The organism is Paenirhodobacter sp. CAU 1674 (assembly GCF_029222945.1).
Taxonomy (GTDB): Bacteria; Pseudomonadota; Alphaproteobacteria; order Rhodobacterales; family Rhodobacteraceae; genus Rhodobacter.
This window is the reverse complement of sequence record NZ_JARHUH010000004.1, coordinates 1-53,024: the sequence shown is the minus strand read 5'-3', so window position 1 is coordinate 53,024 and position 53,024 is coordinate 1. Positions and strand designations below refer to the sequence as shown.

Annotated in this window: 63 protein-coding genes, 1 other RNA gene and 2 pseudogenes; 8 read left to right on the top strand and 58 right to left on the bottom strand. The window is 61.9% G+C overall.

The features are described from left to right. Nucleotides 1-217: 217 nt before the first annotated feature. From P2G62_RS06960 to P2G62_RS06950, 3 genes are read right to left on the bottom strand one after another with little or no spacing between them, the layout of a single operon-like run. Nucleotides 218-2,830 (bottom strand): hypothetical protein, encoded by a 2,613-nt coding sequence (locus P2G62_RS06960; protein ID WP_275734159.1) that lies wholly within the window; start codon nucleotides 2,828-2,830, stop codon nucleotides 218-220. After that, on the bottom strand, nucleotides 2,830-6,186 hold the full coding sequence (locus tag P2G62_RS06955; RefSeq protein WP_275734158.1) for a phage tail protein: 3,357 nt from the start codon (nucleotides 6,184-6,186) through the stop codon (nucleotides 2,830-2,832). Before P2G62_RS06955 ends, P2G62_RS06960 begins: the two co-directional genes overlap by 1 nt. Beyond that, nucleotides 6,183-6,599, bottom strand: coding sequence for an NlpC/P60 family protein (locus P2G62_RS06950; protein WP_275734157.1), 417 nt, complete (start codon nucleotides 6,597-6,599; stop codon nucleotides 6,183-6,185). Before P2G62_RS06950 ends, P2G62_RS06955 begins: the two co-directional genes overlap by 4 nt. Nucleotides 6,600-6,680: 81 nt before the next feature. On the opposite strand from P2G62_RS06950, the gene P2G62_RS06945 reads away from it, so the two are divergent. Then, the gene (locus P2G62_RS06945) at nucleotides 6,681-6,971 is read left to right on the top strand and encodes a hypothetical protein (RefSeq protein ID WP_275734156.1); all 291 of its coding nucleotides are present in this window, start codon (nucleotides 6,681-6,683) and stop codon (nucleotides 6,969-6,971) included. A gap of 87 nt (nucleotides 6,972-7,058) precedes the next feature. Here the strand turns inward: P2G62_RS06945 and P2G62_RS06940 are convergent, their stop codons facing one another. The 46 genes from P2G62_RS06940 to P2G62_RS06715 all read right to left on the bottom strand — a co-directional run bounded on the left by P2G62_RS06940 (nucleotide 7,059) and on the right by P2G62_RS06715 (nucleotide 36,392). Continuing rightward, nucleotides 7,059-7,586 (bottom strand): hypothetical protein, encoded by a 528-nt coding sequence (locus P2G62_RS06940; protein ID WP_275734155.1) that lies wholly within the window; start codon nucleotides 7,584-7,586, stop codon nucleotides 7,059-7,061. Next, nucleotides 7,583-8,005: a hypothetical protein gene (locus tag P2G62_RS06935; RefSeq protein ID WP_275734154.1), complete on the bottom strand. Its 423-nt coding sequence runs from the start codon at nucleotides 8,003-8,005 to the stop codon at nucleotides 7,583-7,585. The genes P2G62_RS06940 and P2G62_RS06935 overlap by 4 nt, the downstream gene beginning before the upstream one ends. Continuing rightward, on the bottom strand, nucleotides 8,002-11,007 hold the full coding sequence (locus P2G62_RS06930) for a phage tail tip lysozyme (protein ID WP_275734153.1): 3,006 nt from the start codon (nucleotides 11,005-11,007) through the stop codon (nucleotides 8,002-8,004). Before P2G62_RS06930 ends, P2G62_RS06935 begins: the two co-directional genes overlap by 4 nt. Next, nucleotides 11,004-11,264, bottom strand: a complete 261-nt coding sequence (locus P2G62_RS06925; RefSeq protein WP_275734152.1) for a DUF1799 domain-containing protein — start codon at nucleotides 11,262-11,264, stop codon at nucleotides 11,004-11,006. The genes P2G62_RS06930 and P2G62_RS06925 overlap by 4 nt, the downstream gene beginning before the upstream one ends. Nucleotides 11,265-11,362: 98 nt before the next feature. Next, on the bottom strand, nucleotides 11,363-11,740 hold the full coding sequence (locus tag P2G62_RS06920; RefSeq protein ID WP_275734151.1) for a hypothetical protein: 378 nt from the start codon (nucleotides 11,738-11,740) through the stop codon (nucleotides 11,363-11,365). A gap of 10 nt (nucleotides 11,741-11,750) precedes the next feature. After that, nucleotides 11,751-12,677, bottom strand: a complete 927-nt coding sequence (locus P2G62_RS06915; RefSeq protein ID WP_275734150.1) for a phage tail tube protein — start codon at nucleotides 12,675-12,677, stop codon at nucleotides 11,751-11,753. A 2-nt stretch (nucleotides 12,678-12,679) separates the two neighbouring features. Continuing rightward, nucleotides 12,680-12,880, bottom strand: a complete 201-nt coding sequence (locus P2G62_RS06910; protein WP_275734149.1) for a hypothetical protein — start codon at nucleotides 12,878-12,880, stop codon at nucleotides 12,680-12,682. 2 nt (nucleotides 12,881-12,882) lie between these two features. Continuing rightward, nucleotides 12,883-13,314, bottom strand: a complete 432-nt coding sequence (locus tag P2G62_RS06905) for a hypothetical protein (RefSeq protein ID WP_275734148.1) — start codon at nucleotides 13,312-13,314, stop codon at nucleotides 12,883-12,885. Then, nucleotides 13,314-13,739 carry a DUF1320 domain-containing protein gene (locus P2G62_RS06900; RefSeq protein WP_275734147.1) on the bottom strand — a complete coding sequence of 142 codons (426 nt, stop codon included), beginning with the start codon at nucleotides 13,737-13,739 and terminating at the stop codon, nucleotides 13,314-13,316. Before P2G62_RS06900 ends, P2G62_RS06905 begins: the two co-directional genes overlap by 1 nt. Continuing rightward, nucleotides 13,736-13,993, bottom strand: a complete 258-nt coding sequence (locus P2G62_RS06895) for a cyclic nucleotide-binding protein (RefSeq protein WP_275734146.1) — start codon at nucleotides 13,991-13,993, stop codon at nucleotides 13,736-13,738. Before P2G62_RS06895 ends, P2G62_RS06900 begins: the two co-directional genes overlap by 4 nt. 76 nt (nucleotides 13,994-14,069) lie before the next feature. Then, on the bottom strand, nucleotides 14,070-14,543 hold the full coding sequence (locus P2G62_RS06890) for a hypothetical protein (protein ID WP_275734145.1): 474 nt from the start codon (nucleotides 14,541-14,543) through the stop codon (nucleotides 14,070-14,072). A gap of 64 nt (nucleotides 14,544-14,607) precedes the next feature. After that, the gene (locus P2G62_RS06885; protein WP_275734144.1) at nucleotides 14,608-15,564 is read right to left on the bottom strand and encodes a major capsid protein; all 957 of its coding nucleotides are present in this window, start codon (nucleotides 15,562-15,564) and stop codon (nucleotides 14,608-14,610) included. 11 nt (nucleotides 15,565-15,575) lie between these two features. Further along, nucleotides 15,576-15,920: a hypothetical protein gene (locus tag P2G62_RS06880; protein WP_275734143.1), complete on the bottom strand. Its 345-nt coding sequence runs from the start codon at nucleotides 15,918-15,920 to the stop codon at nucleotides 15,576-15,578. Between the two features lie 12 nt (nucleotides 15,921-15,932). Beyond that, complete coding sequence (locus P2G62_RS06875) at nucleotides 15,933-17,048, bottom strand: hypothetical protein (protein WP_275734142.1); 1,116 nt, start codon at nucleotides 17,046-17,048, stop codon at nucleotides 15,933-15,935. Nucleotides 17,049-17,335: 287 nt separating this feature from the next. Beyond that, nucleotides 17,336-17,890: a phage virion morphogenesis protein gene (locus P2G62_RS06870; RefSeq protein WP_275734141.1), complete on the bottom strand. Its 555-nt coding sequence runs from the start codon at nucleotides 17,888-17,890 to the stop codon at nucleotides 17,336-17,338. A gap of 93 nt (nucleotides 17,891-17,983) precedes the next feature. Continuing rightward, the gene (locus P2G62_RS06865) at nucleotides 17,984-19,393 is read right to left on the bottom strand and encodes a PBECR2 nuclease fold domain-containing protein (RefSeq protein WP_275734140.1); all 1,410 of its coding nucleotides are present in this window, start codon (nucleotides 19,391-19,393) and stop codon (nucleotides 17,984-17,986) included. A 155-nt stretch (nucleotides 19,394-19,548) separates the two neighbouring features. Further along, entirely contained in the window at nucleotides 19,549-20,925 is a 1,377-nt protein-coding gene (locus P2G62_RS06860; protein ID WP_275734139.1) for a DUF935 family protein, read from the bottom strand. Next, nucleotides 20,925-21,131 (bottom strand): hypothetical protein, encoded by a 207-nt coding sequence (locus P2G62_RS06855; protein ID WP_275734138.1) that lies wholly within the window; start codon nucleotides 21,129-21,131, stop codon nucleotides 20,925-20,927. The genes P2G62_RS06860 and P2G62_RS06855 overlap by 1 nt, the downstream gene beginning before the upstream one ends. Next, nucleotides 21,131-22,789, bottom strand: a complete 1,659-nt coding sequence (terL, locus tag P2G62_RS06850) for a phage terminase large subunit (protein WP_275734137.1) — start codon at nucleotides 22,787-22,789, stop codon at nucleotides 21,131-21,133. Before terL ends, P2G62_RS06855 begins: the two co-directional genes overlap by 1 nt. After that, nucleotides 22,786-23,289, bottom strand: a complete 504-nt coding sequence (locus P2G62_RS06845) for a DUF1804 family protein (RefSeq protein ID WP_275734136.1) — start codon at nucleotides 23,287-23,289, stop codon at nucleotides 22,786-22,788. The genes terL and P2G62_RS06845 overlap by 4 nt, the downstream gene beginning before the upstream one ends. Beyond that, nucleotides 23,276-23,530 carry a hemolysin XhlA family protein gene (locus P2G62_RS06840; protein ID WP_275734135.1) on the bottom strand — a complete coding sequence of 85 codons (255 nt, stop codon included), beginning with the start codon at nucleotides 23,528-23,530 and terminating at the stop codon, nucleotides 23,276-23,278. Before P2G62_RS06840 ends, P2G62_RS06845 begins: the two co-directional genes overlap by 14 nt. Next, nucleotides 23,527-24,036: a hypothetical protein gene (locus P2G62_RS06835; protein WP_275734134.1), complete on the bottom strand. Its 510-nt coding sequence runs from the start codon at nucleotides 24,034-24,036 to the stop codon at nucleotides 23,527-23,529. Before P2G62_RS06835 ends, P2G62_RS06840 begins: the two co-directional genes overlap by 4 nt. After that, nucleotides 24,036-24,368: a hypothetical protein gene (locus P2G62_RS06830; RefSeq protein WP_275734133.1), complete on the bottom strand. Its 333-nt coding sequence runs from the start codon at nucleotides 24,366-24,368 to the stop codon at nucleotides 24,036-24,038. The genes P2G62_RS06835 and P2G62_RS06830 overlap by 1 nt, the downstream gene beginning before the upstream one ends. A 1-nt stretch (nucleotide 24,369) precedes the next feature. Further along, nucleotides 24,370-25,284, bottom strand: a complete 915-nt coding sequence (locus P2G62_RS06825) for a peptidoglycan-binding protein (RefSeq protein WP_275734132.1) — start codon at nucleotides 25,282-25,284, stop codon at nucleotides 24,370-24,372. Nucleotides 25,285-25,355: 71 nt separating this feature from the next. Further along, nucleotides 25,356-25,718: a helix-turn-helix domain-containing protein gene (locus tag P2G62_RS06820; protein WP_275734131.1), complete on the bottom strand. Its 363-nt coding sequence runs from the start codon at nucleotides 25,716-25,718 to the stop codon at nucleotides 25,356-25,358. After that, entirely contained in the window at nucleotides 25,711-26,337 is a 627-nt protein-coding gene (locus P2G62_RS06815) for a hypothetical protein (RefSeq protein ID WP_275734130.1), read from the bottom strand. The genes P2G62_RS06820 and P2G62_RS06815 overlap by 8 nt, the downstream gene beginning before the upstream one ends. Then, on the bottom strand, nucleotides 26,334-26,750 hold the full coding sequence (locus tag P2G62_RS06810) for a hypothetical protein (RefSeq protein WP_275734129.1): 417 nt from the start codon (nucleotides 26,748-26,750) through the stop codon (nucleotides 26,334-26,336). Before P2G62_RS06810 ends, P2G62_RS06815 begins: the two co-directional genes overlap by 4 nt. Next, entirely contained in the window at nucleotides 26,743-27,171 is a 429-nt protein-coding gene (locus P2G62_RS06805; protein ID WP_275734128.1) for a regulatory protein GemA, read from the bottom strand. The genes P2G62_RS06810 and P2G62_RS06805 overlap by 8 nt, the downstream gene beginning before the upstream one ends. Continuing rightward, complete coding sequence (locus P2G62_RS06800) at nucleotides 27,168-27,803, bottom strand: HNH endonuclease (RefSeq protein WP_275734127.1); 636 nt, start codon at nucleotides 27,801-27,803, stop codon at nucleotides 27,168-27,170. The genes P2G62_RS06805 and P2G62_RS06800 overlap by 4 nt, the downstream gene beginning before the upstream one ends. Continuing rightward, nucleotides 27,800-28,042: a hypothetical protein gene (locus tag P2G62_RS06795; protein ID WP_275734126.1), complete on the bottom strand. Its 243-nt coding sequence runs from the start codon at nucleotides 28,040-28,042 to the stop codon at nucleotides 27,800-27,802. The genes P2G62_RS06800 and P2G62_RS06795 overlap by 4 nt, the downstream gene beginning before the upstream one ends. A gap of 7 nt (nucleotides 28,043-28,049) precedes the next feature. Beyond that, nucleotides 28,050-28,149: hammerhead ribozyme type II (locus P2G62_RS06790), an RNA gene on the bottom strand. After that, complete coding sequence (locus P2G62_RS06785; RefSeq protein ID WP_345799264.1) at nucleotides 28,149-28,427, bottom strand: HU family DNA-binding protein; 279 nt, start codon at nucleotides 28,425-28,427, stop codon at nucleotides 28,149-28,151. The genes P2G62_RS06790 and P2G62_RS06785 overlap by 1 nt, the downstream gene beginning before the upstream one ends. Before the next feature lie 71 nt (nucleotides 28,428-28,498). Further along, complete coding sequence (locus P2G62_RS06780; RefSeq protein ID WP_275734125.1) at nucleotides 28,499-29,149, bottom strand: DUF3164 family protein; 651 nt, start codon at nucleotides 29,147-29,149, stop codon at nucleotides 28,499-28,501. Continuing rightward, nucleotides 29,142-29,387 (bottom strand): hypothetical protein, encoded by a 246-nt coding sequence (locus P2G62_RS06775; RefSeq protein WP_275734124.1) that lies wholly within the window; start codon nucleotides 29,385-29,387, stop codon nucleotides 29,142-29,144. The genes P2G62_RS06780 and P2G62_RS06775 overlap by 8 nt, the downstream gene beginning before the upstream one ends. Then, nucleotides 29,371-29,754 carry a hypothetical protein gene (locus tag P2G62_RS06770; RefSeq protein WP_275734123.1) on the bottom strand — a complete coding sequence of 128 codons (384 nt, stop codon included), beginning with the start codon at nucleotides 29,752-29,754 and terminating at the stop codon, nucleotides 29,371-29,373. The genes P2G62_RS06775 and P2G62_RS06770 overlap by 17 nt, the downstream gene beginning before the upstream one ends. After that, the gene (locus P2G62_RS06765; RefSeq protein ID WP_275734122.1) at nucleotides 29,739-30,332 is read right to left on the bottom strand and encodes a hypothetical protein; all 594 of its coding nucleotides are present in this window, start codon (nucleotides 30,330-30,332) and stop codon (nucleotides 29,739-29,741) included. The genes P2G62_RS06770 and P2G62_RS06765 overlap by 16 nt, the downstream gene beginning before the upstream one ends. Beyond that, the gene (locus P2G62_RS06760) at nucleotides 30,332-31,105 is read right to left on the bottom strand and encodes an AAA family ATPase (protein WP_275734121.1); all 774 of its coding nucleotides are present in this window, start codon (nucleotides 31,103-31,105) and stop codon (nucleotides 30,332-30,334) included. Before P2G62_RS06760 ends, P2G62_RS06765 begins: the two co-directional genes overlap by 1 nt. Nucleotides 31,106-31,143: 38 nt before the next feature. Next, nucleotides 31,144-33,414 (bottom strand): Mu transposase C-terminal domain-containing protein, encoded by a 2,271-nt coding sequence (locus P2G62_RS06755; protein ID WP_275734120.1) that lies wholly within the window; start codon nucleotides 33,412-33,414, stop codon nucleotides 31,144-31,146. After that, nucleotides 33,411-33,875: a hypothetical protein gene (locus P2G62_RS06750; protein WP_275734119.1), complete on the bottom strand. Its 465-nt coding sequence runs from the start codon at nucleotides 33,873-33,875 to the stop codon at nucleotides 33,411-33,413. The genes P2G62_RS06755 and P2G62_RS06750 overlap by 4 nt, the downstream gene beginning before the upstream one ends. Further along, nucleotides 33,875-34,675, bottom strand: a complete 801-nt coding sequence (locus tag P2G62_RS06745) for a ParB N-terminal domain-containing protein (protein WP_275734118.1) — start codon at nucleotides 34,673-34,675, stop codon at nucleotides 33,875-33,877. Before P2G62_RS06745 ends, P2G62_RS06750 begins: the two co-directional genes overlap by 1 nt. An 89-nt stretch (nucleotides 34,676-34,764) precedes the next feature. Further along, nucleotides 34,765-35,040 (bottom strand): hypothetical protein, encoded by a 276-nt coding sequence (locus P2G62_RS06740; protein WP_275734117.1) that lies wholly within the window; start codon nucleotides 35,038-35,040, stop codon nucleotides 34,765-34,767. Beyond that, nucleotides 35,037-35,318, bottom strand: coding sequence for a hypothetical protein (locus P2G62_RS06735; RefSeq protein WP_275734116.1), 282 nt, complete (start codon nucleotides 35,316-35,318; stop codon nucleotides 35,037-35,039). The genes P2G62_RS06740 and P2G62_RS06735 overlap by 4 nt, the downstream gene beginning before the upstream one ends. 112 nt (nucleotides 35,319-35,430) lie before the next feature. Beyond that, complete coding sequence (locus P2G62_RS06730) at nucleotides 35,431-35,682, bottom strand: hypothetical protein (RefSeq protein ID WP_275734115.1); 252 nt, start codon at nucleotides 35,680-35,682, stop codon at nucleotides 35,431-35,433. After that, entirely contained in the window at nucleotides 35,682-35,807 is a 126-nt protein-coding gene (locus tag P2G62_RS06725) for a hypothetical protein (RefSeq protein ID WP_275734114.1), read from the bottom strand. Before P2G62_RS06725 ends, P2G62_RS06730 begins: the two co-directional genes overlap by 1 nt. After that, complete coding sequence (locus P2G62_RS06720) at nucleotides 35,794-36,102, bottom strand: hypothetical protein (protein WP_275734113.1); 309 nt, start codon at nucleotides 36,100-36,102, stop codon at nucleotides 35,794-35,796. Before P2G62_RS06720 ends, P2G62_RS06725 begins: the two co-directional genes overlap by 14 nt. Then, complete coding sequence (locus tag P2G62_RS06715) at nucleotides 36,099-36,392, bottom strand: helix-turn-helix transcriptional regulator (RefSeq protein ID WP_275734112.1); 294 nt, start codon at nucleotides 36,390-36,392, stop codon at nucleotides 36,099-36,101. The genes P2G62_RS06720 and P2G62_RS06715 overlap by 4 nt, the downstream gene beginning before the upstream one ends. Before the next feature lie 134 nt (nucleotides 36,393-36,526). Here P2G62_RS06715 and P2G62_RS06710 point away from each other — a divergent pair, with 134 nt between their 5' ends. After that, nucleotides 36,527-37,324: an XRE family transcriptional regulator gene (locus P2G62_RS06710; protein WP_275734111.1), complete on the top strand. Its 798-nt coding sequence runs from the start codon at nucleotides 36,527-36,529 to the stop codon at nucleotides 37,322-37,324. A 9-nt stretch (nucleotides 37,325-37,333) separates the two neighbouring features. Beyond that, nucleotides 37,334-37,867 (top strand): YbjQ family protein, encoded by a 534-nt coding sequence (locus P2G62_RS06705; protein ID WP_275734110.1) that lies wholly within the window; start codon nucleotides 37,334-37,336, stop codon nucleotides 37,865-37,867. A gap of 620 nt (nucleotides 37,868-38,487) precedes the next feature. On the opposite strand, the gene P2G62_RS06700 is transcribed toward P2G62_RS06705, so the two are convergent. From P2G62_RS06700 to P2G62_RS06675, 6 genes are all read right to left on the bottom strand, one after another. Continuing rightward, the gene (locus P2G62_RS06700; RefSeq protein WP_275734109.1) at nucleotides 38,488-38,841 is read right to left on the bottom strand and encodes a hypothetical protein; all 354 of its coding nucleotides are present in this window, start codon (nucleotides 38,839-38,841) and stop codon (nucleotides 38,488-38,490) included. Between the two features lie 816 nt (nucleotides 38,842-39,657). Continuing rightward, nucleotides 39,658-39,942, bottom strand: coding sequence for a hypothetical protein (locus tag P2G62_RS06695; protein ID WP_275734108.1), 285 nt, complete (start codon nucleotides 39,940-39,942; stop codon nucleotides 39,658-39,660). After that, nucleotides 39,935-40,150, bottom strand: a complete 216-nt coding sequence (locus tag P2G62_RS06690) for an AlpA family phage regulatory protein (protein WP_275734107.1) — start codon at nucleotides 40,148-40,150, stop codon at nucleotides 39,935-39,937. Before P2G62_RS06690 ends, P2G62_RS06695 begins: the two co-directional genes overlap by 8 nt. Nucleotides 40,151-40,594: 444 nt before the next feature. Then, a complete protein-coding gene (locus tag P2G62_RS06685) occupies nucleotides 40,595-42,865 on the bottom strand; it encodes an AAA family ATPase (protein ID WP_275734106.1) in 2,271 nt (756 codons plus the stop codon). Nucleotides 42,866-42,991: 126 nt separating this feature from the next. Next, nucleotides 42,992-43,933 carry a GIY-YIG nuclease family protein gene (locus tag P2G62_RS06680; protein WP_275734105.1) on the bottom strand — a complete coding sequence of 314 codons (942 nt, stop codon included), beginning with the start codon at nucleotides 43,931-43,933 and terminating at the stop codon, nucleotides 42,992-42,994. A gap of 97 nt (nucleotides 43,934-44,030) precedes the next feature. Then, entirely contained in the window at nucleotides 44,031-44,579 is a 549-nt protein-coding gene (locus P2G62_RS06675) for a hypothetical protein (protein WP_275734104.1), read from the bottom strand. Nucleotides 44,580-44,734: 155 nt separating this feature from the next. On the opposite strand from P2G62_RS06675, the gene P2G62_RS06670 reads away from it, so the two are divergent. Further along, nucleotides 44,735-44,887: a DUF1778 domain-containing protein gene (locus P2G62_RS06670; RefSeq protein ID WP_275734103.1), complete on the top strand. Its 153-nt coding sequence runs from the start codon at nucleotides 44,735-44,737 to the stop codon at nucleotides 44,885-44,887. A 272-nt stretch (nucleotides 44,888-45,159) separates the two neighbouring features. On the opposite strand, the gene P2G62_RS06665 is transcribed toward P2G62_RS06670, so the two are convergent. From P2G62_RS06665 to P2G62_RS06655, 3 genes and pseudogenes are all read right to left on the bottom strand, one after another. After that, the gene (locus tag P2G62_RS06665; RefSeq protein WP_275734102.1) at nucleotides 45,160-46,644 is read right to left on the bottom strand and encodes a Mob protein; all 1,485 of its coding nucleotides are present in this window, start codon (nucleotides 46,642-46,644) and stop codon (nucleotides 45,160-45,162) included. Between the two features lie 423 nt (nucleotides 46,645-47,067). After that, the gene (locus P2G62_RS06660; RefSeq protein WP_275734101.1) at nucleotides 47,068-48,024 is read right to left on the bottom strand and encodes a helix-turn-helix transcriptional regulator; all 957 of its coding nucleotides are present in this window, start codon (nucleotides 48,022-48,024) and stop codon (nucleotides 47,068-47,070) included. Between the two features lie 600 nt (nucleotides 48,025-48,624). After that, nucleotides 48,625-49,769, bottom strand: a pseudogene (locus P2G62_RS06655) (IS3 family transposase). A gap of 81 nt (nucleotides 49,770-49,850) precedes the next feature. Here P2G62_RS06655 and P2G62_RS06650 point away from each other — a divergent pair. The 4 genes and pseudogenes from P2G62_RS06650 to P2G62_RS06635 all read left to right on the top strand — a co-directional run. Then, a pseudogene (locus P2G62_RS06650) lies at nucleotides 49,851-50,063 on the top strand (IS6 family transposase); the annotation flags it as partial. Nucleotides 50,064-50,369: 306 nt separating this feature from the next. After that, nucleotides 50,370-51,209, top strand: coding sequence for an aldo/keto reductase (locus tag P2G62_RS06645; RefSeq protein ID WP_275734100.1), 840 nt, complete (start codon nucleotides 50,370-50,372; stop codon nucleotides 51,207-51,209). Then, on the top strand, nucleotides 51,193-52,728 hold the full coding sequence (locus P2G62_RS06640) for a GMC oxidoreductase (RefSeq protein ID WP_275734099.1): 1,536 nt from the start codon (nucleotides 51,193-51,195) through the stop codon (nucleotides 52,726-52,728). Before P2G62_RS06645 ends, P2G62_RS06640 begins: the two co-directional genes overlap by 17 nt. A 15-nt stretch (nucleotides 52,729-52,743) precedes the next feature. Then, nucleotides 52,744-53,024 (top strand): hypothetical protein (locus tag P2G62_RS06635; protein ID WP_275734098.1); only part of this gene is annotated, 281 nt, incomplete at its 3' end.

The window sequence follows — 53,024 nt, the reverse complement described above, 5'->3', positions numbered from 1 at the left end:
GCAAATTTTATCGCTACGGGCGGCGATTCCTTGGCTTTCGGCTCCAGATTTGCGCGCGGGGTTACGCCGGGGTTACAGAATATTTTTCAGAATCCGGGCCCATCCGTGTCATCCTCAGGCTCATAAGGGCCGTCCGAAGCACTCTTCGGGTGCTCACATTGTGTTGCGGCGCGCCAGCTTCTGGACATTTCCGCACTACCTTCTGGACGAAAATTTATTAGTCGACCATGGCTGCAACAAATCGCTGCGCTAGCAGGTCGTACCCGGCCCCGACTGTGTTCACGAGGTGAATCCCATCCGCATACGACCCGGTCGATGTCAGTTCTTCCGCCGTGGCCAACAGCCCGCTATCCACCACGCTCGTGCGCGGCAAGCAGGCCCCCGCCGTCGTCATGATCCGCCGATATGCGGTCATTTCGGCATCGTCGCCGCCCTCAGGCGGGTGATCCACCCACATGACGTATGTAAGCTCGCGAACGTCCCATCCCTGCGATATCCATAGCGCATCGTAGTGCCGTTGCACGGCTTCGTAGTTGTCCAACAGCGCGAGCGGCCCATCGGCATCTGTAATCGCGCGGCGACCAAGCGATGGCTGCGACGTTTCGGCGCGCTGGTTGTGGCCTTCGTTGCAGAAGATCACGATATTCGGAGGCATGCCGCGCGCAATGTGCAAACGACGGAGCTCGGCGAAGAAGTTGATTTCGCGGTTGTCATCTTTGGCCAAAACGGATGTCGCAATGTCATACATGCTATAGCCGCCAGCAGCGAACGCGACGTTGGTGCAGATGCCATGCGTCGCATCAATGTCCTCGACGCGAATGAATAGGCTCATGAATGGCCCAGTGATCGTGTTTCCGAGGTAGTTGAACCGCGCCGCATACAGCCCACCATTCCGGTACGCATCAGCTGCAAGGTCATATGCCCCAATTTTCACACTCTCCCCGGCAGCATCGTAGGTGCTGATCGGAGCAGAGGTGAAAATCATGTTCCACGGACTTTCTTCGTGGCGCATCGATATAGTGAAACTTCCAGACCCAGTTCCGAAAACTGCATACCCATAATGGACCCGCAGGGAATGTGTCGGGTCAAGCGGCAACCGTGGCAGGTTGTCGACAGGGGAGAAATATACGCCATTCGTTGTAGACCCGGCCAGTGTGGAGCCCGCGGCAACGAACCCAGGCTGAACCATATCGATCGCAAACGTCCCAAGGTCCGCCGAAAAACCTGATGTTGCCGCACCTGTCGGCCCCGTACCGAGGTTGAGCGGCGTTACCCATGCTCCAAACCGCTCTGCCAGCCGCGCCGATAGTGCTTTTGCAAGTCCGGCCCCCCCGAATTGCCCGTGACTGTTCGACAGCATGACCAGATCGACTATGCCATTCGAACCACGCCGCAGGGCCGATAGACCGTCTTTCGGATAGCTGTCTATTGACCCAAGCGCATTGATCTTGTCCGTGGCCACATCGGTCGCAGTTGCTTCTGCAATGGCCTCGATTTCTGCTGTCGAAACGCCTCCAGATGCGATCACTGGGATACCCCCGTCGGTCACGATCAGGTTCGTGATGCGCATGTAACTCGCACCGGACGGTAGTCCGATGTTCACATAGAGTTGTGCTGCCGTTGTTGCATATATCGGAACATCATCAAGCACATAGCTGTTGGTTTTCCCTACCCGGCGAAGGGTAGGCTTGAAAATAGAGGCGCCACCAGATGTTTTCAATTCGACGGCTCCGACCGTTTCCGGCAGCGTCCCATCGGTATCGATATCCATGCGCGCAGAGAGACGCGCAGGTGACGCGGACAGTGGCAGCACCAGTTGATATATGGCAGTCAGATTGCCAGTGTCAGTTACCGATGCCAGCGTTTTGTATCGCGCCATCAGATCGCCACGACTGATGCCACGCACTACCGCCATCAGGGGCGGTGCGCCGGAGGTCATGACCACCTCACGGATCACCACGTTCGATACTGCTCCCGCCGAAACTTGCAATTCGTAGTCGATCCACTGGGCGGTGTAGGTAGAGATATCCCATTCCGCCGAAAAAACAGCATAGCCATCGGGGGTATGTCCAGCGAGGGTAAGTGCTTTCGTGACGAAGGACGGCGCCGTAGTGTAGATCTGCATGCGGTTGCGCGCCAGTGACGCAATCGCTGTGCCGGCTAGGTCTATAACGACATAAACGTAAACGACACCAAACGATTTTGGTACTGCCGGGGTGTGTACGTACATTGTTGACCCAGCCGCTCCGATGAGTGCGGTTTGCGGGTCTTTACGATTGATCAGCACCTCGCCAACTGGCGCGGAGGCATATGCCAGCGCCCGCGCAGTCAGTCCGAGCACATCCGACGATAGCTTGCTGCTCAGCCCGGTACCTGCGACCCGGGTCCATGCACCCGCGACAGTGTCATAGCCCCGATAACGCCCGGCGTCTGGCACGATCAGCGCAGTGGCCGGGTCAGCGTGTGTGCCGGTGGCCTCGTCCGGTATCTCGGCGCCCTGGCCGATGATCGTGGGCGTCGTGTCCGCCAACTCTGTCCAGTTCGAGGCAATCACGTTATTTGTCGTTTGCTGCAGATCCAGAGTGTCCTGGCGTGCCTCAACCGTATCCAGGCGCGTCACCACATCGTCGGTTGTGGCATTATAAGCTGCCTGCGCGACCGACAACGCCAGATCGACCGCATTGATTGCCAACCCAATCGCGGTGCTCCCTAACAGTTGGGTGCCGAGGTCAGTCACCGCCTGCCGCGAGCTGGCCCCGCCAGCATTGACGATGATCTCATCGGCTAGAGCCACAGCTGGCAATTGGGTAGTAGATGCGCCATCAGTCATCAGATGATCTCCAGTGTATATGGGCCGCTGACCGGGCCCGGCGCGCCGTCGGAATTGCGCGGCTCGATCCAGACATAATGAGTGCCAGCGCTGAGGCAGGCGGTAGTTTCGAGGTAGGCAACGACGTCGTCGATCGAGCCGTCAAAATCTGCGTCAACGCGCAGTTCGATAGTGTCGTTGCCTGTCACTGCCTGGATGCGATCCCTGATCAGTCCATCCGTAGCGGCCGCTGACCCCGGGCGATCAGATCCACCACTCAGATAGGCAGTAATCGACCCTGCCGTGCGGCTGCCGAGTTGGTATCCGATGCGGTAGTACTTGCCAGAGGTCGCGACCATCGGCTGGCTTAGCACGCCCGCCGCGCCAGGTGCATGGGTCGCAATACTGCCTGCAATCGACCAGCCTGGCCCCATGGCCCAATCACCAGCAATTTCCATGGCACCACCCACGATCAGTGTCGCGCGCGTCGTATCACCCAGCGCCGTCGAATAGCTCTGTTGCGGCGCCACGGTGATCGGTACACCTGCGGCATCTGTCTCACGATCCAGTATGGCAGAGGTCGAACGATACACCTGGATCTGGGTGGTGGCGGTATCGGAACCAGTTGCAAACTGGATCAGCGCCCCGCCCAACAGCGTCGTAATATTGATCGCAGCATCATCCAGCGCGGCAGGAAGATCCGCATCGTCCGATCCGACAGTGATGGATACCGTGGTTGCATATGGGCCGATTATACCCGTCAGACTGACCCCAGCTGCGCGCAGCTCGACAATCTGGCCAGTCCAGTAAGTGTCGATATATCCACCACCACTGGCCACAGGGACAGTCTGCACGGTCCATGCAGGTGCCCCGCTCAGCCTATGCTCGACCCTATAGCTGGACGTAACGACCGCCCCAGATCCGGGCTCCAATACATATTGAATTCGGTTGGCAACACCTGTGCCGTCGAGGCCGGAGGTCAGCCCTGCAAATCGCGGTGCAGATGGCTGCAGCAAATTGGCATCGATCTCCGCCCCGACACGGCTCGACCATGCCGGGATCTCTGTTGCTGCCAGCAGCTCGTCAATCTGCGGGGCTGCATCTACGGTGCGAATAATCGCGCACATATCCTGCGTGGATTCGATCCGTGTCACGATCTGGGTATAGCTCTCTACTGCAGCGGGCCCGAAATGCACAACGTCGCCCGGCAGCGGGAGCGGGCCAGTGCCAGTCAGCGTCAAAATCCGGGTCCAGCCAGGCACGGTGCGGACGGTGCGGATGATCGACACACCGATCGTGTCCTCCTCCTCTCCGGGCAGTGTCTCTTCGAAAACGCGGAACCTGACAGCATAGGACTCGCCAGCGGTCATTTCGACCACATCATCCAGTTCGACAAGCCACTGCTCGGCCGATATCACGCGCGCCGCGACTTGCACCCGGCTCAGCACATCATGGCTTAGCGCAATGGCATCGCCTCGGGTCGCAGTGCGGATGGCACCGTCCTGTGTGACCTCATAGGTGTCGGGGCGATGAATCGTCTCCAGCTGCCGCCGCCGCGCCTCTCGCCAGACCTCATCGGCAAACACCTTGCCGGGCAGGCTGAGCTGCTCTGTGAGGGTGATCTCGCCATCGTACCCAGGCCAGGGCACAACCCGCTCGGTCTCCTGGTAATCGTTGCCAGCATCGTTAAATTTGACGGTGAACGCATGCGGTGGGTCGATATAAGCGCGCGACCATTTGAACCCCCAGCTATTGCGAGGGTTGATGTGGTCCACGATCAGTGTGTTGACCAGCGGCCGGTCAATCACCACGCCCCAGCGGATACCATCATGGCGCGGGGTAGCACGTCCGGCGGCCGCGATTTCGGCGAGCACATCGCGCAGCGTGGTGCCCGTGGCATCCAGCACCGCATTATAGGTCAGCGACTGGTCACGTCCCCAGTCAGCCCAGTCCTGCAACTGCGCCAAATCCAGTCCGCCATCGACCACCGCTTTCGGATTGCTCGGATGCTGCAGCACCTCGCGATAGGCGGCTGCAGGGCTGTCAGAGACACGCCGCACCCAACTGCCGCTCGTGGCGTCCCAATCGCGGCAGATCCGCGATACCAAGCAGTTGAAATTGTCCAGGCTGCCGTTGATCTGGTGCGTGGCCTTGATGCGCAGCGCGACCAACGCCAGTGGGCGCGAATGTGCCAGCGGATATTCGGGGCGCAGCGTTTGCAGCCCAGCCCAGGTCGTACGCTGCGAGATCTTGTTATCGTCCGACTCGTCGGTCAGCATGGTCAGGCGCACTTGCCAGCGCCCCCGGGTCGGGAATGCCCAGGTATGCTGACGATAGAAACCCTCGGCTTTCTTGGCGGTGATGGCGAGGTCAATGACCTCCTGCCATTCGTCCGCCTCGATCAGTCGGTGCTCAATGCGGATAGACACGCTGCGCACCCGCTTTTTGCCCTCGTCCGTGTACCGGATCAGACCTGATGGCCACGCCAGAATAATAGATGCACCCGCCGCATCCGCGCCCGTAGTGCGCACAATGGGGGTTTCGATCGTCGGGCTATCTTTGATGACCTCGCCGTCGTCATCGCGTGGCAACGGCCGGGTCAGCTCCACCCCGATCTGCTCCTCAACCACTTGCTGTGGATAGAGGCTGACCGGCAGCTCACCGTCGATGCCGTAACGCAGTTCCGTTTCGACCTCGTCATATTCGGCCAGCGAGGTCTCGCCCAGGCGCATATCGTCGATGGCTACCTCGCCCTCGCCCAGGCAGAATAGTGCGCGGACATACTGATCATTGCCAACGATCTCAGTGTACGGAGTCGCTGCAAATGGTGGCGCATAGCGCATCGTGCCCAGTACGAATGGCACCACGCCACCGGGATCATATTTGTTACGCCATCCGGTGATCGCATAGCTTTGGCGCTTTTCGGTGTCTGGTTTGACAGGCGGAATCAGCGCGTTGATCAGCAGATTACCGATGACGCTGACGCCCATCACGCCGATTGCTGTCCATGTGGTGGCGCTCAATCCAAACGTGCCCGCCATCGCAGCGCCAAAAATGCCGCCCAGGGCGACGGCGGCGATCGACACGACGATCGACAGCACGGCTTTCAGGGCGCCCTTTCCAGGGACCGCACGGATCACCACGCGCACACCTGCATGCGGGCGGCAGCGGTGCCAGAGTTCACGCGGCACAATCTGGCAGCCGCTTGATGTTACCAGTGCCACGCGCATACGGTCCAGATCGACCTCGTGTGCCCTCGGCATGGTGTGGGTGACGATATCTGCAACCGTGAGGCCGTGGGTCATCTCCAACTCGACCCGGCCAGCGCCGGGGTCGAACAGCGGCTCCGCCAAAACATAAAGGGGTGCTGGCGTCATCGGCGCACCTCCGAAATCATCTGCACATGGCGCCAATGCCCAGTGAACCGATGCGCCCATGGCCCGCGCCGATAATCGGCCAGCACGGCATGCGCCTGACCAATGTGGATCATCAGCCCATGCTGGATCACGATGCCGATATGCGAGGATAGCCGCCCACGCCGAAACACCGCGATGTCGAACGCAAGCGCGTCTCCAGTCACCGGGATCCACAGTGGCGATGACTGCGCGCCATCGATCAGCGCGGCAATCTCGCCATGCTCGTCGACCGAGCCATAGCCCAGATACTCCGGCAATGTGATCCCCAGCTCCTCGCGGTAGATGACGTGCGCGAGGCCCCAGCAATCGGCGCCCTCGGCCGAGCGGCCGTGGTCCAGAGATGGGATGCCGACATATCTGTTTGACCATGTCATGCTCTGCACCCTCCGTTGAGGAGTCGCGAGCTGTTGCTACGATGAGCATCTCCGAATCTGTCAAGCATGGAGGTAATGAGCATGGAATTCGAAGAACTGGATGCACGGCTGCGCGAGATAGAACTGACACTTCTTGCACACAGAAGCCTGATTGCGGTGCTCTTGGCGGAAAGCGCCGTGAGCAGCAACGAAATGCGCGCCACGCTCGAAGACATCTTTGCGCAAGCGATAGAGGCTAGGAAAATCCACATACCACAAGAACTTGGGGAGCAAATGCCGGACGTATACCGCATTATTCGCGTGCTCCTTGAACATGTGAACAAGCAGCTTTCCGTTCCTCTGAAGCCTCGGCCTTTTCCTGAAGAGCCGTAAGGACAGCCTCTTCCAGATCGTATCTAAGCTTGCGGCCGCCGGGCTTTATTTCGGGGGTGTCGCTTATAGGTTTTGCAGCCATCATCTTCACCTCCACAGCCCTGGGAATTTTTGACGGGTCATCCGACCCGCCGGAAACATCTCCAGCTCGATCTCCTCACGCCCCAGAGACAGCACGATTTCCGCTGCGGTGCCGTCTGCAGTTGTCATCCGCATGTCCTGCGATTCGACCTCGATCACATCCGGTGAGGACGCCAGGACGACAGCCAGCGCAATCGTCGCCTGGGACGTGAATGACCTCAGCACTTCAACAATCCGGGCATCCATATTTTCGAGCACAATTTGCGCCGCCGCTGGGGTATCTGCGTCATCGTCGGGCAGCACGGACGAGGCGATGATCCACAGATATGGGTCCGTCTCCGGGTCAGCGCCGCGCCAGCTCGATCTGGTGCCATAGATCAGCGGATCGTCGGATACTCGCTCCGTATTGTCCGTGCTCAGCCGGATCGGTGCCTCCAGATCAGGATGCCTGATTTCCATCAGCACCACCTCGATATCTCCAGTGCTCGCATCTTGCTGCGCGGCGCGCGCATTCATGGAAGTGCGGCGGCTCATGGCATCACCATGATCTGGAACTGTTTACGAAACTCGATGCCCTGCAGAGTCTCGATCGGTGGCTGATCGCCCCACGAGCAAAGCCAGCGGGCAGCGATCAGCAGCGGCGTGCCCAGCTCGTCGGTGAGCTGTACACCATTCGAATCCAGCAGCGGCCAGCCATCACGCGTCGGATCTGGCATCCAGAACAGCGCCGATCCCTCAACGCAGTCATCGTGATAGAAAACGTCGAACAGGGTGCGCTGATGATCCGACAGGATGCACGACAGGCTGACCATCCGTGCCACCGCTGAAAACCGCCGCCGGTATCCCGGCGGGCCGTTTTCAAAACCGCGCTTGCGGCGGGCATCCTGTGGCTGCAGCTGATAGCTGTCGCGCTCCGGGCGGGGTAGATCTGCGGGCCACTCTGGATAGCTCATCGTGCGATCCCCGCGGGCCGCAGCCCATAGGTATCGCGCAGCGACCGGCGTGCAGCACCGCCCTGGGCTGTCAGACCGCTCGCGATCGCCTCCGACAGCACATATTTCTGCTGACGCTGGCCGCGGCTGTCCGTGACCTCCTGCACCTCCATTTTCATGGGGACACTGGTATTATTGACCAGCGTTGGCTGCAGCTGGATCACCGGGGCAACTGTGGCATTCGCGGGAGCGCCGCCGGACATGATACGACGCGTCATGTCTGCTGGCACGATCGTGCTCGGGCCGGTATATTCCAGCTCCGGGCCATTCTCGCCGACAATACGCAGGCCACCACTGTGGCGGCCGCCGTTTTCAAAAAACGGCACGCCCCAGTCGTGCAGCATGCTGCCCAGTATCGACCCCAGTCCGCCGCCGCCGGCTGCGCCACCCTGACCGATCTGCGACAGAGCCTGACCAAAAATATCAAACCCGCCGCCCAGCGTTCCGAGCTGGTTTGTCGCGAGACCAGCAGTCTCCCCAAACTTGGCCATGGCCGCCTCGGCCGCGCCCAACCGTTCCGCCCAGCCGTCCGCACCCATCGGGTTCGCAGCACTATATCCAAACGGACGTTCGAAACCCGCAAATGCGGCCGTTGCTTCCTGCACATTCGTCGACGCCAGCAAGGCTTTCAGAGCACCAGCCTCGCTGGTCAGCAATTCCTTCCAGATGTAGTCAAGCTGTCCCTGGACATTGCCAAGGCCACCCATCCCGCCCAACGCGGACAGCAGACCATCCGCCCGCCCGGCGTGATGCTGCGCCAGACCGAACGACGTTCCGTTATCGCCAACTGCCAGCGGATCGAACTGGCTTTCCCTGGCCATGTTCCCCATCACGCCCGCGATCTGGTATGGCTGCAATCCCTTTCCAGCAAAGAACTGCCACACCTGCGACTGCACATCGGTCGAGCCTTGCAGTGACATCGGAGCACCGTTGAGGTTTGCCGATGTGCCAAGGCCGCTCAAGCTGCCATTGATGATAACCTGGGCAGCGGTCACCGTCATTGCACCGACGGATTTAGAACTGATGCCGGACATCTCGAGCGGGCCAGCTTTCCCCGTCAGCCGATCCCAGATGCCAGACAGGCCACCGACATCGCCCATCGTCGCATAGTCCGATCCGAAGATAGCGTTCTTGAGAGGGTTGGTGATTGCCAACTGCTCAAACATCGAGCCGATTTCCGAGGCCAGGCTGTCGAAGGCGCCTGCAACGTCACCCGTCTTGAGTGCTTCGAAGATGCCATCGATCGCGCTTTCTCCGGCACTTTGAACCTCATCCCAAGCATCTCGCACACGCTTGGTATTGGCCTCGGCTTCGGCGGCGGCAACGGTCGCCTGACGGAGCTTCGCAGCCTCCTCGCCGTTGCGATCGAGGTGCATGTCACGGATCTGCAGCTCGGCCTCGTAAAGCGCGAGGATGCGCCGGCGCGCGGCTTCCGACTGTCCGATCAGCCCGAGCTCGAGTTGCGATTTGGCAATGCTGTCTTGCTGGGTGCGCAGATACTCGCGACCGGCGGCGAGCGAGCCGAACGGATCCGCGCTTTTCAGCCCCTTGGTCACATCCCAAAGCTCGAGGAGCTGCTTCTTGTGCTCCTCCGTTGTGTCGATGAAGCGCAGCTGCAGTTGGAATTGCTGACGGTCTGCCTCGATTTGCAGACGCTTCACTTCGAGACTATCGGCTCCGAACTTGACCGTTGCCTCTCCGATCTTGCGAGCCTTTTCGAGATCATCTCTCAGATCGAATGGCGCGCGCGTCGATTTTAGCGCAGCCATTACGTCGCTCGTCAGATCCTTGAGCGTCTTCGCCTTCTCAGCCGCTGTTTCAAACGGCACGTCGATACCAGCCTTTTCAAGGGCCTTTTCAAGGGCCAGTTGCTGCTCCGTCGTTCCGCGAAGGCGCACGGCTTCGAGAACGACGCGGGCAACATTTTCGCCGAAACTCGTTGCCTCCTTCGAGGCACCCTCGGTATTATATTCTGCCTCGGCAAGCGCCTCCGCGAGTCGCTTCGCTGCAAGCTCTTGTGCGTCTTGCGTTGTGGCGTGCCGGAACATGTCCATTGCGTCTTTGACTCGCACCGCCCCCTTATTGGTAAGGTTGAACTGGTCTTCCAGCTTCCCGAGCCGGACCACACCCATGGAAGAGACGTCGCCGATCGCATCGCCGATCGAGTCAATCGCAACCTTCAGATCGTTCACACTTTGAGCCCTGGTCAAGGCGAGGATCGCAACATTCATCTCGCGTGCTGTCTTCGCGCCGCTTCCAAAGTCACTCGCCAGATCCGCGGTTCCAGAGCGTGCGTCCTTTAGAGCCGACGCTGCAGCACGGCTCGATTTTTCGAGATCACCAAGAGCATCCTCGAGCGACTTGGCCTCTTCGCGCGAGTTCATCAGCCATTGCACCGCTGCAGTTCCGAAACCGATAACGGCCATGGTCGCCAAAGACATGGGATTGAGCATGCCGAGGAATGATGTGCGTAAAGCCGCACCAACGCCGATGCCAGCCATGCGCATGCGTTGAAAGGCCTCGGTTACCTGCGACCCCTGCTGCATCATCAGCATCATCGGGTTCTGCCCAGCTGCCGCCATCATCGCAATATCGCTCCATTGCGATGTCAGTTGGGCGGTGTAGGCGTTCGCGGCGCCAACATGACCCGTCGCTGCCTGTAGCTGCGGTACGGGCATTATCCCAGGAACTTGAGGCGCGCGCGCTCCTACCCCAGTCTGCGATTGCTCGTAGGCCGTGCGGGCAATGGCCTCGGCGGCTGCGGCCTCCTTTGCAGCGGCGGCCGCAGCGCGCTTGGCCTCGGCATTCTTCAGCGTGGCAGCTGTCTCGGCCGTGACCGCCGAGGTCGCCGCCTGGGTTCCGTTCGTCAACGAGCCTGTCGCGGCCTGCACCTCGGCAATCGCGGCCTTGGCGCTCGCGGCGTTGCCCTTGAAGAGCATTTCGTAGACAAATGGCTCGCTCATTCCACCCTGCCTTCAAACGCCGCGATCGCGGCCCGTTCCATGAGTTGCAGATCGGCAAACTCAACTGTCTCGTATCGATTGCGCCGCAGCACGATGTCGGCGGCGGCATAGTCCAGGCTCATCCAGATCCGCCCGTCAGCCTCCTCGAAGCGCCACTGGCTCTGCAGATCGAGAAAGGCGCGCAGCGTATTCCAGTTGCTCGACCAGATCTCGACCTCTGGCTCGGCCGGTGCATCGGCGGCAAACTCGGCCCCCATCCGCGCGAACTGCTCTTTGATCTCTGGCGTAATGCCAGCCGGTCGGCTTGGATCGCTTTTGCCAAACCGCGCGAAGACCCAGGCGCGCGCGGCGGCTTTCAGTTTCCCGCTTTGGCCTCGACGCCCATGCTCGCCTCAGCGATCGCCTGCATGACGCCGGTGCGGAACCACGAAACCCCCATCGCGTCATCGAGGAGCGCGGCGGTGAAGGGAATGTCGGCCCCGTCCACATCGACGATCCCCCGCCAGGAGCGGCAGATCTTGCGCATCTGCTCCTTGTCGGCCTCGATACGCTCGCGATCGGTGGTGAGCGAGGCGTAGTGCTCCTGCGCGGCAACCGCATCATCGCGGTTCTGTGCCACGAATTGCATCTCGAAGGTCTGCTCGATGAATGCGCCGGCGTTTTCAGGATCGGGCATGCGCACCGTCACCGGCCACCAGTAGAGATGCTTTTCGACCATCACGAATTTCGCCATCGGAACCCCCTCAGCGCACGGCAATCAACAGCTCGTCGCGGCCCGTGACCGGGCAGAATGCGAGCGGCAGCGAGTAGTTGACGATGTTGTCGGTTTGCCCCTGAGAGGGCTTTCCGATCTCGACGGCCGGGCCGGAGATCTCGACGATGTTGCCGGCAACGGTGCCATGGACCGCCTGCAGCGCGCCGCGGGTGCGGGCTTGCGCGACGGCGAACCAGTTTTGCGTGGCGATCGAGGTGGCAACGAGCACGGCCGTGCCGGTCGTCTTGCGGTCGGTGATCTTCATCTCCTCTTCGCCGATCAGGAAACGCGGGGTCACCGTGTTACCCAGATCGATCGACAGGCTTTCGGCGGGGCCAGTATAGCCATGCAGCGACAGGGTGGTGTTGGCCTTGGAGACCGGAACCGGCGTGATCAAACCGGCCATGGAAACTGCGGGCAGGGCCGCGTCGGTCACGGTGCCGAGCATCCCCATGTAGCTCACCCGGAACTTCGGAATCTGCTTGGGGATGAGATTCATCGACAGATTGCCTCGCCCGCCAACAAAGACGTGCTGCACGCCGTCCGAGTTGAAGTAGATCGAGCCGCTCTCCTGAGCCGATTCAACGATCGAGTATTCCACCTTGGTGGCGGCGGTGATCGTCTCGGCAAAACCGCACGAGCGCAGGATCGAGCCGTATTTCGGAACGGTGCCGGCAGCACCGGCGCCTGCGATCTCGATGTCGAACTCGATCTTGCCATACTCGGCCGTCATGATCTCGCCCTGGTGGCCCATGTAGGGCAGCATCAGATCACGCGAGATCGCGGTGGCCTCGTAGGGCGTGAAGGTGATGTTGGTAGCGATGAGCGCATCGGCCGCGGCGGGGGCCGCATCGATGCCATAGGTCGCTTCGATCTTGTGAAGCATGGCCAGCGTCGGCCAACGGCGGTTCGTCATGGTCAGCGTCCTTTCGCTTTCTTGGCCGCAGGCGCGGCATCGGTGTTCGTGTCGGCGGAGGTGTCAGGTGAGAGGGTGCCCGGTGCCTCTCCCTCCGCCGCCGGGGGCTTCGCATCGGCCTCAAGGGCCTCGGTATTCTCGCGGGTGATGGCGCCGGTCTCGGGGTCGCGCAGCCAGCGGCCGCCATGGATGGGGTTCGTCATCGTCATGCTCCTGTCAGGAAACGGGTGGTCGACCAGGTCTGGACGTAGATGCTGACACCGGTGGTCACGGGGCTCGATTCCCCGCCGACCAGCTCGCACGGATCGAGGTGGCCGGGGACCACCCACCCCGCGAGGGCAACCTCGAGGCTTGCCTTGAAGGCATCGAAGGCCGTGGCCCGATCGGCGCCCATCAGCTGGTCGTAGGCGCGCACCACGATACCCACAGCGAACTGCACCTCGACCTTCTGGCGAAACCCGGCGCTGATCAAATCCTGAGGGCCTGCACGTTCACGCCAGGGCATGATGATCGCCGTGCCGTGTTCGACTTGGCCGGCGCGCGCGGTGAGCGCGTCGATGTCCTCGGCAATCTCAACACCAGACCAGGTCGGAGCGGCGAGTTGGGCTTGCAGCCGGGCAAGGATATCGCTCAGCATCAGCGCCACCCTGCGAGCTTGGTGGGCGTGAACACTTCATCGGGATGGTTCGCCATGACCGTGCCGCCGGAAACGACCGCGGGCTCTTCACCCGTGGCAACCGGCAGGGTGCTCAGACCACGCGCCACGTCCTTCACGGACTTGAATGCTTCGTCGTAGTCCTTCACCACGTGATCAGGTGCACCATTCCGATGCAGATAGTAGCGCGCGATCGAAACCGACCAACTGCGCACGATCGAGGGCACGGAAGGCAGCGGCATGGCGTATTTCGCGCCGATGTAGCTGTCGATCAAATCCTTCGCATCGGTGAGCGCCGCATCGATTACCGTGGCATCGATTACCCCGTCGCGGTCGCGATCGGCGATCTGGCGCAGCTCGGCCTCTCCGGCGCGGTCGATCAGGTCATCGAGCGTTGCGTAAGTCATAGCCCGCGATCCGCGTCAGCAGGCAAATCCACCCGGGCAGGCTGAAACACGGCGCGGTTGATCTCCATGAAGCCTTGCTCGATGTGGCGCCGCCCGACCGCATACCAACGCGGATCGATACCTTGGTTCTTGGCGAGGTCATCGAGGAGACGCAGCACGCGCTCCTCCATCTCCTTGTTCCGGTTCACCAGGGACACCGCATCATCGGATTGCGGGCGGTAGTCGGAAACAGGCAGGCCGTTGTTCATGCTCATTGGGGACCTCTTGTGGCGCAGTGTTGGGGTGGGGAGCAGCCGGGAGCAGAACCGCTCCCCACTTCGGCAAGGTTGCTCAGGCCTTGGACGAGCTCGCGGAGGCTTTCTTCGGCTTGGCCGGCGCCACTTCAGGGGAGGCGGGAGGTTCGTTGGTCTTGCCCGCCTCGGCAGCCTCCGCGCGCAGCACGGCCTCGCCGACATCCTTCTGAAGCTCGACCACGCGATCTTGCAGCATGTCGCGCTGCGCTTCGGCTTCGACGGCACGCGCTTCGGTGGCGCCGAGGAGCGTGGCCAGTTCGCCGAGCTCTGCTTCGAGCTCGACGATCGCCAGCGCTTGTTCATCGACTGCGGCCGCCAGCTGCGCCATCAGCGCGTCGGGCGCGTCTGCCTGCTCGGCCTGCGCGACGATGCTTTTGTCGTCCGGCACTGCGCCGGCTTTCTTGAGGTGCTCCAACTCGGTCGCATCAACGTCAATCACGGCGCCAACCGCGCGAAACTTTCCGCCGACTTTGGCCGGAGCGATGAGCGTAACTTCAGTCTTGGGGTCCATTTTCGGCTCCTGTCAGTTTGCGGAAGTGGGCGGCGCACCGCCCACTCGGAAAACTGACCGCCGATCAGGCAACCGCGCCGCCAGCGCCCTGGAACAGGAAGCCGCCCTCGGCGCCGGTCAGGTAGACGCGACGTTCCGCCGTGGTCGGATAGATCCAGCTGTCGTTCGAACGTTCGAAATACGGCGCCTGAACCTGCGGGTAACCCGCCAGCTCATAGGTGTAGCCGTAGGAGGGCACTTGGAAGTTGTCGCCTTCCTGCGGCACATACGCGAGCACCGCGTCATCGCCCCAGACATCCGACGCGATGGTTTCGTCGGTGGCGTTCTCGGGCAGCCAGACGGCCTTGCCCACGATCACCTTGGCCACGTCGAAATAGGCGGCGAGCATCTCGGCGGTGATGCTGTCCTTCGAGGTGTATTTGAACTGGTCTTTCACCTTCGGATGGCGTTTCAGGGCTTTGAAGGCGGAGGGGCCCAGAACCAGCGTGTTCGGATACCGCCCGATCTTGCGCCGGACCGCTTCCTTGGCCTCATCGATGTCGGCAAGCGGGTCGGACGTATCGGAAGCCCAGCGTTCGGCACCGACCAGCGCAAGCTTGTGATTGGCGTCGTAGTTGGCAGCGCCACGCGCGAGCTGCGCGGCCTCATATTCGTGGCCGAGATCGATAACGTTGAGCACCATGTTGATGGCGCCGGCGCCCAGATCGATGCCCGGAATGGACATCGCCTCTTGCTGATGTTCGATCGGGACGATCCCTTCGAGGGCGTCTTGCACGAGCGCGACCGGGTCCGAAGCATAGCCATACTGGACGCGCTTCTTGTTCGCGCCCGGCGCGCGGCGCGTGTTCAGCATGCGGAAAGCTTCCTTGCCGAACTTGATCACCCGCATCGCGCGGTTCGGAATGGTCACACGCGGAAAGAGCAGGTGCGAGATGAACTCGGCATTGCGGTAGCCGCGCGCGTGGGTCGAAAGGATCGGATCGACGACGGCCGCCGTCCGCTGGTTCAAGGGTTGGTTCATTGGATTGCTCCTCAGCGGATCAGGATCTGGACGAGTTCCCCGTCGGCGGCAGCCGTCAGGGCGGTGGCGAAGATGTTGACGTCCGTGCCGACAACCGCCGTGCGGACGCCGCCGCCAGTTGCAGTGCACAGCGGGTCACCTTTGGCGATGGCACCAACGGCCGTGACCGTATCGACGCCGATCGAGGTGAGCGCGATGTCGAGCCCGACCTCGGTGGCGGGGTTCTGGGCCACGCCCTTGACGGGGGTGTCGGCCGCGGTGATCGGCGCATCGTCGAAACCGACGACATCACCGGCGTCACAGATGGCGGCCATGGTGGCCGTCAACGAAAGCAAAGAGTGATAGGTGCGAAACATGTTGCTCTCCGATCAGGACACGGCGCGCACGGCGGCGAGATATTCCGTGCCAGGGTGGGCGCGCTGATAGGCCAGCGCCTTTTCGTGGGTTGCGAGGCCGGTCGCATCGACCTGCTTGCCATCGGCCGCGAACTGCGCGGCACGGCCGCCGGTAGGATCGGCGCCGAGATCGGTCTCCCCGAACTGCACCACCTTCGGCTGGGCCGAGAGGATGTCGCGCAGCGCCTGGGAAAGATCGACCTGTTGGCCGCCCTCAGCGAAGGCAACCGTCTTGCCCTTGGGCAGGGCGGTCAAAACGGCGACCACCTGATCCTTGGACGCGGGCAAGAGCTTGCCGTCGGTGACGAGACTTTCAGCGAAGGCGACGGCTTCGTCGCGGGCGGCTTTTTCTTCACGGGCGGCGATGGACGCCTCGCGCGTGGCCAGATCAGCTTCGCGGGCAGCGAAGGCCGGGTCGTTGGGGGGCACAGCAGGCTCCTTTTCGGGTTTGACGGGGGTTGGCGGCGTGGCGAACGAGGGCAGGTCCAGCTTCGGCTGAACCTCGACCTCGCCAAGCCATTCGATCCGGTAGGGCGGCAGGGCCTTGTCGGCGTCCTCCATGCCGAACTTCTCGATCAGGAAATCGCGCAGCGTGCGCAGGATCGAGGCAGTCTCCTCAAACCCGCGTTCACCAAAGGCGGCGGTAAACACCGCATCGGCCGCTGCCGCGAAATGCGCGTTCTTCAGCCCGGAAACGGCCGGGGCTGCAGCGCCCAGAAAGCCCACGTGTTTGGGATACCAGGTGCCAGGCACCGGGTTGTGCGGCTGGCCCGGCGAGAAGAAGGCCATCGAGACCTTCTTGAAGCGTCCCGACTTCACGAGGTCGGCGAACTGCGGCTCGATTTCGTAAATATCGGCAAAGAGGCGCTCGGCGGTCGCATCGTATTCGAACCCCTCGACCCAGGCATAAGCCGGCGCATCAGTATCGGGGTGGCCGACCACGATGGGCGCGGGGGCGGTTTCGGGGTCGTAGGCATCGGCGATCGCGCGCAGGTCCGCCGCCGAATAGGTGATCGGGGCGCCGTTCATCGGTGTGAACGTGCCCGGGCGAAACACCTCGATGCGCGCTTTGTTGGGAGTCGTGTTCATGGTGCGGTGCGATCCGTCGTGAGCTGAGGATCAACCCTTCGCACGACCCGAAACGCAAAACCCCCGGACACAGGTCCGGGGGTGCGTTTGGCCTCATCGGCGAGGGGATCATAGGCGCAGGAGGGTCGATCCTGCAATGACGATCCGCACTTCGGGGTCATATTGCCGCTCAGAGCGATCCTGACGGGGGGCTAACGGGGCAAGGCGCGTCTTCTGGGGCATTCGCTCGCCTGAGGGCGCAACGCAACTCAGTGGCCCGCGTTTCGCGCCATCCAGTCTCGCCTTGATCACCGGGTCAACCAATCCTCCGCGTCTTCGAGAATTCCATCTTGGTCGGCGGCCGATATGCCGATGTAGGGTCTGGCCGGAATGGTGATCGTGTGCGCCTTGATCGTGACGTCTGCACCGCCTTCGGTGCTGCGCTTGGCAAAGCGCCTGCCAGCCATGTAGCGCGACCCCTCCTTTTTCTCGATCGTTCCACCGAGCTGGTGAATCGCGGCATAGGCTTTCGGGGAGCCGATGCGCACATCTTCCGTGGAGGCCACATAGTTGATCGATCCGGCAAGAGATGAACCTGACATACCCTTACTGTTGGAGCGCAGAATTGTCAGGGGCAGCTGACCACGCTTGGTGCGCTGCGCGATCGTCCTGGGAGAGAGCGGCGTCCAGGCGGCGCCCGTCGGATCGGTCTGGGTCTCGAAGCGGTCTTTCGTCGAGCTGAGAATGCGCTCGCCAACGGCTGCGTAAAACGGTTTGAGGTTATCCATGCGTCCCAGCAAATCCCGAAGCGCCTCGCGCGCGCCGAGATCCTGCAGTTCGACCTTGATGCTAATGCCTGCCACCGTTGAAAACTCCTGGGTTTGGGACTATATTGGCGAGAAGCGGTGCAGTGCGGCGGTGAGTGCCCTTCTAGCTGCTCCGTGGTAGCGGTCCGATCACCCGGGCCGCTTTTTCCTTTTGAAGAGCAGTTTTCCGACGCGCTGCTTGTCGATGTGCCGGAAATCCGGCTTCGCGCGATTCATCGAGGCGTATCCAGTGATTGCCCCCCAGGCTTTGCGCCCAAGCTCATACATCACGTAAAGCGAGGTTTCCGGGTCTACCTTGATGTATCGGCGCGTCACCATGAGCTCTTCATAGCCAGGGTGTTCGTCAACCGGCACAGACCGTACACCAAGCCAGATTTCATCGGGGTTCATGATCGCCTCGGCAAGGAGCGCAGCATAATCACCCCGGCCACGCTTGAAGGTTTTCGACCGGCCGGAATGCTCCAAGAAGAGCTGCTCTGAAATGACGATGTCTTGCCCGGCTGCATCCTCCCAGAGCACTGCCGTTCCGGGCTCGGCTCCAAAGGGTTTCAGGAAGGCCTGCCAGTATGCCTCTTCGGTCAATCCGTCAGGGAGCACCTTGGCCTTGAAGGCGGTGGCGTTCGCGCGCAGATCGGCCATCGGGTCGGGTGTGTCGATCGAGACGACATGGTGACCTTTCAAATCCCCCGTCAGCACCGCTCCACCCTCGTTGAGAATGGCAGAAGGAACGAGACCTTGCTCCCATAGATCTCCCGGCATGTAGTCCCAGCCATAGCCAATGCCCTCGGGCAGATCGACGACGGTTCCTGTCGCCTTGTGCAGGTAGGGCCGCATCTTGATCGGCGGGCTTTGATCCGGGCCACTCTTGCCCATGCGGCGCAGATCGCCCCGCGAGAGTGTTCGAACGCCACAACTGCACAGCCAGTCGTTCGGCGGGAAGTAGTAATTCCACCAGGGATCATTCCAGAGCAGGACGATCTTGTCGAAAGCGACGTGCTCTTCTCGCGGATTGAGTGGCACGCGGGTGTCGGCATGCAGGTATTGCCAGTAGGGCCGGATCTTCACCATATCCGGGTCGCGCATCTGGCGCAGCCGGCCCGCCATATAGCTCGTGCGGATGTTGGTCTCGAAAATGGTTCGCACCCGCCAGTCACGTCCGCCATTGTAGTCCCAGCCGTATTTCTCGACGAGGCGGTCGAACTCTTTGCCAAAGGCCTTGATGTCGTAGGTCTGCGCGCCCTCGATGATCGCTTGCTGGAACTCCTCAAGCATCGCCATGTCGGTCACGCCAGCCACGACAAAGGCGCGATCATGATCTCCCTGCATGGCATCCGTCCAGGCGCGGGTGGGCTTGCCCCGTTTTTGCGTCAGGAAGTCGATCTGCTCCTGGAACGCCTGACGGGTGAATGACGGCTCGGCAAAGGCGGTCTCTCCATCTCCAAACGCCGCCTCACGCCCCTCGAGGCCGGAGAGATCGAGCACCTGGGCAAGCGAGGCAGCAAGAGCGTCTGGCGTCCAGCGCGCGCCGATCTCCAACACCGCCCGCGCCGCGGCCTCGAAACTCTCGGCTCCCACAATCGCTTTTCGAACAGCATCCACACGCCGTGAGAAATGGCGCCTGGCAGCTTCGAGCGCCTGATCGGTGAGCCGCTCGATCGGGCCGCCGGGATCAGAAAAGCAAACGTGCCGCGGCTTCAGGCTTTTTTTTTGAGCCCGTCCGCCGCGAAGGTCGGATCGCCCGTCACAACAGGATTCGGTGCGGCCGGGGCAGACCGAAAGGCATGACGCGCCGCGACAAGCGCATCGATCGTCTTGTCGCTGAGCTTCGCTGCCACGTCGAACGACAAGATGAACTCGCGCGCGACATCATCATCTTCGAAGCGCGCAGCATCCGCCACGATGGTCCGCACGGCCTTGGCCATGGCTTCATCGGCTTCCGCCTGGCTCTTCTTGGTATCCGCAGCAGCCTTCTGATTTTCAGGCCGCTCCCGCCAGATCCTCGGCACAGCCGCGCCGGGAAGATTGTAATCGATGATCCACTGCAGCAGCTGCTCAGTGAGCGTTCCGGAGAGCAGATCACCATCACCGTCTGCCAGAAGTTCAAGCATCTCCTGGTGAACTTCTCCCAAAGCGCGATTGCCACCAGAATCTCCCACCTGAGTGGTCAGGGTCTCGCCAGTGGTCGCGATCGAGATTTGCCGATCCCAGTAATTCAGGAACTGCTCATAGCTCACTGATCCGGACCGACTGGCCTCGAGGAACTCCGCATCGGTCCCGATCGGAACGACAATGGCCGAGGATGTGCGCGCTTCGGTCAGGGTGTTGAGCAGACGGCGCTGCTCTTCAGGCAACGAGCCGATCGGGCTTTTGCCGACGATGGTCGGACCGGCGAACTTTTCGAGGAAGTGCAGCCAGAACGTGATGCCCTCACGCTTGAAGAGCACGGGCCAGAACAGGCGGCTGCCGAGGCCGAGCCCATAGGGGTTTTCACCCTTTACGCCAACGCGGTGCACGATGAACTTTCGCTCGGGAAGCGCGATGCCCTCCATCATTGATGTCCAGGTCAAAAGGCGGGGGCGCCAGTCGACACCGAAGGCGAAACGCCGCTGGTCGATCGACTTGATCTTGATCGGCTTGATCCGGGCGCCGTCGCGCGCCCAAACCACTTCGCACACGGCAAAGCCCTTCAGAGTGGCGTCGAGCAGATCCTTGCAGATCCGGTCAAATGGCAGGGCCCCGATCAGCTCTTCGACCAGATCTGCCGCGTCCTTGTCGATCGGGCGATCACCGCCGGGCTCAACCTTCCAGTCGCGCGAGATCAGAGCACCCTTGCGCTTTTCGAGCATGGCACCGGCGTGGGTATCGCGCTCGATCTCGTCGTAGATCCTGAGGCCCTTGCCACCGCCCTGTTGGATCAGCGTGTCGTCAGTATTCTGTAGCACCCCGCTGAAGAACGGGATGGTGATGTCATTCGACGCATTGGCAATCAGCGTTTTCGCCTCTGTGGGCAGGTTCTTGCGAGCGTCGCCGGCGAAGGATGCCGACTTGGACTTGCGGTTTTTCCGAGCCATCACATGCCCTCTTCGGTCATTGGTTTCGACAACATGGCGATCACGCGCTCCTCAGCCTCGTAGATGGTTTCGCCGTACTTCACCTGCACCTCGTGAACGTTGCCGAGGACATCCGTGATTTTCAGGTATTTCCCGTAGTAATCACGCTGCACCGAAACGACATGTGCCGGGTTCAGTATTACCCCGTTACCCAGGTCAACAATCATCATCGCCCTCCCAACCGATACCCGCCCAGACGATCGCCGCCTGTCGGAGTATGTGCCGTCAGCATTTCCCCGCCTGCGCCGCCACGCCCCGCGTAAAACAGGGCGTTTTGCCAGAGCATGTCGAGCGCATCAGGGCCGTCATCGTGATCCGCATTCGGCCACTGCTGCAGCTGGTCGATCAGCGTGCGGTGGTTCGGGCTGAAGCGGATCAGACCTGCGGCCACCGGAGGCTGCAGCCGCTCAATGCGCAGGTTCTTGTCGGTCGAGGGTGTAATCGGCACGGCCGAGATGCCCACGCCCTCCTGGGCAGCCTTCGTCATGAGCGTCGTGCGCAGGAACTCTTGAAACTGCACTGTTTCCACGAACCAAAGAAGCGCCCGGTATTCGCGTTGCAGTGCGATCGTATCCGCAATGATCAGATCTGGCAGGCGCTTGCGGATCGATGCCTCGACAACATCGAGGCGCCCGGCCAATCGATCGAAGCCACCGATCAGGATTGCTGATGGGTCGCGGCCTTTGCCCTTCTTGCCCAGGCTCGGGTCGAGGGCACCAAAGAAGATCCACTCGCGCAGCGGCTGCACCCAGTAGGTCAAATCACCAAACGGGTTGCCCTCGCTGATCGGCTTGTTCTGATATTCGGTCTGGAAGGCCGCATGATCGGCCGCGCGCTCCAGCATGAGCCAGACGAGCGGTTGCACCGAGGGCCAGTTGACCACAGCGCCCTGATCCATGTCGGCCTTGTTCGCTTCGTAGAACGCCCGTGCAGCGTCCTCGCCGTCGTTGTGGTAGACCTCTTCGAACTGATCCCATAGGTCCATGCGATCAGGGAACTTCACCACCGCCTGGAATTCGGTGACATTCCAAAGCGGCGCCTTCGCCGCACGTACGATCACGGCGTCGAAGTGCAGCACCGTGCCGACCCAGATCACATCCATCGAGCCATCAGGTGGCCCGACCTTCAGCGCGGCGCGGTAGATCCAGTTCCAGAGCTTGGTGCGTTGCTCGGGGCTGCGAACCTGCTCATCATTCTCAATGTCGTCGAGGAACAGGAGATCGGGGCGGTAGGGGCCATGGCGGCGGCCGCGGATCTTCTTGGCGGCGCCGAGGCCCTCAACGCGGATGTTGTTGCGCGTGACGATCTCACCTTCACGCCAGAGCCGCCCAGCCCCGAATGCGTCAGGAAAGTCATTCTGCAGCCGGACGTTCGTCGTCAGCTCCGCTTTGATTGCCTCGATCAAGAGTGCCGCCTGCTCGTAAACGTCGCAGACCTCGATGATGTAACGCTTGAGCCCGCGCACGATGCAGTAGAGCGCGAAACCGAGCGATAGATGGGTCGATTTCGAGGCGCCGCGCGGAGCGATGAAGAGATCGCGCACGCCCTTGTCGGAGGCGAGGATCTCCGGCACCCGGGCGAAGATGTGTTGGTGAAACAGCGAGTGCTCGCCGCGCACATAGTGGGGCAGGTAGGTTTCCATGAAGAACTGGAAGCCGTCGTCCAGAGCCACGCGGCGCAGGCGCTCTTTTTTCGCCTCCGGATCGGGTGAAAACGCCTCGACACTCAGCTCGATATGGCGGGCAAACTCGCTCGCCATTTCCGCGATCTTCTCGCGGAAATCCTGTTTGCTGACCGCGGCCTTCAGCTGCGGCCGCCGGGTCATGACGTGTAGATCTCGGCCAGCCGCTCGCTGAACGGCTCGATGATCTCAAGAATTGCCGCCGAGTGCTGTGGGAAGTTCTCGCGCACGAAGTCTAGCATCTTGCCCATGACGTCTTGCGCCACGCCGAGCTCGGAAATCTTCGGCGCGAACTTCTTGGCGCTCGCGGCCATCTTGGTCATCGCATCGGAGAGCGAGACCAGCATCGAGACCTTCTCCTGGGTGGTGTGATCCCCGTTTTTGATCTCCTCGAGGATCTCTTGCGCCTGGATCATGAAATCCTCGACGACGGTGGAAACCACCGCCTCGACGCCTTCGCCCGCGATCACATGGGCCGTACGGGCCTTGTCCCAGTCGTCGCCCTGTTCCTTGGCTGCTTTTTTCCAGCGCCCAACGGTGGCCTCGGAAATCCCATAGGCCGCTGCGATGGTGGCAGCGGTGAAGCGACGGAACACATAGTCCGATCGGGCCTTACGGCGCAGGTCTTCGTTATTGCGCGCCATTGAGACCTCCTGCGATGACAAACGCGATTGCGGCCGTGATCAGGCCGCCGATGATCAGCCGGAAGATCCATTGGATACCGGACTGGATGGAATCGAGCTTTTCAGTGGTGTTTGAGCGCCACTGCACCATTCCGGCCTCGCTCAGTTCGAGGTCGCGGATGCGCGTTTCATGCCCGTCGATACGTTGATGGGCACGGTTCAGGCTTTCGGCAAGATGGGGAGGGATCGGCAAGTCGGTCAAGGCGCCCCCTTCCACTTGCTCACTGCGTCCTTGACGGTATGCCCGCCCATGTAGAGGCCCATGTAGAGGCCGGATACCTGCACCAACTGATCGAGGGGCATCTGCGGCAGTGCGATCCGCCAGATCGCATTGCAGACGTGCAGTCCGATCACGTTCCAGATCCACAGCAGGCCCAGCATGTACATCCCACCCGGCCGCCAGGCACGCATCCACAGCGGCTCGCTCGCCTCGGCCGCCAGCTGCGCGCGCTGCAGCTCCAGACCGGCGGCGTAGAGCGCGATCAGCTCCGGGCTTCGCTCTTCGACGTTGCGCAACGCTTGGGTGACGACGCTGGGCTGCTCCACGGCGGCCTGATCAAGCTGATCGACCGGAACGCCGACCTGCGCGGCGATCTCGCCGAGAACGTCCCCGGCAAGCTGGCCAGCGCCGTCACCGAATTTCCGGGAGATGATCTTCTCGATGATGCTGAAGCCAGCTTGGCCGGCAAGGGCGATAAGTGCAGACATCACGCGTCCTCCTCGGCCTTTGCATTGCGCGTGAGCCAGGCGCTGCCGCCCGTGAGCGCACAGGCCAACCCGGACTGATCAATCATCACCAAGGTCCACGACGTGCGGTCCGGGCGGGCAAACATCATGAGCATGCCCGAAGATCCGTCCGTACCGTTGACACCAAGCCAGAAGGGTTCCTCGCCGTAACGGGTCTTGAGAAGGTCGGAGATCTCCCCAACCGTCGGATAGCACCGCTGCACCGCCGGGTCTTCGGCATGCGCGTAGGGCGGGTTTGCGACGACACCAGCCATGAGGACGATGCAGGCAACGAAAGCGACAAACCACTTCATCTTACAGACTCCGAAGCCAGGCCGCGACCTTCGGGGCGCGGGCATTGAGTTTCACCGCGATCACGTCGCGATATTGCCATGTCAGCCAGGCGCACCACAGCACGGCCGCACCGGCCAGCAGCGGCAGCGCCCAGGATGCACCCGCGATCTGATCGGTGATGTCGGTTGCCGAACCGCCCGCGGCGGCGGCGGGGGCCGCCGTAGCCGCAGCGGCGGCGGGCTTGGCCTTGGCCGCAGCATCGAGGCGCCGCTGCAGCGTGCTGAGCGTCGCGCGCCCGATAATCCCGTCAGCGGTGAGACCATGGTCGGACTGGAAGCGCCGCACCTCGTAAGCGGGGAGCTGGTCGGCGGTCCCGCCGCGATATCCGAGCACATGCAGTGATGCCACGACGTTTGCCTTCTCGACGATGGTCATCGGCAACGCCCAGCGGGCGACCGATACCGACTTGGATTTCGGCTCGGAACTGACCGGATATTTCGCATCGAAGAGGATTGCTAGTTCGCGCTCGCGCCGTTTCATCAACCCCGGCAGCACCTTGCCGGCGCCTTTGTTCCATTGACGAAACTTCGCCTCGATCAGCGGCCGCGCCGCCTTCTTCACCCAGAGCGGCACCCAGCTGGCCTTGCGGATCGCTCCGGTGTTCCAGTGGAAGGAAATCCCGGCGTCGAATTCATGCTGCTTGGCACCGGGAAGCGCGGCAGTAACGGCTGGCTCATAGTTGCGCGCGAGAGCCAGCTTTGTCAGGCGCGCGGATTCAGCCTTCGTGATCACCATTCCGGGCTTGGGAACCACGACGCCAGAGGCGGCCGTCAGGCCGGGGCCAATGGTCCATTTTCCTGCCGGGCAGCGATAAGCCCGCAGGACGTCACCTTCTTCGAGAATGAGCGCCCGAACGCCAAGATCGCTGGTCTGCATGACTTTTCCTCTGTTTTCCGAGGCTTCGCATGCGCGCGAACGCAAAACCCCCGGACCTGTGTCCGGGGGCATCAGAAATCTGGGAATAGCGGGAGTTGATCAGGCGGCTTGTTGGCCAGGCGGCGAACATGCCGCTGTGAAATTCCAAGCACTGCAGCGATTTCGCGACGGCAACGCCCGCTTTCGCTCAGCTTCTGCACTTCTAACCGTTTCAGGCGCGCTCGACCATGTGGCACGTAAAGCCGCTGCCCGGAAAGGAAATGGCACAGTTCGCCCGCCAGATCATCGCCCAGAGCCTTCACGAGCTCGGCAGACGGTTTGCGGCGCGGAAACTCTACCTCCTGACCGCCGAACTGTTGCATGAGAGAGAGGGCAACGCCAAGCCCGAACGTTTCTGCAACATCGATGAGCGAGGCAGGAATATCTTCATGCATGCTGATAATCCTCCGGCACTTCGAGGAATTTCCTGCACGGCGGCAGCCAGTGCATCTGGCTTCCTGGATGGTCATAATGCCAAACCAGCCAGCAATAGGCGGTTGCAGTGCTGCCCTTGGGCGAGAGTTTCCCGCGATGCATTACCACGCGCTCTGAAAACTGCAGCACGTCAGTCGGGGCAAGATTACGGAACAAGCGCTCGTAGCGACCAACGCCCTCAAGAAACGCCGTTCGCACGATGACCGCCACGCCGACCTTGCTGGTCTCAAGAGCACGATCGATAAATTGCTCCGCCAGACGAAACGGTGGGTTGGTGATCGTCCAGTCCACCAGAGAAGGGGCCGGGCCGAAGAGGTAATCCTGCACGGCGTACCCTGCCCCATAGTCGTGCACATCGGCTGCTTCTACGGAACCAAAGTACTCCTGAAGAGGTCGCACCATATGCCCGCGGTTAGCCGCCGGCTCCCGAGCAGTCATGCCCGTCAGCTTGTCGATCGAGCGTCGGACGATCCATTCGCAAAGGGCTCGCGTTGCCCATGGCGGCGTCGGGAAATCATCCAGGCTATCATGCGCCTCACGGCGTTGGGCCATCACGGCGGGGCTGGTGTTTTGGGTCATTGCGGCCTCGTTTTCTCAAGCAAGGTGCGCTCGACGTCGGAGAGCTGCTCACCCGGCGTATTCGCACGTTTGATCAGCGAGGCACGAAATTGCTGCAGGGTGATCGTGTGATGTGCATCCGTCGAGCGCGCGGCCAAGCCGATGCGCCGGCACGATTGCCGCACTGAGCGGCGGGGGCAGCGATAGAGCTTCGCGATGTCGGACGCCAAGACGTCGGCAAGCCAGAGCACACGCAATTCCGCCTCTGGGATGACGGGGCGGCGGCCATCCTTGCGCGACGGCAGATCGAGGAGCTTTGCTCTCCGCCACAGATGCAACCGCGACAGCCCAACCATTTCGGCCGCCTCGGCCGATGTCATAGACTGGTCGAGCCAGACGCGGCGGATTTCGGCGTTCGGAATGCGCTTATCCATTCCGGGCCGCCTTCCCACGCGCTTCCATCTTCTTCAGCGCCTCGATGATCGGGGTCGCCTGCGCATAGCTCAGCAGGTCTGGATCGACGACAACCCCGTCGTGGCCATGCGCGACGAAGCGTTTGCAAAAGGCGCGGAGCGCCTCCCGCGATCCGTTCTCGATCACGCCCAGACGGGCACAGTTCGACCAAAGCGCATGGATCAGGCGGATATAGGGTTTTACCGAGGCGGGCAGGGTGCGACCGGATTTCTTGACCTTGAACCCCTTTGCTTTCAGCTCCTCGATCACGTCGATCTTCTGGCGCTCGGACATCATGCGCAGTGAGGCGGTGCCCGTTACCCGGACCAAAAGCGCGCGATAGGTGTCTTCATCGAGGCCAAGTTGCTGACGGGCGATGTTGATGATTGCGGTGGTGTTCATTTCCTTGCCTCACGCTTCAACTCGCGAACCCGATGTTCGAGCTTCGCCACGGCGAGGATTGTCGGCTTGAGGTCAGGCGGAGCGCCATCATAACCGCGGCCGTATTTTCCGTTCAGCCGCGGCGCCAAGGCCATCGGCACTGCTTCCCAGTTTGTCGGGTCAGTGTTTCTCTTGTTTCCATCAATGCACTTGAGCCGATGCCCGTCGGGAACAGGCCCATTCGTAGCCACCCAGAGTTCGCGGTGCTTGAAAGCCATATGGGTCCGATGGCCAGTCCACGGATTTGGTCGATCGACACAAATTCGGACATAGCCATCTCGATCAACGGTCTCATGGCCAACATCGTATTTGTTGATCGGCCGTTGACCTTTCTGGAAGCGGGTTCTCGCACTGTTAGGGTGGAAAGGCATTTGCTTTCCCTTGTTCGCCGGAACATGCCCCTTGGGGAAACACCCAGAGCGACCAGTCAGCCATCCTTTCCGCTTACACAAAGCCTTGAGCTGATCGAGCGTTACATCTTGGCGGCCGAAATGCCGGCAGAATTCGGCATGCAGCTCACGACGAGGCAGGTCAGCACGAACCTGGATGAATACAAGCTCAAGGGCGCTATAACTGATCGCGCGCCCTTTCATTCCTTCACCTGCCCGATCTGCGGCAAATGCGGCAAAACGGCTTCGCCGTGCTCGGCAAAGAGCTTGGCTGCCGCGAGTTTCACCCGTGCGTTTTCGGTGACCTGATCTGCAATTTCGACGATCGCACCGGAACGCTTGACCTCAATCTCAATTTGCTCCGAAGAAAGGTCTTCGTCGCTCAACCGTTCGAGCGCGGCAAACAGATGTTCATCGAGATTTGCGAGTTTCGATTTGGCCATTTTCTTCCTCCAGCTGCTCATCAGGCCGCGACCACCACGCCGCGACGACGTCGGAGGTTTCTGACATTGGCTTTGGCGCTATGTCAGAAACCTCCGACGTTTCGCGTCAGGGCTTCTTGGTGGGCTTCGAGGCCTTGAAGGTCAGGTGCGAACTGGCGGCGATCTCGATGGGCTCACCCGTTTGCGGGTTGCGCCCGGTGCGCGCGGCGGTTTCGCGCAGCTTGAAGGCACCGAAGCCCGCAAGGTTCACCTTGTTCCCGGCTTTCGTTTGCGCGGTGATCTCGTCGATCGCGGCGTCGATCACTTCCTTGATGCTGGTTTTCGCGAAGCCGCTGCTGGCGGCGATGGCGTCGATGATGTCCGATTTCGAGATAGTCTTGGCCATGGTTTTCTCCATTATGGCTGTGGGGCCGCACGTGGCGGAATGAACCGGCCGGAACGCCCGGCCGGAAATAGTCAGGCCTTGGCGAGGTCGATGGTGATGGTCTGCCAGGCAGTGTCGAAGGCATCGCGCATCGAAAAGCGCATGTAGGTCTTCGAGCCAATGACGCGGATCGCTTCGCGGATCGCCTTCATCGCACTGACCCAGCGCTCGTCTTCGATCTCGAGACGCAGAAGCATGAAGATTTCGCTGCGGTTGATCTGGCCTTCCTTGTCGGTATTGAAGGCACTGGTCACGATCGCGCGGATCTCCGGACGGCTATCGGCCGCCCATTCGTTGAGGCATTCGTCAACGAGCGTTTTGGCGATCTGCAGCTCGGGACCGAAGGTCAGCTGGTCGGACACGCGGATTTCGACGCGCATCAGCCCATCGAAGCTGAAATAGCTCTTGTTGCCCTTCGCGCCGCCGACCTTGAGGCCATATTCCTGCGCAAGAAGCGCATCGAGCTCGCCAAGATCATCGAAGGTATGGCCCTTGAAGCGGGCTACCTGCTCGCTCAGCGCAATCGCGAAGCCGAAGATCTTGCGCACCTGCTCGTCAATGAGCTTATCGGTGGGTTTGATGAGCTCGATCGGGCGGAAGCCACCAGTGGCATCGCGCATGTACTGCTTTCCGTCGATCTCGATGATGCCCGTGGGCACCGAGGTGGGTGTTTGGTCAGACATTCTGTTGGTCCTTGTTGCGGGTGGTTGTGAACACGGGGGTTTTCAGCGTCTCGCCGGGATAGATCGGGGTGAGACCCATCTGAGTGAGCAGCATGGCCATCGACTCGATCTCGAGCACGCTCATCATCGAGACGCCGCGCTGAAGGCCGTAGAGATCGAGCTTCCCCAGAGCGGCGGCGGCACGCTGCATCATCGTCTCGTTGGTCAGCCTCAGAATGGGCTCAGCTTGCTTGGCCATTGGGGTCATCCTGCTTTGTTGGGTTGAGAGGGCAGCGGCGGCACGCCACCCACTGGCGCATCTTTTCCGGTGAGGAGGTGGATTGCGGTGCCGATGCCAGCTCTCGGCACCGCTCGGTCGAGATCCCGCGGTTGAGGTGCGGGCACATCATCTGGTCGCGATAAAGCCGCATCACATCGGCACCGTGCTTGCGCGTCACCAGATCAAGGCTGCGGGCGGGGTATGTTCCGCTGATCAGCATCGATACCGATGGCCGAGCCATGCCGATTTCTCGGGCGATCTGAGCAATCGACTTTCCCTTGCTGCGCTCGGCGCGCAGCAAAGAGATCCATTCCAGCTCCTGGAGCGCGATCAGGGAAGGTTGCACGGCACGTCCTCCCCGGTGTTGAAGTCGTGAACGGCGCGCACCTTCGACAAGACGACCGGGGCGCGCGGACCAGTGTCGCGCGAGAGCATCCAGCGCTTGTAGCCGTTGCTCGTGGGGGCAGATGCCTCGGCGCGGCGCGCGAACTCGACCACGAAGCCAGCCCGACGCAGGGCGCGCAAATAGCGCTGCAGATTGTCGGTCGGGTTTCCGTCGCTCGCGGTGGCAGCATCTGCAACCAGATCGAGCACGGTGAACCGGCGACGCATCCGCATCGAGCGCCAGGCGCGCTCGCGCAGGGTGTTGGGCTGCTCTCGCACGCGCCCGCTCGGGGCTTTCGGGCCAGATTTGATGATCTCGCCACGCGCCGCAGCCTCGATCCCCGCCGGGGTGAGCTGGTAGCATCCAGCCGCCATACGCTCGAGGTAGTCGCGCCTGATCAGGCAGCTCGCCGCGTCAGAAACCTGACGGGCAGTCAGATCGAGCGCGCGCCCGAGATCCTCGATGGTGCGACAGGCTCCTGCGGCGAGTGCATTCAGCACTGCCGTCGGGGCCTGTCCGGGATGGTGACGATCGACCATCAGAGCACCCCGGTCACGAAGATCTCTTTTCCGGTCACCCGATCGGTCATGATCGGCTGGCCGATCATGTCATCGATGCTCACCCCGGTTTGATCGATGTCGACGCGCATTCCGAAGCGTTCGATGTGGGCGATCGCATCAAGGATTTCTCGGTTGAAGCCACGCGAGGCTTTCCAGACGTAATTGACCAGATCAGGAGCGACGGGCACCTCACAGCGGCCTTCGATCAGGGCGCGGGCATCCTCGAGCGTGGCCTGCGCAAACAGCACCTTGTTGGGCGAACGGCTCTCGATCTGAGGGAACTTGCGCAGATTGTCGCGCAACGATCCCATACCGATCAGGATCGTCGGCAGGAACTTCAGATCGCTGATCCCACGAATGCCCTCCATGATCTCCCCGCGCGCCGAAATCAGGTCGCATTCGTCGATCACGATTCCGAAGGTTTGGTCGCGCAACGCAGCGCGCTCAGCCCGATCCCCAAGTTCCGCCAAAACGCGGGCAAAGCGATTGCGGCGGCCACGGATGCTCTCGGGGTCGACGCCAAGCTCCGCGAGCATCTCCTGGACGAACCAGCTGTAATCCCAGCCCTTCTGTGCGCGCAGGTAGACGCTCCCGGTTTGGGCACACCAGCGGTTGATGGTGGTGGTCTTGCCAAGCCCGGGCTTGCCATCCACGACGACAAGGCAGGCTTCCTCGGCACCGCGTTCGTTGACCTTCTTCAGCGCCCCATAGAAGGCGCGAACATTGCTCGTCTCGACAAAATTGGGTCTCATGCTATGCTCTCCTCATCTCCGGAAAGTTTCTGGTTTGGTCAGGCAACGGCGCGGAGGAGGGTTCGAAGCGCCTCCACGTCGATGCCTGACAGTCGGAACAATTCGCGCGCGGACGGGTTGCCAAGGCAGCTCTTCAGCACGGAAATCTGGTTTTGGTTCAGCTCGCTCGGGTGATCGAGCGCCCAGATCGCGAGCTCTTCATCGGATTTGAACACCTTGCGGCGAGGCCTCATCTCCACCGCTGCGGGCGCTTCGACAGGGGCTTCAACGACCTCCTGGGCAACCGCATCGAGGAATGGGGCTGGCTCTAGCGGTGCCTGCTCGATGAGGTAGATGCCCTGGCGTTCCGCCTCGACATCTTCGACCTTGCGTCCAAGCCGGGCGAGGCGCGCTTTCGAGCGGGTTTCCTGCGCCTTCTGCTCGTAGCTGAGCGGCACATAGCGCTCGGCATTGGCCATGAACTGAGCCACGCAAACGAGCGGACCGGGTTGTCCCGTCGAGCGATCGAATTTGCGCACCCAAACCCGGTCGGCCTGGTGGTAGTCATAGCCTACCATGACCTTTTCCTGGTGCAGACGCTCAAGGCTTGGGTGGAAGTATTTGTTTCCGTTCCATTCCACTTCGGCGCGACGCACGGTGCGAATTTCGTAGGGGCGGAACAGGTCATCAGCTTCGTCGGCGTCTACCGGCACCGGCTCAAAGCCATTGGCGTCGTGCGCTTTCCAGAATTCATCCGGGCTCATATGGCGCTTCTTGCCGGTCTCCGGGTCTTCGAATTTCGGCAAGCTCGTGTGTGGCTTGGCGTTATACTCATCGACCATGGCCCAGCACAGGCGGACGAACTCTTCCCAGCTCGGGAGCGCCTTCGACTCCCCGAAGATCTTCAGTTCCTTGCGGGTAAGCTTGTGGATGCGGTCGCCCGCCTCCTTGTCCATGTCCTTGCCGATATAGGTGGGTAGGCGCTTTGCCAGCGTATCCCACACCGTGGCGTTCGGGCGTTCGATCACGCCCTTCGCCTGGCTGCCATAGGCCTTGGCATGCATCTTTGTGATGCCAAGGCGCCCCATCAGGCCCGCAACATCCGCATCCATCGCTTCGTTGCGATAGCCGGGGCCACGGTCCACGTAGAAGATCGCGCAGATCCCGCCAGAGGTGCAGGCATTGCGCAGCGCCTCGGCAACGGAGCGCTGGTTTTCCGAGCGAGCCAGCGAGATCCCGACGATCCGGCGGGTGGCCACATCGATGACGGTGGTGATTTCTGGCCGAATTGGTTTCTTCGTCACCGGATCGGCCACCTCAGCGTCGAAGGTCTTGCCGTCGGCGCTGTAGACCGTGGTCGGCAGCATGTCGTCGAAGGTGCGGGTCACATAGGGCAAACGGGAGCGCAGCGTCAGGAAGCCTTCGCGGCCCACCATCTTCTCCACATTGCTCAGCCGCGTGCGCACGATGTACTCACATTGCGACAGGCTCAGCGTCATGCGCTGGACCCCATCGTGCTTGGCGGCGTCCTTCAGGTATTCTTGGTGCGCGGCCGCGAGTGACGGCTTCGTCGGCATGGCATAGAACGGCAGGAAGTCAAAAAACGCTGCCGGGATCGGTTGCTGCGCCTTCGTTGCTGTCGGGGCCAAGGCGATCACGCCCCGCTCATCGCGCGCCTTGAACCAGTCGTAGATCGTGGCGCGCTTCACCTGAGGGCACTCTTTGCGATCGTTGGCCGTAACGAGGCGCTCGATCGAAAGCCCAAATCCAGGGATCGTCGTCAGCAAAAGCGGCAGCGCGAGGCGTGCCTTGTCGCGCTCGGTGAGCGGCAGGTGGGCATCGCGGCGCGCTTCCAGTTCCTGACGCTCTGACCATGCCTCCTGAGCCTCGAGGAAGCGCGCGATTGCCCATGCGCGCTTTTCCCCCTGCGAAATCGCATAGCCATCGATCGCAAGCAGAACCTCAGAGCGCGCTTCCATCACGGCACGGGCGCGGGCGGGCAAGACCTGCGCGCGCAGGGCCTCGATCTTGCGGCGATCTTCGAGCGCCTGCGTCTCTTGCCGCGCCTGAAGCTGAGTGCCGATTGCGGTGATATGCAGCCCGTCGATCATCGCCTGCGGCAAGAGCGAGAAATGGTATTCGAGCCCACCACCGCGCCCCAGGCGCTTGCGGCACAGGCTCTGGCCAAGATCATCCCAGCCCTTTTGACGCGCATGGCGGATCACCCCGCTCTTGGTGGCCGGGAACCCGATCACCTTGCGATCACGCGCCATTTCGGCCAGTTCACGCGCGCTGAAGAACTCCTGCGAAGGGGTGCAAAGGTCTTTCATCGACGTGCCCTCCTGCGGGCAGAAAGAACCTGACGGCGGGCCTGCAGCTCCTCAATGTGCTCATCGAGCAGATGCGCCTCGATCAGTTCAGCATATTCGGTTTCGATCACGGTCAGGCCGAACTCTCCGGGCGCGAAGCCAAGCAGCTGCTTATTGCCGGTAGCCTGAACAAGCGCGATGAAGGCATCGAGCGGAATGCGGTGGTCTTCCGAGCCTTCCGAAGACCACTTGTTCAGCATCGACTCGCTGATCGGCCTCTTGATCCAGTCTGTCATGCGCCGCGCCACCTCGGCCCGGCTCATGCCGTCTTCGCGGGCATCGCGCAGCGCATGTCCAATGAGCCGCGCAATGCGATTATCCAGCGCCCCGCGCCCGGTGACCTCGGCCGAATAGCCGACTGCCACCGTCGGCGGCTGCCAGGAGAACAGATCTCCGGTCAACGTATCGCGGGGCCGCGCCATCAGATGCGACCCGTGCGCTTGAGAGAGGCCAGAATGCGCTCTTCGTTCTCGGCTACCAGCAAATCGAAGCTGGCGTCGGGCAACTCCTTCAGCCCGGTGCGGATCGTGCGCACCATCCGCTCGACTGCGGTCACGGGCAGCGTGCCTTCAAGGTGGGCAATCGCCTGGGCAACGTTCTGCACCGCCGGATGCTCTTCGCTTTCGATCAGTTCGAGGATCTTCGCCTGCATCGCAGGCTTTTGCTCCGATAGCGCCTTCAGTTCCGTCTGCTTGCGGGCAAGATTGGTGCCGATCAGGCGCAGGCGGGAAGCAGGCGTCAGGTCCGTCCAGATTTTGACGGCGGCTTTAATGGCGCTCTGGCTCAGCCCGATCTTGGCCGCCGTTGCCTTGGCAAAACCGAAGATCTCCGGGCGTTCCGAACCAAGAGCCAAACTTTGGCTCTTGCTCCGATCTCCGCCGTGCTTCGCCTCCGGGTGCATCCGCTCATAGACCACCTTCAGCTCATAAAGGTGCTGGCAGCGGTCGAGCGCGATCAGCTCGCCACGGCCAAGGTTTTCCATCACCTCCTCAAGGCGGGCCTCATCATCATTCGAGGCCTCAGAGAGCGTGGCCGCGATGGTTTCAGCGCCGTTGATCCGGTGCGCCTCAAGGCGGTGCAGCCCCGCGATCAGCATGAAACGCTCGCCATTGGGCCGCACCCGGATCGGGTGCATAAGGCCCTGCTCGGCAATGATCGCAGCAAGCGCCTCGGCTGCGGCGGCATCAAAGCCGCGCGCCCGGTTTTTCGGCACGTCGATCATGTCGAGGGGCAGGGTGAGGGTGTCAGAATTCGCCATAATATGCCTGTTTATGTCGTTGTTCGCGCCAGCTTCCCGGGCGCGACTGATCTTCAAATTTCGGCGTGTGACCGGCAGCGTTCGCACATGCGGTGATGAAACCCCTGGCTCTTGAACGTCACTCCGCAGCGCAGGCAGGACCGCTCTTGCAAGCGCCGCGCGGCAGGAATCGAGGCCAGTTCACGGTGCAGATGGCGCTCAGCCTCAGGCTTGTTTGGGAAGTCTGGACTGGGCGCGTCGAGGCCGACCACGCGCCAGCGCGACCTGCCTTCAACCGTGATCGTCACCACGCGCGGGCCAAGCTGCTGCTTTCCAGCGATACGGCTCATGCGCAGCCCTCCGCTCCGGCCTTCAGCAAGACCTGATCGATCCAGTTGCGCACGGCCTGATAGCGACCCGCCGTCGAGGTGGCCGTAAACCCGAAGGCGCGCGCGCGATACCCACCCCCAATGGCTGTAACCTCGGAAGCGCAGCCGCGGGTAAAGGCATGGACAAGCTCTTCGCTCGTGCGCAGTGCATTCAGGGCGCGGGCCACAGCGGCCGCCTCGCGCAGCCGTTGTTCTTTGGACGGGCGGCGGGGAGAGCGGCAGTGGTGCATACCGATCATCAAAGCCCCCCGCAGAACAGAAATACGGCAAGGCCCAGAAGGGCCCAACAGACAGCGCCGATGAGCAATGCGAAGCCAATCCACCATCCGGGCGGGAATTTATGGTCGCTCATTACACGCGCCCTCCGTAGCTGATCTCAAGGAAGTCACCGACCTCCTCGAGAACCCCGATTTCCAGCATCAGGCCGAGGGTGTCGGCCAGATCATCGAGCGCGCGCGAATAGACGATCGTTGCCTCGTCGCGCCGACGTTGCGGCAATGACAGGTCTTTCATCAGGGGCTTAGCCATGCGCGCCGCGCGCAGGCTGTTCACCGCGCGCGCCCAACGTGCCTTGGGGGCCTGATCAAGAATGACGTCTTCCATCACAGCCCCAACCCGGCGCAACCGCCGAGCCCTCCGCCGATGAAGAGCCCCGCGATCAGCGTCACCACGATCGCAATGGCGCCGATCACATCCTCTATCGTGATCTCGAGGTCACGCATGCGCATGTTCGACCTCCATCACCGGCATCGCCACGCGAGGGGCCTGCATGATCTGGGTGACCACCTCGGAAACCACCGCATCGCCGCTGATTTGTTCACGGTAGGATTGCGCCGCGGCTTCGAGCGTCAGGAACCCACGGATCCCGTGCAGGCTCTGACAGATGCGCTCCACCGTGGCCGGATCCTGCTTGGCCGCGCCGCGCAGCAGCGCAATCGCTTCACCAATGTCGCCGGCGGCGCGCTGGAACCCGCCCGAGCTACCGTCAAGAACGGCGGGGAGTTTGGACGAAATCCCGGTCATGCCGCGGCCTCATTGTCAGCGGCGCGGCGCGCTTTTTCCCTTGCGATCAGGGCCTCATTCTCGGCAGAAAGGATACGAGACCGCCTTTTGGGGTAACGGTCCGGGAAAAGCTCCGCCACCGGCTCGTCGAGAAACTCGGCGATCGCGGCTTCGGCGTTGCGGCAGGTGCGGGTCCAGACGTTCCGCATTTGCGTCGGATTGATGCCCCGGAGTTCGGCAAGGCCCGTAAGGGTCATGCCGGCCTCTTCGAGGGCACACTTGATCCTGGCTTTCGTCCAGGGTGCTCCCATGGGTTGGTCTCCTGTTGAGGGCAGATGTTGGCGCATCTGCTTTTTTCAGAACTGCGTGTGACAACAGCCGCCACCAATAGGTGGCGGCTTATGAAATGGATAACACCACAATTGCACTTTAGTAAAGTGCAATTGTGGATATTGGTGGGACATTGGCGCGACCTGAGGTAGAACCAGCTACTCCATTGGCGAAGAGGCTTAGGGAGATACGGCGTCGCCTTGGCGATCCTGATCGCTCGGAGTTCGCTGACGCCCTCAGTATTTCAAAGAATACAATTGCATTTTATGAGCGAGGGGAGCGCACGCCTGATGCGAACGTCCTCAAGCATTACAGCGACAGGTATGATGTGAACATGAATTGGCTCGTCTCAGGAAAAGGTGAGATGTTCTTAAGGCCTAGTGATGTTGTGGCGCGGCTCTCGGCGAACACAGGGGTAACCAACTCTGACGATGTAGATGTTGCGTCTGGATCGGGTGCTTTACTCGCGGCTGCTTCGAAAAATCTCAGAAGTGAACGGGATCTGATCAATCTTCCCGCATATGAAGTGCGCGCTTCGGCTGGTTATGGCGCCACCGTTTCGACCGAAGCCGTCGTCGAACAGATCGCGTTCGATCGGTCATTCCTGGCGGATCTTGGGGCGAGCCCTGAACGCTGCACGATCATTTGGGCCCATGGCGATTCGATGCAGCCCACAATTCCAGATGGGTCGATCCTCGTCGTCGATCACAGCCAGACCGACGTGCGCAACGGCTGCATCTATGTGATCAACGTCGCCGATGATCTTCTGGTAAAACGCGCCCGCCGCCGCCTCGACGCCGCCCTCGAGCTCGTATCTGACAACGCGATGTATCCGCCAGAGACGGTATCAGCCGATCGCCTCGATCAGCTGCGCGTGGTCGGCCGCGTCGTCTACTTTTGCAGAACACCATGAGGGATTAAGATGGCTACCTGTTCAATGTGCCAAAAGTCGGTGTCGCGTTTCAGCCTTTTTCAGGGGGTGTGTGAGGACTGCCATGAGGAGAGGAGAAAGCAGCGCATCGCAGCCGAGACGCTGAGGCGACAGGAGGAAAGGGAGCTCCAGGAGCAGGCCGAAATAGATGAGGCCGCCCGCGCCGCCGCGTTAGAAATCCGTGTCGCAGCAATGATCCTGACAACCGAATCCGCGCACAACCTCGATGTCACCGAACGGCTTGGCATCGTCGCGTCTGAATACGTCGTTGGCATCAACATTCTGCGCGACATCGCGGCCGAATTCCGCGACTTCTTCGGCGGTCGTAGTGCCACCATGCAGCGCGCTCTTCGAGAGGCACGCGAAGCGGCATTGGCAGAGCTGAAGGTGCAGGCCGCCGAGCTCGGCGCAGATGCTGTTGTCGGTATTAACCTCGACTTTAGCGAGATCAGCGGCGGCGGTAAGAGCATGCTGTTCTTGGTTGCGAGCGGCACCGCGGTGGCCCTGCGCATGGCTGTTTCCTGACGCGCTACCAGAAAATTCCGCGTCACAGTTCGTCGGCTCCTCGGCACTTGGTTGATAAGGCCGCTTCCGCCTTGTTTCATTGGTGTTTCCGAGCCTTCTGGTCGTTCCGCATCGAACTGTGACCGCTCGTCACTGTTCGAACTTCTTTGCCAGACCCTCACGCCTCCTAAAAGCTCAGCGCGCCCCTATTTTTCTTTAATGTTTACCGTTGCTTATTTCTGCTGGCAGTTCGCTGCCGCAATGCAAGTTTTTGCATGCTACTTGCTGGATTTTGGTCACTGTTTCGGCCCGGTCTTTCATTCACCACTGCGCCGCCATAGCCACTTTTGTGGCGTTTTTACTCGCTCTTTCAATGGCTTCCCAGAACTGTGACGGAGCTGTCGTTCTGTCCAGAAGTTACTACCCCCCTACACATTGCAGAAAATCACGTTGATACCCTTCGCAAAATTGCGCGGCCTCTTGCCCTTCACGCACGAGGGCCACCTCCTTTGGCGCTGCGAGGGCCCCGCTGCCATCGGAAAACGCCACCTCGATCGCAACGCCCGGTGCGCGACGCCAGGACCAGTTCCGGAACTGCCCACGCAAGAGCCGCAACAGCTGCCCAAGCCACGCCCCGAATGTCAGGTGATCGGGGCGGACAGGATTTTCAGAATTTGCGAGATGGGCTGCATCAGAGTGTCGATTTGCACCTTGATGCGCGCCAGCCGGGCGATCATCGCGTCGTTGTCCGCGCGAAAGCGGCTCAGGTCCGCTTGCAGGGCTTCGCGCAATTCGCGGTTCAATCGCGTCTCCTCGGCGATCCGCATCAGCGCCTCGATCAATGCCTGGCCGAGGTCCGATCGGTCGGTCTCGGGGATCTCCAGAAGGTCGAGCAGGGGCAGGAGCCGGTCGACCTTGCCATCGGTCGAGATGAGCTGCGTCAGCAGGATGTCTTTCGCGGAAGGAAGGGTGAGCGGGGTCAGTTCGGTGGGCATGAATGGCCTTCTTGAGAGTGTCGAGATGTGGGGTGAGCAGATGGGCAAGCCGGTGCCAGGATAGCTCACGGCGAAGGCGGTCGAGCTTACGGGCAAAATCCAGCCGTGCGCGCAGATGCCGCGGCTCCCACGCGAGGCCCAGATCGCCGCCATAAATCGCCCCCGCCGGCGCGACGAAGCGGTAGCTGTTTGCGCCATGCCGGTTGATGCGGGTTTCCCGACAGATCGCAGGGACGGTATCGGCAAGACAGGCATCAAGCATTTCGAGAGTCATTGGCTGCTGTCTGAGAAAGATCGAAGAGAGCGCCTGATGAACCTGCCGCCGCACGGGGCTGGAAAGATTGCGGATCGGGGTCACCGGTTGCAAGCTAGGGATGGCCGGATCAAAATAGCGCGGCTCAGGCAGGCCGATCAGCCGCGCCAATGTTTTGTGGGTCTGATCGGTCCGATGGCGCGACAGGTATGGCTTTAACGGTGTGCCCGTAAAGCTGCGCAGCGCCACCGCGATGTGGATGTGATCGCAACCCGCATCGACGTGCCGCGCCGCGACCCAAGCTGTGCCGTAGGGTGGCAGGCTCATCAGCACGAGGAGTGTCAGCACAATCCGTAGCCAGGTATCGCGGTCGGCGCGCAGGCCGACCGGCAGCGAAAGCGTTACATGCAAGAGCCCATCATCTCCGGCGAGGCGCTCAAGATCCCGTCGCAACGCGTGCGGGTGCGATCCGGGCAAAGTGCCGCCAAGCCACTCGGCGCCGGGTCGCAGGATGTATCCTTCAACGAACTTCGCATCTTGGTGCCGGATCGTATGTGCGCGGGTCATGGCTTTTGGATCCTCAGGCGAATGTCGAAGATAAGCTGAAGAACCTCTTTCGTCAGGGTCGCGTGCTGGCGCTTGTTGAGCGCCGTCATGCGATTGAGCAACATCCCGATGCGGCCGATTTCCGAGGCGAGGTCCAGGCAATCTGGCAGATCCTGGAGCGCCCGGTCCCGCAACAGGCCTGCCATCGTCGGGATGTTGGAAGCAGAGAGCTTGCCCCGAAGTCGTGCCATTTCCGTGTCCGAAAACCGGACTTTCACGATGTTGCCGCGCGCCTCAGCCATGGCGCGACCCGGTGGGGGCAGCGTCGAGCCAGGCGTCCATCTCGTCGGCTTTGAAACGCGCGCAGTTCGCGCCCAAGAGAACTTTGCGCGGAAAGTCCGCGCGCTCACGATGCCAGCGGTCGATGGTGGCGCGCGTGACACCACAGATCCTGGCGATGTCGGTGATCGTATAATAGCGGGGGCGGTTGTCGGGGGTGGGTTGTTCCATCTCAATACTCTTTCTGTCATGCAAGCGCGTTCTGGCCCGGTATTTCTGAGCAGGTTTCGGGGGTGTCCCTTGCGGTTTAGTTTAACCGGGAACCCGGTGCCTGATGCGCCAAAGGACGATGTTTGAGGCCGGAAACGGGCTGAATATGTGGATAACCTCCGCTTGAGGGCCGGGCCGTTCCTGAAATCCGGAACTTCTTGCCGCCGGTCCAAGCCGCGATCGTCTGAAATCAGTGATGCGCAATGGAAAAATCCGGATTTTCTTGAGGCGCATGGCTTTCATGTTATCGAGCTCAGAAAATCTTGTGCGCGTTAAAACCTTGTGCGCGTTAGAACCTAAGTGTGAGGGCCCTATCTCCTGCGACGTGAGCACGTCAGGCTGCGAGCGCGGGCCTGTTGATGCCGTCATGCGCGGCCTTGAACATCGCGGCACTACGGACCGAGATCACATCGGCTTGGCCTCGGTCGGGGGGCTGGTGGCGTCGGTCGCCGTGCTGCGAAGGAAGGCGTGCAGGTCTTCGCCTGCAAGCTCGCGCTCGTCTTCGAGGCGGGCGGCGAGCGCTTCGACGGCACCTTGATGCTGCCGGATCAGGGTGCGGGCTTGCCGTGCCGCCGTGTCGAGGCGCTTGCGCAGGCGCGCGCGCAGGTCCGGCGGGGCGGACAGCCCGGGGAGCGGCGCTTCGGTCCAGAGCAGACCGTCATGACCCAGGCCATAGCGGTGCTCGATGGCCGCAGCCAGGGCCGAGGCCCTTGCAAGATCAGAGCCGGCAGAGCCGCCCGCGCCGTTCGATGCCGCGCCCAGAATGACGTCTTCCGCCGCGCGGCCAGCGAGCAGCACCACGATCTCAGCCTCCAGATCCCGCAGCAGCATGTCGGCCCGGGGCGGCGTGCGATCGACCTCGCCCGCGCGGCCAGAGACCTGGATGCGCCGGATCGAACCGGGGTCGATGTGATGGGCGGCGATGGCGTGACCCGCTTCGTGAAGGGCGATGCGGCGCAGGCTGGCGGGGGGGATCGTGCTTGCACCGAGGTGGTGGCGCAGAAGCCCGGCGTCGAGGGGCACGCCGCGGTGACGCGCATCGGCGCGCGCGGCACGGATCGCGGCATCGACATCTGCGGGCGTCTGGCCGACGGCGTCGCGCGCGAGGCCGGCAAGCTCTGTGGGGGTGAGCGTGCCGCGCAGGGCATCGACCAGCATGCCTTCCAGAAACGCCCGGTCCGGCCGCGGCACCTCGATCTTCACGTCGAAGCGCCCGGGGCGGAGAATGGCCGGGTCGAGCCGGTTCGGATCGTTGCAGGCGCCCACGAGGATCACGCCCGGTTCGCGCGCGATCCTGTCGACTTCTTCCAGGAAGCCGTTGATGACTTGCGTCTGATAGCTCCGGTTCTGGCTGGCGGTGTCATCGCGTGACCCGGCCGCGTCGATCTCGTCGATGAACAGGATGCAGGGCGCGGCGGTGCGGGCATCCTGGAACGTGCGCCGCATCGCAGCGAGCATATGGCCCAGGTGCCCGGCACTTTGCCATGCCGCAAAGCTCGAGGAGATGACGCGGACGCCCGCAGTCTCGCCCATCATCCGTGCCAGCATCGTCTTGCCCGTCCCCGGCGCGCCGTGCAGCAAGAGCGAGCGCGTGAGCTCGGTCCACGAAACCGTTCCGTCGCGCCAGGCGACGAGATCGCGCACGATCCGCCAGGCGGTCATGTGGGCCGGCGAGCGTCGGGCGAGCGTTTCGAGATCGCGGACCGGCGCGGGTGCGGGTGCGGGCGTCGGTGCGACGGCCCCGGCGAAACCTGCGAGGCGTTCGGCGACGGCCCGGGCGTTGGGGGCGCGCGCGGCGATCAGACAGTGCTCGGGCGTCAGGCGCGCGAGGGCCGCCGCGCTCGGCAGGGCCGCGCGGACGGCCGCGGCGTCGATGCGGCCGGTCGCGGAATGCGTGGCCGCGAGCAGCGTGAGCAGGAGTTCCGGCGTGATCGGTGCAAGCGTCAGATGCTGGTCCAACGCCGCCGAAAACGCGGCCGGGAGCTTGGTGTCACTGGCCAAGGCAAAAAGCAGCGGCGTGCGCGCGCCAAGGGCTTCGCGCAGCACGTCATCGCGCGCGGTGTCGGTGAAAACCCGCAAGCACGGGCCGCTGTCGTCGATTTTGGCGGCGCGGGCTGTTGCGCCCCAGGCGTCGGGCAGGATGGCGTGCTCCAAAACAGGCTCCAGCAGCGCGCGGTCGGGCCAATCGAGGCCGGTCAGGACCGTGAGCGCGCCAGGGGCAAGGTGGCGCGCGAGCTCGGCCGCGCTGGTGAAGGTCGCGGCGAGGCGCAGCGCAAGCAGCAGTTCGGCAAGCGGCAGCTCGATCTGCGGGCGGCATCGCCCGTCTTCGGCGGTGGCGAAGGGATCGCCCCCTTGCGCGACAATCGCGTCCCAGGCGTCGGGGGGCAGGTGGCGCCGCGCGGGGCTGCGGGACAGCTGCGCCAGGACTGCCTGCGGGGCCGTGGGCGTTGCGTCCGGCCACGGGCCTTTGGCGCGGCGTGCGGCACGGCCAGCCCCGGCGCCCGGCGCGAAGGCGTCGTCGCAAGCAGGCGCCTCGCGCCGCGCTGCGAGGCGTTGGTGATGCGCGCGCAGGCGTTCAATGGCGCGATCCGCAAGCGCAGACCATGCCGGGTTTTGGGGACGGTCGGGGCCGGATCCACGGACGGTTCCGGGACGGGCAGGGGCGTTCTGGCTCATCGAAAGGTCCTTTGCTGAAAGGGGGGGCGATGCCGGACATCCGGACCCGGCCGTGCGAAACGGGCGGGGGGATCCGGACCCGGAAGCGCCCGGGGTCCGGTCGGTTCGCCTGAAAGCTGGCGCGCGTCAGGCCGCGAGATCGGCCGCGAGCCCGTCGAGAAGGCGCAGGATCAGGGGTTCGGTCTCTGCCGTATAGATCTCGGAGGCGACATGGATCTGCGCGGCATAGACCTCTGCCGGCACGCGCGCCGTCGGCGCCTGCTGCGCGATCCGGCGGTGCAGCCGCTTCTCGGCAGATTGCGCCGCGCGCCCCGTGGGCATCGGCAGATGGCGCAAGATCTCGCCCGTCGCGGGCGAGCCCGAAAGCAACTGATAATGCAAACGCGAGTCGGGGTCGCGCGAGAAGCCGAGCTTCACCACGCGGCGATCGTCGTTCAGGCGAAAGCGCATGACATACAGAAAACTCGGCGCGGTGGCCCACCCTTCACCGCAGCCGGGGCAGGTGAAGCGCCCCGATTGCATATTGGCGCGGGCGATGCGCACCGCGCAGCCGCACCCCTGGGCATGGCGATAGAGCCGATAGCTCGGATTGCCCTCGGGGTCCGGCCCGGCCACGCTCCAACCGCGCCGCGCGGCTTCGGCCTCTTCAAGCGACGCCTGGCAGATGTCGCAGCGGTAGCTTTCCCCCTCGGTGCCCATGGTTTGCACGCGCCCGCGCTGCAAGCGCTGCTCATGCCCGCAGGGGGCGCGGTAGAAGCCGTATTTGCGGTCCGTCTCATCGCGGCGCAGGAACGCAATTCCCGCCGTTTCCGCCTCCTGGCGCCAGGCGGTGTCGAGGCAATGCGGGCACATCGGCTTTGCCTTTGCGACCACGAAATAGCGGCTGACATGCGCGCCGCCACAGGTGCGGCAGCGGATCAGCAGGTGGTTCTTGTCGATCACGCGGGCAAGGATGTCATAGCCATTGCGATCGGCGCCGAGGTGCCAGGCGGGCTGGATCTGCCCGGGGTGGCGGGGAAGGTTGGCGGTCTCGACGATGCGGGACGTGAAGCGCGGGCTTTTGGTCATGGCGGAGCTCTCCGGGATGGAACGGACATGGGAAATGCGCCCGCCTGCCGAGGCGGCGCAGGCGCATGCGGGGCTCAAACGAAAGAAAGGTGAGGGCTCAGCAAAGCGGCGCGTCGAACAGCGCGTCCAGATCCGATGCGGGCAGGGGGAGGCCCGCGTCACGCTGCAGGGCGCTCAGCTGATCGAGGCGGCTGAAGGCTTGTTCGATCAGGGCATCCACGCGGCGGGCGACAAGGCCCGGTGCGGCATTGCACAAAAGCGGCTGGTTGGCCGACATGAAGTGGAGGATGTTCTCACGATCCGCGCCCGCAACGACGTCGAGCGCCGCCGCGATAAAGCGCGCCGCGAAGACCAGGCGGCGGTCGGAGGCGATCACAACCGGCGCATCGCCCGCATGACGCGCCGCCCCGACCACATCATTCAGAGCGATCTGCGCGCGGACCTCGGGGGCGACATAGGCCATGTCCCAGGCAGCCCGGCTGACGCGCAGCCCCTCGGCCTCGACGGCATCCGCCAGCGCCTCAATCAGCGCGATGAACGCCGCATGCGCCGGGGAAAAAGCACCGGGCGCAGCCTCGCCCGACGAAAACCGGCGCCGCGGCGCTTTGATGCCGCCAGCAAGAGTGATAGAGCGATGGGTAGTCATGATGGGATCTCCTCGTAAGATCGCGTTGTGATGAGGACTGGGCGGGGAGCTTCCACCTTCCCCTCAGTCCGTTGCATTTGTGTGCAAGTGGGTGCAGTATGCGCCCATCGAGAGTGAATGTCAAGTGCATACATCTGCACACATCGAGGTTTGACATGGCAAAAACATCGGCAATCTCGGTCCGAGTGGCCGACGAAACGAAGCAGGCTGTAGAAAAGGCGGCGGAAGCAGATGGGCGTTCCGTCGCGTCCTATGTTGAGCGCTTGCTGGTGTCACATTTGAAAGAATGCGGCTACCTGCCAAAGTAACGGCTGGCGGCGCGGAACTCAGGAGCGCACCCAGGAGAGATGGTCATGATCCGCCCCGGTTATCTACCGCGGCAAATTCGTGAGCCGTCATGACCGAAGCCAGCATCACTATCAGACGCTCAGTAATGGTCAGGCGGGGTGACGGTGCCCACGGCAAGGCAACTGAAAGCTGCCGCGTCGGCGCCAGGACATCGGGCGCGACGGAAGAGGCACGCGCGCGCAGCGTCATCCCGCGTCGATGGTGGTGATTGCGCGGAACGTTCAGTCGGGTGTCACATCCCCGGCCAGCTCTCTGGCTCTGGCGGCGCATCCTCCGGGCCGCCGCCCATCGCGGTGGCGACGCGCTTCAGAAGGCCCGCGAACTTGATGACCATCTTTTGGACCGTGCTTCGCTGGGCAGGTTCCGTTGCGAAAATCTTTTGCAAGAACTTCGGTGCCCGGTGGGCGAACTGATCCGGGTCGTTCATTTTCAAAAAGCTGCCGTCCTCTACCATGCTCAGCATCTCCTGCATTGTCCCGATACCGGCCTCGGACTCCTCGAGCCGTTGACTGGCAACCTGCTCGCGGCGTGCGACATCGTTTTCGCGACCGGCAACCCGGGTTTCCTGCTCCGCAACTTTCTTCTTCCGCTGGACGAGCTTCTCGGTCTCCGTCACGAGTTCCAGAGACTGCTCTTTCATCTGCAGGACCGCCTCGGTCAGCACCGTTTCCTCCTCTTCCAACCTCTGCGCTTTTTCCGTGTTCAAAAGAGCCTGTTCCCGCTGTGCGGCATCCACTTTTGCAATATGCTTCGCATGCGCCTTGCGCTCGGCATATTGCACCGTAGAGAGCCGTTCGTTCCGGGGGCCGTGGCGCAGCAGGCCACAGGGTTTGCCGACGGCCTCGTAATAGTCGTCCTGAAAGGACGCCATTGCGGCCCGATAGGCCGCCTTTTCAGGGTTCTTCTTTGCTTGATCCTGTCGCGCCTCATGCAAGTGATGGGTGTTCTCGCGGGTCCAGGTCGCGAGCGCCTCGGTGTTCTGCCGCTCGATCTCGGCACAGCTCGCCTCCCAGGCCGCGATCTGCTCCTCATAGAGCGATGTGCGCCGGGCCTGCGTCACGCGGTTCTTTGAGGGCTTGGGGCGCTTGGGCTTCAACGGCATTGGCGCGGGCACCGGGCGGGGCAGGGACGTGAGCGTCTCGGCACGCCCATGTGCGGCGCGCCATGCCTCGGCGGCGCATTTGCCAACATGAAGCTTGTTCGCGCTCAGTTTTGGATCGGCGCTATTCACGACGAGGATGTGGATATGGACATGTGTCTCGTCGAGATGCAGCACCGCCGCGGCGTCAATCCCCCCGGGCATCCGCGACCGGAAATCCCTTCTCACCAGGTCGATCCATTTCCGGATCTCGGCTTTGTCCGCCTCCGAGCCGGAAAGATACTCGGCCGAGGTCATCGGGTGCGAATGGATCTCGGTGTAGAGTGTTGGCGCGTCTGTCTTCAGCCCGCGCGCGTAGCTGCCCCCGCCTTTTTTGCGGACGGTCTCCCTGATTGCAGCCCTGCGCGCGTCATGGATCCGACGCAGCTCTTCGGGGCGGATCAGGCCGCGACCGACCAGAACCTCCGGGGGACGCGGAGCGAGAATGTGGCCGCTGTGTCGCGGAATTCGCAGGGCTTCGCCGAAGACCTGGTTGATGTCATTGTAGTGATCCTTCGTCCCTGCAACCCGTGTCGGCTTCAGGCTGTAGGTCTGGATATGGACGAACTGATAGGCCATGGCGCGCACCTCTGATTGCGATCATGGCAACTCATTTATACATGGTCGGCGAAAACCCGAAACGAAACCCGAGTCTCTTGCGCGGTGAATGTGGATAACCTAAACTTATGAAGTCGTTTGCGAAATTCAATTTCGAAAACGGCCCCGACGCGGGGTAGATACAGTGACAGACTGTGGGTAGCTGAAGCTACCGTCGTCTGCCCCTTACGCCGGGGAGGCGCTCCGTCGGGTCGATAATAAGCGTCCCGCATATTATCGACCCAACTGCGCGGATGGCACGCCATCCTTGCAACAGCCCCGCGCCAAGGCGCGGGGATCGAGGGGCGGCGCGCTTATCAGAGCGGTCGCGGTTTGTGGGACTGGCCTGTTATCGGATTGAGATCCGCCCGGAGCGGCTGGTCGACCGCGTGGTCGCACCCGTCGTCAGCTGCCCATCGCGCGTGCGTCGAGATCGTCGCGGATCTCGATTCGCGCCGACAGACCGCCTTTGATCGCGACATCGGTCAGCCGCGAGACCCGCCAATCGCCCGCGTAGCCGCGCCGCAGATAGGCCGCCACCAGCTGGAACCCGCTCTGCGGCCAGCCGCGCGGCGTGTCGATCAGCACCAGTTCGGCGATCCCGAACCCATGCGTGTTCAGATCCCGCAACCGGGCCTTGGTCGTGATGTTCACGATCGGTACGAGCCACACGATATGATCGGCCACCGTCATCGCGTGCCGTGTGAACTCGCGGATCTTCGACCAGGGCGGGTTGGTGATGATCCAGTCGATCTGCGCGTCCCATTCCAGGAAATCCCGCCCGCCCTCAAGTTCGCACCAGGACCGCTCGAGATGCGCGGGCAGCTGATCGTGAAACGCGCCCGCGCCGCGCGCCGGATCGAGCACGCGGCCAAAAATCCGGTCGGCAAAGTGACCGATGACCGCAGCGGCAAGGGCAGGGGGCGTCATCACGCGATCCCGGTCTGGCGCGTTGCGGGCCGGAACGAGCGCCGGCTTCTTGGGGCTCGAGGCGGCTTTCACCGCGTTCCGGACCCCAAGCACCGCCAACACCCGCAGCAGCGTCTCGACCCGGCCGGTTAGGTCGCGCTCGAGCGCATGGATCGTTGGCCTCGAACACCCGACCCGGATCCCGAGTGCGCTCTGGCTCAGGCCAGCGGCGCGCCGCCGCTCGGCCAGGGCCGGGCCGGCGTGACCCTCCTCCCCCCAAGACCAGCGCAGTTCGAGCGCCGACAGCACCCGCGTAAGCGAGCCAATGCTGCCGCGGCCTGTCTCAAGGTTGCGAAGGGCGGGAATACTGATGCCCGCTTCCGTGGCGACGGTGGCTTGGGTGAAGCCGAGCTCTCGACGGCGGGTGCGGATGGGGAAGGTGGATGGTGTCAAACTATGTTTCTAAAATTGGTGTCAGAAATGGAATGATAGTTTTGCACGATTTGACAGCCGGGTGCGAGGCTGAAAATTCCAACTTCGTGTCTTGAGGTGGTCGATCACAGCAGAGTGTGCGGGGTGACCCACACCTTCGTCGGCGTTGTCTGAAGACTCTCTGGTTTCCTAGATGCCTCGTAGCGTCAGTTTCCGCTGCTGTTCGAAGGCGATCGGTTACAGCATGTCGTTCCTAGGGAAGAGCGCGACGGTAACCGCCTCGTCGTGCGCTTCCTCCGTTCGACCCCGCCCTTGGTTCAAGCTTGGGGGACATAATCTCAGCCCTCGGGGAGTGGAGAGAGCGCAGTCGCCGTCGGATGGGGCGGGTCCCGCCGTGTCCAACGTTTGAAATGAATCGGTCGGCAGGTTTGACGCAGGTTCCCTCTTGCCAGCCTATCGGCTTCGCCTAGGAATGGACTTGTATAAAAAGACAGGTGATTTGAATGACCCAACTGGATGGCGCGACCGCTCCGAGCTCTGCTGACCTTGTCGAGGCCCCATCGCTCAAGCCCGAGATGATCGTGAGCTACTCCCCGTTCATTGGACAGTTTCCGGGGTGGTTTAAGCTACTCTCTGCCCCTGCTGGTCGGTTTCGATCTGGTTGAAGTAGAGCACAGCGGGCGGCTTTCCGCCATGGGCGGCGTGGGGCCGCTGGTGGTTGTAGAAGGTGATCCATCGTCCAATACCGGCCTTCGCCTGCGAGCCGGTCTCCCAAGCGTGCAGATAGACGCACTCATACTTCAGGGACCGCCAGAGGCGTTCGATGAAGATGTTGTCGAGACACCGGCCCTTGCCGTCCATCGAGATCCGGGTGCCGATCCGTTTCAGCTGGTCGGTCCAGGCGAAGGACGTGAACTGCGAGCCTTGGTCACTGTTCATGATCTCCGGCGGGCCGAAGCGGTGGACCGCCTCGTTCAGCGCCTCGACGCAGAAGTCGGCTTCGAGCGTGTTCGAGATGCGCCAGGCCAAGACCTTGCGGGTGAACCAGTCCATGATGGCGATCAGGTAGAGGAAGCCCTTTCTCATTGGCAGATAGGTGATGTCGGCGCACCAAACCCGGTTGGGCCGATCGACCCGCAGGCCACCCAGCAGGTAGGGGTAGGTCTTGTGCCCCTTCGCGGGCTTGCTGGTGTTGGGCTTCTGGTAGATCGGCATCAGGCGCATGAGCCGCATCAGCCGTCGGATGCGCTTCACATTCACGGCGTGCCCTTCGTTCTGCAGGTGCCAGGTCATCTGCTGGACGCCGTAGAACGGGGTCTCCAGGAACTGGCGGTCAATCAGTTGCATGAGCGTCAAGTTCATCTCGGTCTCGCCCAACGGTGCGTAGTAGAACGACGACCGCGAGATCGACAGCAGGCGACATTGCGCCCCTATCGACAACGTGGGGTGGTGGCGTTCGATCATCCCACGCCTCACTTGCCGGTCCAAGGCTTGAGCTTTCTGGACAAAAAATCGTTGGCCACAGCCAGCTCCCCGATCTTTGCGTGCAGCGACCGCACCGTGTCCTCGTCGATCTCGGGCGCTCTCTTGCCGCCCCGCTCGAAGATGTCAGCCGCGCCCTCCAGAAGAGCCTTCTTCCACTGGTGGATCATCGTCGGGTGCACACCGTATTCCGCGGCCAGTTCCGACACCGTGCGCTCGCCCTTCACGGCTTCCAGCGCCACGCGAGCCTTGAAGCCCGCGTCATGGTTCCTGCGTTTCTTCATGTTCTGATCTCCTCGTTCTTGGAGACCAGCAGAAGTCAGATCGTAGCTTACGTCACTGTCCGATTTTCGGGGGGTAGCTCAATGATGTGCATCCGCTTCCCACTCTCGCTTCGCAACGTCGAGGATCTGCTGCATGAGCGGGGCATCGATATTTGCCACGAGACGGTCCGATTTTGGTGGCATAGGTTCGGGCCAATGTTCGCCGCGGAGATCCAGAAGCGACGTGTTGAAGGGATGCGGTCGAGCCGTTGGCGCTGGCACTTGGACGTGGTTTTCGTGAAGATCAACGGCGAACCGTGCCGCCGCTCTCGCCGAGTGGCGCGGTCTTTGGGCGGCATAAGGGACAGCCATCCAGCACTTGTCGAGACGAGTTCGAATTGGTCTGACACCACCCACGTTCTCCTTTGTGGCATGAGCAGGTTTTCACTGGATCGATACATGAACTTGGCGCAAAAAATTTTCACCTCGTTGCTTAAAAGTTCAGCGAAGAGGGCATCGATGATGCGTTGGTCCATTCATTTGCCCTTTACTAGAGTACACAAGTATGGTGCGCTTTCCGGACGCTCGAACCTCTTTTAACTACTCAATAAGAAATTTCGTATGAACATCCTCACCGTCCCCGGCAGTGACATCTGTGTGTCCAAACTGATCTTCGGCACCGCTAGCCTTTTCAATGTTCGTGGTACATCCGCGCGTCAGCGCCTTGTTGAGGCTGCGGTGGATGCTGGTTTTACCCATTTCGACACGGCACCTTACTATGGCTTCGGGGTCGCAGAACGTGACCTTGCATCTACCTTGAAAATGCATCCGGACGTTACTGTGACAACCAAAGTTGGGATCTACTCGCCCGGCGGAGAAAAGCAACCGAAGAGCATAGTCTTTGCACGCAAGGCAGGGGGACGCATATTCAAGTCTCTCTCGCGTCCCACGATTGATTTTTCGATTGCCCGAGCGAGAAAGGCTCTTGAAGGAAGCCTCGGACGGCTAGGGCGCGATCATATCGACATCTACATGCTGCACGAGCCCGAGATTGACCTGCTGTCGACTGAGGAATGGCAGCGTTGGCTAGAGGACGAGAAGGCTACTGGCCGCATCCGCGCATTCGGTTTCGCATCCACGGCTGATCGTATGGAACCGTTTGTCGCAAGCGGCACGCTGATTGGCGGGGTCCACCAAGTGTGCGACAGTCTAGAACGGCGTGAAGCGGATATCCTGACGCGCAACGGCCTGCCGCTTCAGATAACCTATAGCTACGTTTCAGCTGCACGGGCCGCAGGTAGCCACCGAGCTGTGCCGGAGATCCTGAAAGATGCCATGAATCGCAATCGCGCGGGCGCAATCATTGTCAGTTCGACAAAAGAAAGCCGAATGTACGAATATTCCCAGATGGTCCAGGACTGGGACGCCGAACAAGGGGTGCACAGTGATCACGGATCTTGATGCCAGTGGAGATGCAACTCGGTCTTCCGAGTTTGTTGTCATCGGCGCTGGGACTGTAGGACTTCCGACGGCGGTTAAGCTTGCCAAGAAGGGCCGTTCGGTGACCTGCTTGGAAAGCGGGACGCGCCATCAAGAGGGCGAGACTCATCCCCTGAACGAAGTCGTACATAAGTCGATGCACTATGAAGGCGCGGTCTCGGGCCGGTTCCGTTGCCTGGGAGGCACTTCGACCCGTTGGGGCGGCGCCTTGATCCCGTTCCAAGATGAGGATCTGAAAGGTGCCGGATGGCCGTTGACGCGCGCGGACCTGGATCCGTACCTGCCGGGTGTCGAGGAATTTTTCAGCCTTGCAGACGGACCCTATCGGGATACAAACTTTCCCTACGACTTAGGGGAGGGGCATGTCCCGCGGCTGGCGAAGTGGCCCACGTTTGCCAAGCGCAATCTGATGAATGTCGTCGGTGGCGAAGCCGAGGCATCGGATGGTCCGGACCTCTGGATGAACGCCACGGTAGTCTCGATCGAAATCCTCGATAAAGGAGTCGTCGTTACCGCGAAGGCGCCCGGCGGTGCCAGTCTGCGCGTTGAAGCGGAGAAGCTGATCATTGCGGCAGGCGCCGTAGAGACGACCAGGCTGGCGCTGCTGATCGACAGCCAGAACAAGGGGGTCATCAGCAAGCTCAGCCCCGCATTGGGACGCTACTTTGCCGATCACGTATCGATCGAAGTCGCTGAAATCCATGCGCGCAAGCTGAAGGCGCTGAACAAGATTGTCGGGTTTCGCTTCGGTCGGAAGGGGCGCATGCGGAACCTCAGGTTCGAACTTGCTCCGGATTCCCCGGCACGTATAGGGCAGCCGCCGAGCTTCATCCACATTGGCTTCGAAGTGACCAAGCCTGGTGGCTTCGATGTCCTACGCGAACTTTTTCAATACATTCAGAAGCGGCGTCGAGTGCCGATGTCAGTCATTCGCGGCCTGGTAGCGAACTCGCCGTGGCTGATGCGTGCGGTCTGGTGGCGGTTCGCGCACAAGCGTCTGCTGTTTCCGAACGCAGCACGCCTGCTTGTCCATGTGGTCGTTGAACAGCAGCCGATGGCGGAGAATTGCATTACTCTCAGCGAATGCCGCACCGATCAATACGGTGTGCCGCTTGCCGAGATCGACTGGCGCGTTACCGAGACGGATATCAGTAACCTCAGGCGCAGTCGCGACGCGTTTCGCCGAACATGGCGCAAGAGCAGGCTTTCGGAGTTGGGCGAATGGGAAGACCTGCCTGATGCAAGCTTGGGGGAGCGACTCAAGCATTCAGGCGGCATTTACCATCCCACCGGTTCTACCCGGATGGGCCATACGCCAGAAGAGGGGGTGGTCGATGCCTCGCTGCGGCTTTGGGGTGCGCCTCAGGTACAGCTTCTTGCCACTTCCGTCCTGCCGACCGGCGGCGGAGCCAATCCGACAATGATGTTGTTCCTGCTGACCGAGCGCCTACTGAACCAGCACCTTAAACAGAACCAATAATAGGCCGCATTTCTCATGACGCAGAGACTCTACAGCTTGCAGGCGATACGTGGCATTGCGGCCTGCATGGTGGTGATGCATCACGTCATCAATTTCTATGGAGTCAATACCAACGCCGTCATGCTTTTTCTGCTGGGTTTCGGGAAATGGGGGGTGAACATCTTTTTCGTGCTCATGACCTGCCACGGGATTTTTCCTCCACCGTCGATTAGAGTCCGCGCCAACTTGAGGACGGACAATGAAGCGAACGAGATTCACGGACGAACAGATCATCGGTATCCTGGCGGAGCACGAGG

Coding starts and splice junctions, on each gene's coding strand:
- P2G62_RS06960 (WP_275734159.1), bottom strand. CDS start 2,830: ATGACTGATGGCGCATCTACTACCCAATTGCCAGCTGTGGCTCTAGCC.
- P2G62_RS06955 (WP_275734158.1), bottom strand. CDS start 6,186: ATGACGCCAGCACCCCTTTATGTTTTGGCGGAGCCGCTGTTCGACCCC.
- P2G62_RS06950 (WP_275734157.1), bottom strand. CDS start 6,599: ATGACATGGTCAAACAGATATGTCGGCATCCCATCTCTGGACCACGGC.
- P2G62_RS06945 (WP_275734156.1), top strand. CDS start 6,681: ATGGAATTCGAAGAACTGGATGCACGGCTGCGCGAGATAGAACTGACA.
- P2G62_RS06940 (WP_275734155.1), bottom strand. CDS start 7,586: ATGAGCCGCCGCACTTCCATGAATGCGCGCGCCGCGCAGCAAGATGCG.
- P2G62_RS06935 (WP_275734154.1), bottom strand. CDS start 8,005: ATGAGCTATCCAGAGTGGCCCGCAGATCTACCCCGCCCGGAGCGCGAC.
- P2G62_RS06930 (WP_275734153.1), bottom strand. CDS start 11,007: ATGAGCGAGCCATTTGTCTACGAAATGCTCTTCAAGGGCAACGCCGCG.
- P2G62_RS06925 (WP_275734152.1), bottom strand. CDS start 11,264: ATGGGGGCCGAGTTTGCCGCCGATGCACCGGCCGAGCCAGAGGTCGAG.
- P2G62_RS06920 (WP_275734151.1), bottom strand. CDS start 11,740: ATGGCGAAATTCGTGATGGTCGAAAAGCATCTCTACTGGTGGCCGGTG.
- P2G62_RS06915 (WP_275734150.1), bottom strand. CDS start 12,677: ATGACGAACCGCCGTTGGCCGACGCTGGCCATGCTTCACAAGATCGAA.
- P2G62_RS06910 (WP_275734149.1), bottom strand. CDS start 12,880: ATGACGAACCCCATCCATGGCGGCCGCTGGCTGCGCGACCCCGAGACC.
- P2G62_RS06905 (WP_275734148.1), bottom strand. CDS start 13,314: ATGCTGAGCGATATCCTTGCCCGGCTGCAAGCCCAACTCGCCGCTCCG.
- P2G62_RS06900 (WP_275734147.1), bottom strand. CDS start 13,739: ATGACTTACGCAACGCTCGATGACCTGATCGACCGCGCCGGAGAGGCC.
- P2G62_RS06895 (WP_275734146.1), bottom strand. CDS start 13,993: ATGAGCATGAACAACGGCCTGCCTGTTTCCGACTACCGCCCGCAATCC.
- P2G62_RS06890 (WP_275734145.1), bottom strand. CDS start 14,543: ATGGACCCCAAGACTGAAGTTACGCTCATCGCTCCGGCCAAAGTCGGC.
- P2G62_RS06885 (WP_275734144.1), bottom strand. CDS start 15,564: ATGAACCAACCCTTGAACCAGCGGACGGCGGCCGTCGTCGATCCGATC.
- P2G62_RS06880 (WP_275734143.1), bottom strand. CDS start 15,920: ATGTTTCGCACCTATCACTCTTTGCTTTCGTTGACGGCCACCATGGCC.
- P2G62_RS06875 (WP_275734142.1), bottom strand. CDS start 17,048: ATGAACACGACTCCCAACAAAGCGCGCATCGAGGTGTTTCGCCCGGGC.
- P2G62_RS06860 (WP_275734139.1), bottom strand. CDS start 20,925: ATGGCTCGGAAAAACCGCAAGTCCAAGTCGGCATCCTTCGCCGGCGAC.
- P2G62_RS06855 (WP_275734138.1), bottom strand. CDS start 21,131: ATGATTGTTGACCTGGGTAACGGGGTAATACTGAACCCGGCACATGTC.
- terL (WP_275734137.1), bottom strand. CDS start 22,789: ATGACCCGGCGGCCGCAGCTGAAGGCCGCGGTCAGCAAACAGGATTTC.
- P2G62_RS06845 (WP_275734136.1), bottom strand. CDS start 23,289: ATGGCGCGCAATAACGAAGACCTGCGCCGTAAGGCCCGATCGGACTAT.
- P2G62_RS06835 (WP_275734134.1), bottom strand. CDS start 24,036: ATGTCTGCACTTATCGCCCTTGCCGGCCAAGCTGGCTTCAGCATCATC.
- P2G62_RS06830 (WP_275734133.1), bottom strand. CDS start 24,368: ATGAAGTGGTTTGTCGCTTTCGTTGCCTGCATCGTCCTCATGGCTGGT.
- P2G62_RS06825 (WP_275734132.1), bottom strand. CDS start 25,284: ATGCAGACCAGCGATCTTGGCGTTCGGGCGCTCATTCTCGAAGAAGGT.
- P2G62_RS06820 (WP_275734131.1), bottom strand. CDS start 25,718: ATGCATGAAGATATTCCTGCCTCGCTCATCGATGTTGCAGAAACGTTC.
- P2G62_RS06815 (WP_275734130.1), bottom strand. CDS start 26,337: ATGACCCAAAACACCAGCCCCGCCGTGATGGCCCAACGCCGTGAGGCG.
- P2G62_RS06810 (WP_275734129.1), bottom strand. CDS start 26,750: ATGGATAAGCGCATTCCGAACGCCGAAATCCGCCGCGTCTGGCTCGAC.
- P2G62_RS06805 (WP_275734128.1), bottom strand. CDS start 27,171: ATGAACACCACCGCAATCATCAACATCGCCCGTCAGCAACTTGGCCTC.
- P2G62_RS06800 (WP_275734127.1), bottom strand. CDS start 27,803: ATGAAAGGGCGCGCGATCAGTTATAGCGCCCTTGAGCTTGTATTCATC.
- P2G62_RS06795 (WP_275734126.1), bottom strand. CDS start 28,042: ATGGCCAAATCGAAACTCGCAAATCTCGATGAACATCTGTTTGCCGCG.
- P2G62_RS06785 (WP_345799264.1), bottom strand. CDS start 28,427: ATGGCCAAGACTATCTCGAAATCGGACATCATCGACGCCATCGCCGCC.
- P2G62_RS06780 (WP_275734125.1), bottom strand. CDS start 29,149: ATGTCTGACCAAACACCCACCTCGGTGCCCACGGGCATCATCGAGATC.
- P2G62_RS06775 (WP_275734124.1), bottom strand. CDS start 29,387: ATGGCCAAGCAAGCTGAGCCCATTCTGAGGCTGACCAACGAGACGATG.
- P2G62_RS06765 (WP_275734122.1), bottom strand. CDS start 30,332: ATGGTCGATCGTCACCATCCCGGACAGGCCCCGACGGCAGTGCTGAAT.
- P2G62_RS06760 (WP_275734121.1), bottom strand. CDS start 31,105: ATGAGACCCAATTTTGTCGAGACGAGCAATGTTCGCGCCTTCTATGGG.
- P2G62_RS06755 (WP_275734120.1), bottom strand. CDS start 33,414: ATGAAAGACCTTTGCACCCCTTCGCAGGAGTTCTTCAGCGCGCGTGAA.
- P2G62_RS06750 (WP_275734119.1), bottom strand. CDS start 33,875: ATGGCGCGGCCCCGCGATACGTTGACCGGAGATCTGTTCTCCTGGCAG.
- P2G62_RS06745 (WP_275734118.1), bottom strand. CDS start 34,675: ATGATCGACGTGCCGAAAAACCGGGCGCGCGGCTTTGATGCCGCCGCA.
- P2G62_RS06740 (WP_275734117.1), bottom strand. CDS start 35,040: ATGAGCCGTATCGCTGGAAAGCAGCAGCTTGGCCCGCGCGTGGTGACG.
- P2G62_RS06735 (WP_275734116.1), bottom strand. CDS start 35,318: ATGATCGGTATGCACCACTGCCGCTCTCCCCGCCGCCCGTCCAAAGAA.
- P2G62_RS06730 (WP_275734115.1), bottom strand. CDS start 35,682: ATGGAAGACGTCATTCTTGATCAGGCCCCCAAGGCACGTTGGGCGCGC.
- P2G62_RS06725 (WP_275734114.1), bottom strand. CDS start 35,807: ATGCGCATGCGTGACCTCGAGATCACGATAGAGGATGTGATCGGCGCC.
- P2G62_RS06720 (WP_275734113.1), bottom strand. CDS start 36,102: ATGACCGGGATTTCGTCCAAACTCCCCGCCGTTCTTGACGGTAGCTCG.
- P2G62_RS06715 (WP_275734112.1), bottom strand. CDS start 36,392: ATGGGAGCACCCTGGACGAAAGCCAGGATCAAGTGTGCCCTCGAAGAG.
- P2G62_RS06705 (WP_275734110.1), top strand. CDS start 37,334: ATGGCTACCTGTTCAATGTGCCAAAAGTCGGTGTCGCGTTTCAGCCTT.
- P2G62_RS06700 (WP_275734109.1), bottom strand. CDS start 38,841: ATGCCCACCGAACTGACCCCGCTCACCCTTCCTTCCGCGAAAGACATC.
- P2G62_RS06695 (WP_275734108.1), bottom strand. CDS start 39,942: ATGGCTGAGGCGCGCGGCAACATCGTGAAAGTCCGGTTTTCGGACACG.
- P2G62_RS06690 (WP_275734107.1), bottom strand. CDS start 40,150: ATGGAACAACCCACCCCCGACAACCGCCCCCGCTATTATACGATCACC.
- P2G62_RS06685 (WP_275734106.1), bottom strand. CDS start 42,865: ATGAGCCAGAACGCCCCTGCCCGTCCCGGAACCGTCCGTGGATCCGGC.
- P2G62_RS06680 (WP_275734105.1), bottom strand. CDS start 43,933: ATGACCAAAAGCCCGCGCTTCACGTCCCGCATCGTCGAGACCGCCAAC.
- P2G62_RS06675 (WP_275734104.1), bottom strand. CDS start 44,579: ATGACTACCCATCGCTCTATCACTCTTGCTGGCGGCATCAAAGCGCCG.
- P2G62_RS06670 (WP_275734103.1), top strand. CDS start 44,735: ATGGCAAAAACATCGGCAATCTCGGTCCGAGTGGCCGACGAAACGAAG.
- P2G62_RS06665 (WP_275734102.1), bottom strand. CDS start 46,644: ATGGCCTATCAGTTCGTCCATATCCAGACCTACAGCCTGAAGCCGACA.
- P2G62_RS06645 (WP_275734100.1), top strand. CDS start 50,370: ATGAACATCCTCACCGTCCCCGGCAGTGACATCTGTGTGTCCAAACTG.